This window comes from Rahnella sp. BIGb0603 (assembly GCF_024808755.1).
Classification (GTDB): domain Bacteria; phylum Pseudomonadota; class Gammaproteobacteria; order Enterobacterales; family Enterobacteriaceae; genus Rahnella; species Rahnella contaminans.
Genome location: NZ_JANUEX010000006.1, coordinates 115,343 through 172,848, shown reverse-complemented (window position 1 = coordinate 172,848; position 57,506 = coordinate 115,343). Strand labels below are relative to the sequence as shown.

Below are 57,506 nucleotides of genomic sequence, written 5' to 3'. Positions count from 1 at the left end.
CCCGCAGCGGGCTGAAAGACGGCATGACTATCTCCTTCCACCACGCTTTTCGCGAAGGCGATCAGGTGATTAATAATGTCGTCGGCACGCTGGCGCGTCTGGGTTTCAAAAATCTGACGCTGGCGTCCAGTTCCCTGATGACCTGCAACGACGCGCTGATCGAACACATTCGCAACGGCGTGATCACCCGCATTTATACCTCGGGGATGCGCGGCAAACTGGCCGATGCCATTTCGCACGGCCTGATGGAGGAACCGGTCCAGATCCACTCTCACGGTGGCCGGGTCAAACTTTTGCAGGACGGCGAGCTGAATATTGACGTCGCCTTTTTAGGCGTTCCTTGCAGTGATGAATTCGGTAATGCCAACGGTACGCACGGCAAATCCTGCTGCGGTTCGCTGGGCTATGCGATGGTGGATGCGCAGTTCGCCAAAACCGTCGTGCTGCTGACCGAAGAACTGGTGCCCTTCCCTAACATGCCCGCCAGCCTGGTGCAGGATCAGGTGGATTACATCGTGAAAGTCGATCAGGTCGGCGACCCGGCGAAAATCAGCGTGGGCGCAGCTCGCGTCACCAGTAACCCGCGCGAGCTGATGATTGCCCGCACGGCAGCTGAAGTCATTGAATATTCTGGCTATTTCAAATCCGGCTTTTCAATGCAAACCGGTTCCGGCGCGGCGGCAACGGCCTGTACCCGTTTCATGGAAGAAAAGATGGAACGTAACCAGATCACCGCGCGTTTTGCCCTCGGCGGCATCACCGGCAGTCTGGTGGATTTGCACGAAAAAGGATTGATCGAAACGCTGCTGGATACGCAATGCTTCGACGGTCAGGCCGCGTCATCGCTGGGCCGCAATCCGCAGCACATTGAAATTTCCACCAATGTTTACGCCAATCCGGGTGCCAAAGCCGCAAGCTGCGATCAGCTGGATATCGTCATTCTGAGCGCACTGGAGATCGACACCGATTTTAATGTGAACGTGATTACCGGTTCCGACGGCGTGATGCGCGGCGCATCGGGCGGCCATTGCGACGTCGCCAGCGCCGCCAACCTGACGATTGTGGTCGCGCCACTTCTGCGCAGCCGCATTCCGACCGTCGTGCGCCGTGTCACAACCCGCGTCACACCGGGCGAAAGCATCGATGTGCTGGTCACTGACCATGGGATCGCCGTCAATCCGGCACGCCCTGAAATCCGCCAGCGGCTCGAAGAAGCCGGCATGAAAATCATGGATATCGAAACGTTGTATCAGCGTGCCATTTCCCTGACCGGCGAACCGAAGCCGATTGAGTTTACGCAGCGCGTCGTGGGCGTGATCCGTTACCGCGACGGCAGCGTGATTGACGTCGTTCATCAGGTCAAAGAGGACGCATGATGACGATTTTGACGCCTGCGAATGCAGGCGTCAGTCTGGAGGATTTGCTGGCGGCAAAGGAACAGCGTGCGCAGCGGCAAACCGACTGGCTGACACAATTCCCACACACCCTGATTTCTCTCACGCTGGTTACGCCCGGCGCGGTGAAAGATAGCGTGAGTTATCGCCAGGTTATGCGCGAAGCGCTGGGCGCGGCGGAAAAACTGCTGTCACAACGTGGCTGGGCGGTGCTGAAACACGCAGTATTCTGGTTGCCGACCGGCGCGGAAGCGTTCTGGAGCATTGAGCACCCGGCGCCGGAAGTGAAAGCGGCTACCGTCGCGCTTGAGCAATCACATGCGCTTGGGCGTTTATGGGATTTCGATGTGATCTGCCCCGAGGCTGGCGTTGTAGGCCGCCGGTCGCTGGATAATGCCAGCCGCCGGTGTCTTATCTGTGACGGCCCCGCCCACGCCTGCGCGCGTTCGCGTCGGCATCCGTTGCCCGACGTGATCGCCAAAGTGGAGGCGCTGATTGATGGCTGGCATCGCACTCATTGAGCCGCAGGTTTGTACCGACATCGCCACCCTGGCGGCCGACGCGCTCCGCCAGGAAGTCTGGCTGACGCCTAAACCCGGTCTGGTGGACAGCGCCAATAACGGTTCACACAGTGACATGGATTTGCCGATGTTTTTGCGCAGCATCGGTGCGATTACGCCGTGGTTGCATCAGTTTTACCGGCTCGGCCAGCAGGATACCGCGCAACCGGCCACGGCAATGCTGATGCGGATCCGCCCTGCCGGCCTGGCCTGTGAGCAGGCGATGTTCGGCGCAACAAACGGCATTAATACGCACAAAGGCGGCATTTTTTCTTTGGGAATTTTGTGTACGGCGGCAGGCCGGATCAGCGCCCGTCAGCAACTGCTGACCCGCACGGCGTTATGCGCCGAAGTGGCCGCGCTCACGCAAGGGCTGGTGGAACGGGAATTACAACATTGCCGCCAGCCGGTGACCGCAGGAGAACGGTTGTTTCAGGCGCACGGCATGACCGGCGCGCGCGGCGAAGTGCAGAGCGGATTCGTGACGTTGCGTCGCCATGTTTTGCCTTACTGGCAGACAGAAACCCAGCCTGAACGCCGTGGTCTGAACGCCCTGCTGCGTCTGATGGCGTTTAACCCGGATACGAATCTGGTATCCCGCGGCGGGCTGAGCGGGCTGCATTTTGTTCAGGATTATGCCCGCAAGTTGCTGAAAAGCGGCTGGCAAAAAGAGGATTTACAGGAGATGGATCAGGCGCTGATTTCCCGGCATCTCAGCCCCGGCGGCAGTGCCGATTTGCTGGCAATCGCGACCGTACTGATGGCTTTCCCGCAATGAATGAGAATTCAAACATCACGCGGATGCTGGTTCCCGGTTTACGCGACAGCGAAGCCGGACACTGGCAAAGCCGCTGGCATGATCAAAATCCGCAGTGGCTGCGGGTGAAACAGCGCAACTGGGCGCAGGTGGATCTCGAAGGTTGGATCACCGCTATCGACCGCGAGCAGAAGCTGGCGAAAAACCCGTTGCTGCTGATTGGCCACAGCTTTGGCGCGCTCGCCAGTCTGGTGTGGGCGAACCGCAATCCGCCGCTTTGCGCAGGTGTGATGCTGGTCGCCCCCGCAGAACCGATGCGTTTTGGTCTGGACGATGACATTTTACCTGAGCCGCTGGCGGTTCCCGGTCTGCTGGTCGCCAGCCATACGGATCCGTTATTGCCTTTTACCCGCGCACAGTTCTGGGCGCAGGCATGGGGCTGCGAGCTGGTGGATATCGGCGAGGCCGGGCATATCAATGTGGAATCGGGTTTCGGAGAATGGCCGTGGGGGCAGGCAAAACTGGAAGAGTTTGCCGCGCGACTGGCGGCAAACTCCCGTTGAAAACAGGCTTAACGGACGATGCGGTTATCTGCTTCCGGTGACGGTTTGGATTTCACGCAGCACAGGTAAATCATCACGAGCAGCGGGATCCAGCCGAGCACGATACCCAGCGTAATTTTCATCCAGACATAGGTTTCCGGTGACGCGTATTCCATCAGGATCATGTTGAGCAAACGCGACACAATACCTGCCAGATAAACACCGCCGAACCACCAGCCGGAGCGGTTGATGTCGTGCATACGGCGGATGCCGACCGCCAGGATCGGTAATGCCAGCGCCAGGGCGTAAATAGTGTAGGCCATACCGGCATAGAACACGCCGTAAGGGTTTCCCGCCAGCGCCATCACGGTCGCCACAGTCCCCGTCAGCAAAATCATCAGCAAGATATTGACCAGCGTGAACACCCAAAACTCTTTGCGGGTCGCACGCCCTTCAAACTTCACGTACCCTTTCCAGCCCCGAACAAAACACTGCCATACGGTCATTCCGTCATATCCTTTTGTTTATCGTTTGAAATTTTTCATATCTTAAACGCTATCAAAAGCATTCTGAAATCTTTATTTACATCTGCCGGACGTCACTGGCCGCGCAGCTGTCGGGCGAGTTTATCGAGCTGATCGGCGATCTGGTTAAGGTCTTTGTCCGGCTGTCCCGGCGCGCGCGTGGAATTTCGCACGACCAGTTGCGCAGGCAAAATACGCGACGTCGTATCAGGCTCCGCTGCCAGCAAAAGCCCGACGGCTTCTTTGCTTTGCAAATCGAGATCCAGAGAAACCGTGGTCAGCGCCGGATGGAAGAATGCGCTGTCGTAGGTGTCGTCGTAGCCGATAATAGAAACCTGTTGCGGGATCGCCACGTTGTGCTGATGCAGCGCGCTGATCACGCCCAGCGCCATCTGGTCATTCCCTACCAGCAGGGCCGTAAACTGCGGCGTCTCCCGCAAAATCTGCAACGCGCCGTAGTAACCGCTTTTGGCACTCCAGTCGCCGTGAACCACCGTCACCGGCTGTAATCCTTTTTCGGTCAGCGTTTTCTGCCAGCTTTCCAGACGCAGACGCGAAGACACCGACTCTTCCGGCCCGGCCAGCAAGGCAAATTCACGATGCCCCAAATCAAGCAGATATTCCACGCTGGCGCGCGAACCGTCGGCCGGATTAAAGCAAACGTTAAACACCGGGCTGGTCGGATCCACATCCAGAAACAGGCAAAGAATGTCGCGGTTGTTCTCGTAAATGCGTTCGGCTTCGGCACTTTCCAGCGGAATGTTGATGATCACGCGCTCAACCCGCTGTGATTTCAGCTCGTTAATGGAGTCCTGAATGCTCTGATTCACGTCCTCGTCAATCATTGAAATCAGTACCTGATACCCGGCCTGGTGGGCATATTTCTTCACCGAAGCGGCAATTTGCGACGGAGCGTGCAACGCCAGCGAGGTCGTCACCAGCCCTATCGTAAAACTCTGTTTTCCCACTAACTGCTGCGCCAGCCGGTTGGGTACATAACGCAGCACTTCAATCGCCTGCTCAACTTTCTGGCGCGTAGCGTCGGATACGTTGGCCGATTTGTTTAAAACACGCGAAACCGTCTGATAGGAAACACCGGCATAGCGGGCAACGTCTTCTAATGTCGAACTTTTCGATTTCATGCTTTTCCCGTTTTGCAGCCCGTGATTTTACGCAATCTCATGATAATCGAGCCAAAGTACGGGATCTCATTTAAAAGTTCAATCTGAGAACCGTTTGACTTAAAAGTTATACGTTAACATTCGTTAAATTCGTGATTTAAATCACCAGACGCTTATTTTAAACACACAACTTGTGGATCTAACTCACAATTCACACTGTGTTAAATTGATCATTATTGTTTCTGGGTATCTTATAGATTCCGTAAATGTGAACGTCATACATCAATAAGGAAAAATAATGAAACACAACTTACGTACTCTGGCTGTGGCGGTCTCTCTTGGGCTGGTGACAGGCCCCGCAGTGGCTAACGACATTGATTTTCATGGATATCTGCGTTCCGGATTGGGCGTTTCCGGCAGCGGCAGTCTGGAGCAGTTTCAGAAAAACAAAGTCGGTCGTCTGGGCAACGAAAATGACACTTACGGCGAAATCGAACTGGGCAGTGAAGTTTACAAAAAGGACGATGTGAGTTTTTACGTCGATTCCATGGTCAGCATGGTGTCAGACGGGTCCAACGATGACGAAAACACGCTCAATGATGATGCGCAATTTGGCCTGCGTCAGCTGAATCTGCAAATCAAAGGGCTGGTGCCGTGGGACAAAGATGCGGTGATCTGGGGCGGTAAACGTTATTACCAGCGCCATGATTTACATATCATCGATACCAAATACTGGAACATTTCCGGTGCAGGCGCCGGTGTGGAAAACCTGAAAATGGGCGAAGGCGCGCTGTCAGTGGCCTGGATCCGCGGCGATGCCAATGATGTGGATTACCGCGTAGACGGCGATAACGATGTCAATATTAACTACATCGACGTGCGTTATGCCGGTATCAAACCCTGGAGCGGCGCGTGGATGGAAGTCGGTGCCGACTACGCCATGCCGAACCTGACGCATGATCAGAAAGACTACGGCGGCCTGTATGACGCGGAAAATGGCGTGATGCTGACCGGAGAAATCAGCCAGGACATGTGGGGCGGCTACAACAAGCTGGTTTTACAGTACGCGAACAAAGGTCTGGCGCAGAACATGATTTCCCAGGGCGGCGGCTGGTATGACATGTGGAACTACACCAACGACGCCAGCGGTTATCGCGGCATCATCACCGGTCTTATCCCGATCACCAGCAAGTTCAGCCTCAACCATGTGCTGACTTACGGCCATGCGGAAAATATCACGGATTACACCGACACTACCGAGCTGGTTTCTCTGGTTGGCCGTGCGCAATATCAGTGGACGGATTACGTGCGCACCATCGGTGAAGTCGGTACGTTCTACCAGAAAGACGATTACAAGAATGGCACCAACTATAAGCAAGGCGGGCAGAAATATACGCTGGCGATGGGTCTGGCGGCCGGTCCTGAGTTTATGTCACGCCCGGAACTGCGCGTGTTCGCCTCTTACCTGAATGATTCAGAGCACGGCAATACGTTTGAAGATCACACCAAATCCGATACGTGGAACTTTGGTGTGCAGGTAGAAGCCTGGTGGTAAATTTCCTTCGTTCCTGAAGCTGCAACTGCGTTAGCTGCGTTTGCTCACCCGAATCACTGACATCAGTCAGCTCATCGGGATTCGCTCACTTGCCGCCTTGCTGCAACTCCAATAACTTTGGAAATAGTTATAGTCGTTAATTAAAACAGTAATCCTCATTGTAATAAACGCTCAGGGTTTAACGCATTTTCTCTTGTAGGGGATCGTGACGTTTTTGTACCCGCACAGCAGCATCATTATTTAAAATAAAGCAGTAAACAATTAAGGCAGCCTTGTGTCGGGCTGCCTTTATTTATTTCAATGTTCTTCTTTTATTTAATACGCCAAATTAAAACCAGACCCGATTACTGACTTTTTAAGCCAAATTTCTCGGTCATGAGTTTCTTCAGGCTGTCGGACTGCTTACCGAATATCGCATGGACTTCCTGCCCGATGATCACCACGCCAATCGCGCCGGTCTGCTGGATAGCACCGGAATTAACCCGCCGGAGTTCTTTCACCGTAACGCGCAGTCGTGTGATACACGCATCGACGTTAATAATATTCTCGCGTCCGCCTAACGCATCAATTAATAACGCCACGTCCGTTGACGGCGGAACGTCATCTTTAGGGTTTTTATTCTTTGCGGAAAAAACATGCATGAAATCTTTTATATTAACCATAATGAATACCCTCTTTCAGAAATGAAAAAACGTGCAGAAGGGAATATTCCCCGCTGCACGTTGGTGATTGAAAATTATCGGGAGACTTTACGCGTCAGTATCTGGCAACCGAATGCCGGTAACGTTAATTTGTGCGGCAATATTCCGCCGTGAACCATATCCTGATAATCGCCCGGCAAACTGACGGTCTGGCTGTCGCTGCAATAGTTTTGCAGGAAGATGAATTCACTTTTGCCGTCGGTACGGCGTGCGGCGGTGACACCTTCCGGCAGCGTCGTGCTGATGGCGCGCGGCAGGTTCATCTCTTTCGCCAGCGCGGTGAAAAAATCCGCCTGGAACTGTTGATCGTTGCGCGATGCCACATAATACGCCTGACCTTTGCCGTACAGATTCACGGTCACCGCAGGCGTTCCGGCGTAGAAATCATCGCCGTAAGTAGCCAGCGCTGCCGCCCCTTCGAGGTGGATCACTTCGCACAATTCGGAAACCTGATACGGCCCGTTCAGCCCCAGCGCGTTGCCTTCAATACCGCAAACGCTGTTGTGCTGTTCGTCTGTCAGGCTGTCGATTTCTTCCGCCCAGATGCCCAGCACCGGACGCAATGGACCCGGGAATCCGTTGAGGAAACACAAATCCGTTTCGTTGACGATGCCGCTCCAGTAAGTGGCGACGAAGCGCCCGCCCGCCTGCACAAAGGCGCTGATCCGCTCACCGACGCCTTCGCGCACCATGTACAACATCGGGGCGATGACTAAGTCGTAACCGTCCAGTGCGCAGTCGGCGTTGATCACGTCAACCGCAATGCCCTGCGCCCACAGTGCCTGATAATGCGCGGCCACGGTGTTTTCATAATGCAATCCGGCGTTGCGCGGCCCCATCGCATCGTCCATCGCCCAGCGGCTTTCCCAGTCAAATATGATCGCAACTTTAGCTTCCACGCGGCTGCCCGCGACCGGCGCTAAGGCCGAGAGAATAGTGCCGAGTTCCGCCACTTCGCGACCGACGCGGGTATTAATGTGCCCGACGTGATCCACCACAGCGCCGTGGAATTTCTCGGAAGAACCGCGGCTTTTGCGCCACTGGAAATACTGCACCGAATCCGCACCGTGCCCGACCGCCTGTAGCGAGGACAAAATGTGCATCCCCGGTTTTTTCAGTTTGCTGGTCGGCTGCCAGTTGGTGAAGCTCGGCGTCGATTCCATCAGCACGAACGGCTGGCCTTTTTTGAGCGTGCGCATCAGGTCGTGATACATCGCGGTGTACGCCGCCAGCCCGATATCGTCTTTGCGCGTGTGCCACATCGGGTAGCTGTCCCACGAAATGAAATCCAGCACGCTGGCGAGTTTCCAGTAATCGTAGTCGTAGAAATATTCCATGAAATTAGTGGTCGCCGGTAATGCCGGGTTTTCGGCTTTCAGCGGGTGGATCTCTTCGCTGTAAAAACGCGTGACCTGATCGGTATTAAAGCGACGCCAGTCGAGATTCAGACCATGCACCCCGCTTTCGCCCTGCGGTGACGGTGATTCGATCTGCGACCAGTCGGTGTACGTGTGGCTCCAGAAGGTGCTCCACCAGGCGGTATTCAGCGCGTCGAGGGTTTCATATCGGGCTTTTACCCAGCCACGGAACCGTTCCTGACACAAGTCACAATGGCATTCGCCGCCGTATTCGTTGGAAATATGCCAGCCGATCACCGCCGGATGATGCGCGTAACGTTTTGCCAGCGCCGTGTTCATCTGCTGCACTTTGTCGCGGTACACCGGCGAGGTCATGCAGTGGTTATGACGCCCGCCGTGCAGCGCTTTTACGCGGTCACGCCCGACGCGTAACACTTCCGGGTATTTTTGCGACATCCACGCCGGACGCGCGCCGCTTGGCGTGGCCAGAAACACCGAAATGCCGTTTTCATGCAATCTGTCCAGCACCTGATCCATCCAGTCAAAGGTATAACGTCCTTCTTCAGGTTCCAGCGCAGACCAGCTGAAAATCCCGACAGACATGACATTACAGCGCGCCTCTTTCATCATTTGGACATCGCGAATCAGTACTTCCGGGCTTTGCAGCCACTGTTCCGGGTTGTAATCCGCGCCGTGTAACAGGCCGGAAATCTTACTGCTCAGAAGAGGGTATTTCGTCATGTTAGGTCCTTACGAACTTTAAGAAATAAAACTCCCCGGCCAAATTAGCCGGGGAAAAGGAGATCAGTTGAAGACTTTAATGGAAGGAAGAACCTGACCGCCGCAGCCAAACAGCGCCTGATTTTCACGGGCATTGCCCTCTTTCCAGTGGTCGTTGATGTAGGTCATGCCCGCCGGTGTTGCCCAGCCTGCGCCGTTAACCGGGATCCACGTAGGTTCCCAGTAGAACAGGCCTTTGCCGCGATGCCCGGGCACGCTCACCAGGCTTTTGATCATGTCGCTGAGGAAATCGGCCTGCCCCTGTACGGTGCCCGGATAGCCGCCGTCTTTAGCTTCTTTGGCGGTGAAACTGTTCTCCGCGGCATCGCAGTTTTCAAGGGTGTAGCCGTAAGCCACTTCGACCACGATCACGTCTTTGTTGTAGCGTTTGCTGATGTCGTCCATGTTGGCCTGTAACGCAGAAATCGGGCCATTCCAGTAGGTATAAAACGACAGGCCGATAACGTCGTAAGGCACCTTGCGCTGGTTGATTTCATCGAACCACCAGCGGAAGGTGTCGTTCTTGGTGCCTTCGGCCAGATGCAGCATGATTTTGATGTCTGAAGGGTTTTTCTCGTCGGCCCTGACACCGGAGATCGCCGCATTCAGCAGCCCGGCCAGACGGTCAAATTCGCCGCCGCCCGCGCCCCAGCTTTTTCCTTCCGGCCACAAAATTCCGCCGTTCATTTCATTGCCGACCTGCACCATATCCGGCACAACGCCCTGCTGACGAAACTGCGCAATCACGTCACGGCTGTAATCATGAATGGCAGTTTTCAGCTGCGGATAATCCATTTTTTCCCAGGCTTTCGGCTTGAACTGTTTACCGGGATCGGTCCAGAAGTCGCTGTAGTGGAAATCGAGCAGGATTTTAAAACCCTGCGCTTTGGCGCGTTTCGCCAGTTCCAGCGTGGTCGCCAGGTCGTTGTTGCCGCCGCCGTACGGATGCCCCTGTGCATCCTTCGGATCCACCCACAGCCGCAGACGCACGTAGTTGAAACCGTTCTGTCTGAGGATCACCATCGCGTCGGTCTGTTTGTGGTTCTGGTCGTAGAACTTGCCGCCGTGTTTTTCCACGTCAATCAGCGTGGAAATATCCGCGCCCTTAATGAAATCCGCCGGGACATTGGCGACTTTTTTGATGACCACGTCCTGTGCCACACAGGAAAAAGACATCGCCAGCAGCACACAGGCCACGGCGCTTTTCGTGAAAATCTTCTGAGTAAAGAGAGTCATGTGATTATCCTTTGGTGCTGCCAGCGGTCAGGCCGGAGACGAAGTATTTTTGTAAGGCGAGATAGAAAATCGCCACCGGCACGGCAATCAGCACCGCGCCCGCTGCATACGTGGTGTAGCTCGCGCCCATTTTCTGTGCGACCAGGTTGTAGAGACCAATCGGCAGCGTGTATTTATCCGGCGTGCGCAAAATGGTGCTGGAGAGAATGAAATCGCCCAACGGCCCGGTGAAGGAAAACAGCGCAATCACCGCCAGAATCGGCTTCGACAGCGGCATAATGATCTCGATAAAAATGCGGAAATTCCCCGCGCCGTCCATGCGTGCCGATTCATCCAAATCTTTCGGGATTGCGTCCAGATACCCTTTCATCAGATAGGTGTTCATCGGGATCATGCCGCCGACGTAAATCAGCACAAGCGCCAGATGGCTGTTGATCAGGCCGAGCAGTTGTGCCAGTACGAAAATGGCGATCAGCGCCGAGAACTGCGGGATCATCTGCAATAACAGAAACAGCATCAGCCCGTCTTTGCGCCCTTTAAAGCGAAAGCGTGAGAAGGAATAGGCGGTGAAGCTGACGCAAATCAGCGTCAGCACCATGGTCAGAAAACTGATTTTCATCGAGTTCCAGTACCACGCCATGTAATTCACCTGACCGTTGAACAGGTCTTTGTAATGCTGGAAGGAGAGGTTCTCCGGAATAATCGACGTGCTGAGCAGACTGTTCCCGGCATTCAGCGACGCGCCGACGGTCCAGATCAGGGGATAAATAATAATGACCGCCACAATCAGTAACAGGAAATAACTCAGCGACAGGCGGATAAACCGGTTTCTTTTAATACTGCTGTTCTTATTCATCAGTTTGCTCCCGCTTACGCCATATCATCTTGTTTAAATGAATTGGTTGAACGGAATTGCCACAGCGCAATACCGACAACAAATATCGACAGCAAAATCGTAATGGTCGCGGCAATCGCATATTGCGAGGAAGACATGGTGAGTTTATAAATCCATGACACCAGAATATCCGTTCCGCCTGCATTCGATCCCGCTACGGCCGGGCCGCCGTTATTAAACAGATAGATAATATTGAAGTTATTAAAGTTGAAGGTGTATTGCGTGATAATAATTGGCGCAATGGAATACAATACCAGCGGCAGCGTAATGGTTTTTAATTTCTTCCAGGTACTGGCTCCGTCCATCGTGGCGGCTTCGTACAGGTCGTTAGGGATCGCCTGTAATACGCCGGTGGTCATGGCAAAGACAAACGGGAAACCGAGCCAGGTCTGCATCATGATCAGTGCCGTTTTGGTCCAGAACGGATCGGTCATCCACGCTTTAGGTTCAATGCCTAACGCCGCCAGTATCCCGTTGTTAATCACGCCAAACGAGTCGTTGAACATCCCGGCGAAGACCAGAATGGTAACGAAGCCCGGCACCGCCCACGGCAGGATAAGCACCGTGCGGATAAGCGCCTTGAAGCGCAGATCTTTCTGGTTCACCAGAATCGCCAGCATCACGCCGACGGTGCATTGCAGCGTGGTCGCCAGCACGGTCCAGACGACGGTCCACTGTAAAACGTCGAGTAACGTTGAACGCCAGATATTGAGCGTGAAGATATTAATAAAGTTTTTGAATCCCACCCAGTCAACTAATTTAGCCGGCGGCGTGTGATATAAATTGTAATTGGTAAAGGCAATGGAGAAGCCGAAGATAATCGGGAACACCACCACGAAGACCAGCAGAATAAAACCGGGCGTAATCATTAAATACGGGAAACCTTCGCGCAGGAGCAAATGATATTGCTTTCTGACGCTGGGTAATTCCCTGCCCGCATCGCGGCGTTTTCCGTTAATCCACGCATCACGCAGGCTCCAGTAATAAAAGCCTGCGCCAAACGCACCAATTAATACGCTGATAATTCCTTTCGCCAGCAGGAATATCGAGTTATCGCGAGGAACTTCTTCCCCCAGCGTATAAAGCCCCCACATTCCCTGTTGCAGGAAATCATAAAAAACACCAACGAAACAAAACAGAATGATAAAAAACAGAATTCCCTTGGCCCATTGCCGGTTATAGAACTGACCAAAACCGGGAATGAATGCCAAAGCCAGTGCCACCGGCGCGTGATGGCGGGCAGACAGTGGCTCCTGGTTTTCCTCATGAAGACGCATAGACACAAAGATATTCCTTTCACTGTGAGGGAGTGAAATCACTCCCTCTTTTCAGACGTACAGCCGTTTCAGATGCGGTTGCCGATGCTGTTACCCGCAGATCACTCGTTGCTGGCTTTCGCGGCTTCAATCTGCATCTGGATATTTTTCACGGCGTCATTGAGCGCTGCGTCCACCGGCTGTTTGCCGGTTACGCCCAGCTGGATCCCGTTGTTCGCCGGACCCCAGACTTCCTGCATTTCAGGTACGCCGGGCATCGCTGTGGCGCGGGTTGACTGCTCGGCTACCGCATTGGCTTTCTCGTCATTTTTGATCATCGGGTCATTCACCAGCGCCGTCAGTGCCGGAATTTCCTTGGTCACTTCGTAGCGCACCTTGGCGTATTTCGGCTGGTTGATGAAGGTGATGAATTTTTCGGCCAGCGGTTTTTGTTTGCTGTAGGTCGATACCGCATAACCTTTAACGCCCAGGAATGAGCTCATCGGTTTGCCGTTCGGCAACAGCGGCAGCGCTTTCACGCCGTAGTTGATGCCAGCGGCTTCATAAGGCTGGAACGCCCACGGGCCGGTGATCACGGCGGCGGCTTTCTTCTCAGTAAACAGCGAGTCGATGGCGTTCAGGCCGTTGTCGCCGGTGATCCCCGCCGGGAATAAACCGTCGGCATAGAATTTCTTCAGGTACGTGACGGCTTCAATGCTGCCCGGTTTGTTCAGGCCGATATCGTCGACGTTGATCTCCCCTTTGGCATCTTTACCGAAGATGTAGCCGCCCATGGAGGCCATCGCGCCGTAGGCGTAATAGACTTCGTCAAATTTGGCGAGCAGGCCGTATTTGCCCTTCGCCCTTTCCGCTTTCGAGAAGGTGTAATACTCGTCAAGCGTCGCCGGGGCTTCGGGCAGCAAATCTTTGTTGTATATCAGCACCAGCGTTTCAACGGCTTTCGGCACGCCATAGGTGTGGCCCTTGAGCTGGAACGCGTGAATAGCCGACGGCGTAAAGCTGTCGGTGAACCCTTTCTCGAGCGTCAGCGGTGCCAGCAACCCCTGTACCACGGCGGTGCCGAGCTGGTCGTTCGGGATCACAACCACGTCGGGGCCGATGCCCGCCGGGCCGTCGAGACGCAGTTTTTCAGTCTGTTGTGCATACGGCGTTTCCTGCACCACAACTTTGACGTTGTTCTCTTTTTCAAAGTCTTTTACAGCATCGGAAATACCGGAGGATTTCTTAATATCTTCCCAGACAAGTAGCTGTCCTTCGGCTGCCCGCACGGCCTGGCTGCTCAGACTTAATGACATCAGTACCAAGGCAGTAAGGTGTGTAATTTTCATTGTTGCTCCTGGATGTGAAGGTATAACATTTTTTGTGTGTATAACAACGACACCCAATCAACACCCAGCGATACAAACCTTATAAATGCTGAATACAAAGTGATTAATGTCGTCATAAATATCGTGTTATACGTTAGACTTATAACCCAAAAATCACTACCAAAAGATGTGTATTGTGTGATCGCAACTGCAAAATTCGAACCCGCTCGTGCAAACGTTTACACAAGGTGGTTATAGTCCGAAATATCAGCGGTATGAATTTATTACGAGGTCAAACATGTCCAGCATCAGGCTTAAAAATGTGGTTAAGCGTTTCGATAAAACGGTGACGTTACATGGCATCAATATTGATATAGAAGACGGCGAATTTACGGTGTTCGTCGGACCATCCGGCTGCGGAAAATCCACATTGCTGCGCATGATTGCCGGGCTGGAAGATATAACGGAAGGTGATGTGTATATCGGCGAGCAACGGGTGAATGACGTTGACCCGTCGCGCCGCGGCGTGGCGATGGTGTTTCAGTCTTACGCGCTCTATCCGCATATGACGATTGCCGAGAACATGGGTTACGGCCTGAAAGTGAACGGGGTGCCTAAAGACGAAATCCGCCATCAGGTGGAGATGGTCGCCAAAACGTTACAGCTTTCCCATCTGCTGGACAGAAAGCCGAAGCAGCTTTCCGGTGGCCAGCGCCAGCGCACCGCCATCGGCCGCGCGATTGTGCGTAATCCGCAGGTTTTTATGTTCGATGAGCCGCTTTCCAATCTGGATGCCGAACTGCGCGTGGATATGCGTCTGCACATTTCCAAACTGCATCAGGAACTGAAAACCACCATGGTTTATGTGACGCACGATCAGACCGAAGCCATGACGCTGGCCGATAAAATCGTGGTGATGAACTACGGCAAAGTCGAGCAAACGGGCGCACCGATGGATTTGTATTACAACCCGGTGAATCAGTTTGTGGCCGGTTTTATCGGGTCGCCGAAAATGAATTTCCTGCCTGCCGAAGTGCTGAGCTGGCAGCCCGACCGGCTCGAAGTGCGCCTGACGCCGGAGAAAACCCTGACGCTGGCGCTGAGTACCCGCGAGCTGGCGGCGGGTGACAAAGTGACGCTGGGCATTCGCCCGGAACATCTGCTTTCCCATGAAACCGAAAATCAGCTGGAATTTAACTGCGAGGTGGTTGAGCGTCTGGGCAACAGCACCTATCTGTTCGGCCAGTGTTATGGCATCGACGGGTTTAAAATGCTGCTGCCGGGCGATATGGCCTTTAATCCGTATCAGAGCCTGACAACCTGGTTCGACGCCCAACGCTGCATGGTATTTGGTGAAGACGGCCTGCGCATCAGTGCCGCCAGCCTTTCACATCTGCATTAATGCCATTATCAATAACCGCCCTTCGCCGGGCGGGTATTCCTGCTAAGACTCTGTTGCAAAAGAACCGGCCGCCCTGCTTCACCTCCGCGTAAATTCAGTGCTATACCTCTTTATCTCTTTTTTACAGATGAGGAAGTTCCATGCCCATGCAATGCCTGATCCTGGATGATTATCAAAACGTCGCACTGTCTCTGGCCGGCTGGCAGGCACTCGCGCCGCAGGTGGAATGCCGCGCGCTGACGGAGCATATCAGTGATGAAGACCACCTGGTCGCGCAGTTACAGGACGCAGAGATTGTGGTGATCATGCGCGAACGCACGCCATTCAGCGCAGCGCTATTTGCCCGTCTGCCAAAGCTACGACTGCTGGTCACCTCGGGAATGCGCAACGCGTCGGTCGATCTGGCCGCCGCCCGTGAAAATGGCGTGACGGTTTGCGGCACGGGCAGCGGTTCGACGGCGCCGGTTGAGCTGACCTGGGCGCTGATCCTCGGGCTGGCGCGGCATCTGGTGACGGAAAATAGCGCACTGCGCCACAACGGACCGTGGCAAAGCACGGTCGGCACCGGGCTAAGCGGCAAACGTCTCGGCCTGCTGGGATTGGGTAAAATCGGGCAGAAAGTAGCGCTGATTGCGCAGGCATTCGGGATGGAAGTCAGCGCCTGGAGCCAGAACCTGACCGCCGAACGCGCCGCTGAGCATGGCGTGGAACTGGCGGCATCGAAAGAAGCCTTGCTGAAAACCAGCGATGTGGTGTCAGTGCATCTGGTCCTGAGTGAGCGCACGCGCGGGCTGCTCGGCGCACCGGAACTGGCGCTGATGAAACCCGACGCATTGCTGATCAATACCTCGCGCGCCGCGATTGTCGATCAGCCTGCCCTGCTGCACGCCCTGCAAACCGGGCAGATTGCCGGTGCCGGGCTGGACGTTTTCGAAACAGAACCGCTGCCGCCTGGCGATCCTTTCAGAGTGCTGCCCAACGTGCTGGCAACGCCACATCTGGGCTATGTTTCCGACGGCAACTATCAGGCATATTTTCGTGAAGCCGTCGAAGACATTCAGGCATTTCTCGCCGGAAACCCGGTGCGGACGCTGAGCTAATCCGGATTTCAGGCAAAAAAAAACCGGGCATAAACCCGGTTTTTCTCTTTAAGCGGCAACGAAATTATTTGGTTTCGTTGGCTTTGATTTCGCCCAGTGCTTTCAGCTTTTTGGACATTTCACGACGTTCTTTCGACAGGTCAGCATTTCGGATGATGTAGTCATCAACGCGATCTTCATAGTCGCCGCGCATGTTAGCAATGATCGCCTGAATTTCTTCGATGCTCATGCCTGGTTTGATGTAATCACTCAGGTTGTCGAGCAGCAGAACGCGTTTCTGGTTGTCACGGATTTTCTTTTCGTTATCAGCGATTTCGCGTTGTAATTTGTTTTTACGACGGAAAACACGCACAAACTCCAGAACGTCCTGGAAACTCGGCTTATTGATATTGTCCATTTTAACACCTTCGATTAAGTTACACAGATTCAGTGACTGATTTGCCGCAACCCGATTTGACGCTACAGGAATAGCTAGCGTAGCAAAAATCGGGCAGTACGCTCAGATAATCGTCCAATGGCCCCATCTTACCCGTTTTAGGCCACAGACAAAAATCCCTTCATGCTTTCGTTGTTTTACCGCTGATATTTTGAGCTTCTTCTTTTTGCATCACCATGGTGATCAGGTCGCCCATTGAGCGCAACTGCTCCGCCACCTGCGTGCTCAGCCAGACGTAACCGTAGACCTGTGCTTCCAGGTGATTCGCGGCATTCATCTCGGTAAGCAGCGCTTTCAGCTCTTCAGCAGATTCATTCAGTTCATGGCTGATTGCCACTTCATCACCCCGCGTGCCGTTGAGCAACATCAGGCTGAGTTTCTCCAGCGTGCTGAGCATCAGCAATTGCGCGCTGCGCAGCGTGCGGGCATTGAGCATCAGATAATGGCTTTCGCGCGAACTCCAATAAGCATCGGCCAGCAGTTCCAGCGTACACAACAGGTTACGGCTGAGCGTCTGGATGGCGTCAAACGCCTCGCGCGGCACATGAGATTCTTTGCTGGCGGGCGCAAACAGCGAACGCATTTTCACCATCTGGCTCATGGTACTTTTCATTTTGCCGTGCAGATGCGGACGTTCCAGCATGTTCGGCGACAGCCACGCGCTGTAGAGTTTATTGAGCGACATCAGATAATCGGCCATCTGCATGCGCCAGTGAATAAACGCGCGCTGCGGATAAATGCTGGCAAACAGCAGAGCCAGCAGGGAACCGAAAATCACGTCTCCGGAACGCCACAGCGCCATCTCCATGTCGCCCGGTCCTGCGCCGCACACCACCGCCAGCGTGATGCCGATCAGCAGCGCCATGTAGGGCCGTTTGCCGAGCGTCAGATATCCGCTGACAAACATGACAACGCCGCACCAGACCAGCATCACCGGCAGCGAATACAGCTCAAGCCACAGCGCGATAAGGCCGGAAACGGAGCCAAGTACTGTACCGGTAATGCGTTCCAGCACGCGCTGAACTACATTTCCCCAGAACGAAATCGGCCCCATGACCACCACCAGCGTGATCAGCGGCCAGGTGCCTTCGGGGATTTCAGTCAAACGGACGATCAGGAATGTCAGAATAAACGCCACCGCGATGCGCAGCGCATGAGTAATACGGTAGTTACGGTAAATGACGTTATCCAGCGGAGAAATTTTCTTGTCGAGACGCACGTTTAGCCTGCCGTAAGGCGAAAATTCAAAGAAGGCGTTAAGTCTAGCTGAGTTACCTGAGGTGATCACCCTGCTTTAGTCAGGGTTTTGGCGGATTGATGCTGAATTTTACGACGTTTTGGACGTTATCCCGCAGCACCACGGATTTTGACATGACTTCACTGCGCCGGATGGTATCCTAGTCAACGTTTCGCCCCTATTTCCGCACTGATAAGGTTATCTTCGTAATGTCAGACAAGCCGCAAAAAACCTTCTACTTTCACGATTACGAGACATTCGGTAAAAATCCGGCGCTGGACCGCCCGGCGCAGTTTGCCGGGGTGAGAACTGACGAAGATTTCAATATCATTGAAGAACCGTTAGTGATTTATTGCCGCCCTTCTGATGATTATCTGCCAGAACCGGAAGCGGTGATGATCACCGGAATTACTCCGCAAATTGCGCTGGAACGTGGCGTGATCGAAGCCGAGTTTACCGCGCAAATCCACAAAGCGTTTAGCGTGCCGGGCACCTGCATTGTGGGTTACAACAACATCCGTTTCGACGACGAAGTCAGCCGTAATATCCTTTATCGCAACTTTTATGACCCGTACGCCTACAGCTGGCAGAACGGTAATTCCCGCTGGGATTTGCTGGATGTGATGCGCGCCTGTTACGCGCTGCGCCCGGAAGGCATCAACTGGCCGGAAAACGACGACGGTTTCCCGAGTTTTCGTCTTGAACATCTGACCAAAGCCAACGGCATTGAACATGAAAATGCCCACGACGCAATGGCCGATGTTTACGCCACGATTGCGATGGCAAAACTGGTTAAACAGGCGCAACCGCGTCTGTTCAGCTTCCTGCTTGAGCACCGCAGCAAGCACAAACTCAATACGCTGATTGATATTCCGGCGATGGCGCCGCTGGTGCATGTCTCCGGCATGTTTGGTGCTGCGCGCGGTAATACCGCGTGGGTCGCGCCGCTGGCCTGGCATCCAGAAAACAAAAACGCCGTGATCATGTGCGATCTGGCAGGCGATATGTCCACGCTGTTGGATCTCGACCCCGACCAGATGCGCGAGCGCTTGTACAGCCGCCGCGACAGTTTGCAGGCCGGGCAATCTCCGCTGCCGATCAAACTGGTTCACATCAATAAATGTCCGGTGCTGGCTCCGGCCAAAACGCTGTTACCGGAAAACGCCGAACGTCTGGGCATTGATCGTCAGCGTTGTCTTGAGAATTTACAGTTACTTCGCCAGAACCCGCAGGTGCGTGAAAAAGTGGTGACGATGTTTGCCGAAGCCGAGCCCTTTACGCCCTCAGAAGATGTGGATGCCCGTTTGTACGATGGCTTCTTCAGCGATGCGGATCGCGCCGCAATGCGAATTATCCTGGAGACACGCCCGGAAAACCTTCCGGCGCTGGATCTGACGTTTAATGATTCGCGCATCGAACCGCTGTTGTTCCGTTTCCGCGCACGCAATTACCCCGCAACGCTGACAGACGCCGAGCAAAAGCGCTGGCTCTTGCATCGTCAGACGAAGCTCACTGACGAGCGTTTCCAGAATTATGCGTTAGAGCTTGAGGCGCTCTATAACTTGCATGAGGGGGATTCGGAGAAGATAGCGCTTCTCAAGGCGCTGTTTGAATATGGGAAACGGTTAGCTTCGTAGAGTACAGAAGCCGCTGCAATGGCGGCTTTTTAAATTTGAACGAAAATATTTCGGTTTCTCAAAATCTGCGATTGCCTGACTTTTCGCGCCGAAACCGAGCAAAGGGGGAAGTGCTTTCCCCCTTTGCATTCCCCCCGCTTTTTCAAACACACACTATCGCTGGGCCGATGGACGTGTTCTGCGAGTTCCGCGTGTGGCGCAAAACCCTGCCGCTGCGCGGTGCCCTCACTCGGTCTTCGAGCCTTTGGTCTCGAAGCCGCTCCGTTCGGCAGGATTTTTTGATCGCGCCATCTCAGCATTTTTGAAAACAAATGTAGATTGAGCACAGTATTAGGTTTTTGAAATGATCCGAGCGGGTGAAGTTGTGACCCAGGAGCCTGTGGCCGCGTTCAAAAATCACGCCGGAGGGAGAGGTGGAAAACCGCGCGGCTTTTTGCGCGGGTTGTAACCCGACCGGAGGGCACCGCGCAGCGGCGGGATTTTGCGGCAATAGCAGAAGCCGCTGAAACATAGCCGGGATGCATGGCACGTGTTTGAAAAAGCGAGGAGAGTGCAGAGAGGAAAAGCATTTTCCTCTCTGCCCGGTTTCGGCGCACCGCGTTAAGTGATCACTGCAATTAAGAAACCGAAACAATCTCGATCAAATTTAAAAAGCCGCCATTACAGCGGCCTCCTGCAAAAGAAAGTTTCCTGCCCTTTTCAAAGGGCTATAAATCACGCCTCCGGCGCTATCTCCCCGCTCATCTGCGGTGGCTGTTTCCTGAACGCATTGGTGATGAACGCCAGATATCCCAGGCCAATCGCGCCCCAGACTAAGCCCAGCGTCATTGAACTTGCTTCCAGATTCAGCCACAACGCACCCACAGTCAGCGCCCCAATTACCGGCAGGATCAGGTAGTTGACGTGGTCTTTCAGCGTGCGGTTACGTTTCTCACGGATATAGAACTGGGAAATCACCGACAGGTTCACGAAGGTGAAGGCCACCAGCGCACCGAAGTTAATCAGCGCCGTGGCGGTCACCAGATCAAAGGTCACGGCAGACATCGCCACAACACCGACCAGCAGAACGTTGAACGTCGGGGTACGCCATTTCGGATGCACGTAACCGAACACTTTCTCCGGGAATACGCCGTCACGGCCCATCACGTACAGCAGACGGGAAACGCCCGCGTGCGCGGCCATGCCAGATGCCAGAACGGTGACGCAGCTAAAGCACAGGATGACGGACTGGAAGAATTTACCCGCCACGTACAACATGATTTCAGGTTGTGACGCGTCGGGATCTTTAAAGCGCGAGATGTCTGGGAAGTAAAGCTGCAGGAAGTAAGACACCACAACGAAGATGATGCCGCCAATCAGCGCAGTCAGGAAAATCGCTTTCGGGATGACTTTACCCGCGTTCGGTGTTTCTTCAGACAACGAACTGATGCCGTCGAAGCCCAGGAACGAGAAGCACAGAATTGTCGCACCGGTGATCATCGGCACCACGTGCGCATTCTCACTGAAGAATGGCTTGGTAGTCGCCAGCGTACCCATGCCCTCGCCCATGTAAACGCCACGGACCAGCAGCCCCAGGAACACCACCATGATTGCCACCTGTACCACAACGATGATGCTGTTGAGGTTAGCCACCACTTTGATTCCACGCAGGTTGAACGCGGTCATCATCGCGACCAGTGCAGTCACGAAAATCCACGACGGCACGCCCGGGAAGATGGCTTCCAGGTAAATTTTCGCCAGCAGGATGTTGATCATCGGCATGAACAGGTAGTCCAGCAATGATGACCAGCCGACCATAAAGCCGACGTGCGGGCTGATGGCTTTTTGCGCGTAAGTGTAAGCAGAACCGGCAGACGGGAAACGCTGCACCAGTTTGCCGTAGCTCACGGCGGTAAACAGCACGGCGATCAGCGCAAAGATGTACGCCGTCGCGACGTGACCATCGGTCAGGCCGGACACAATGCCGAACGTATCGAAAATGGTCATCGGTTGCAGATAGGCCAGACCCATCATCACAACCTGAACCAGCGTCAGGGTTTTACGCAGTTGTACGCGCTGAGTCGCCGGAGCGGCAGAAGTATTAGCAGACATGGCTCAGTCCTCCCTGAATTGCAGACACCGGGCGTTTAAACGCCTCTGAAAGCAACGTACAGGGAAAACTTCGTGAGTTATTACCAGTAAACGGGGGGTAGATCTTCACATCGCTGATGACGGAGGTGAAGGCTGTGCGAATGTGGCCGCAGCTGAAAGAAGCACCGGCGGGCACCGGTACAGGTTTGAAGTATTGCCCCATGTTACATTTCCTCATAGTGGCGACCGTTGTTAATTTGGGGTCGCACACGAACCTTGTTATCTATCCGGATCTGGGTCCGGCCTCTGTTGAATTAGTTTGGGTACTGCACATACAAAAAAAATAACCGGCGCCTTTAAGCGTCGGTTATCTGCAGTGCTGCGTATTTTGCACAAATCACGCATAAATGACAACATTCAGAGGCGGTGAGTTACAAAATCTTTTCCGATTTTAAACATCTTGCCCGGCCAGCGCTGGTGCAACGCCAGAGATGATGAGGATCAGGCGTTTTTAAGCATCCAGTCGATCTCTGTTTCTGTCACGCGCCGTTCGAACTGCAACAGTTCGTCAGATTTACAGGCGTGATAGACCTGCGAGAAACGTTCGCCGAGGATTTTCTTCAGCGCTGGCTGATCATCAAAATCATACAACGCGTCGCTCTGGCGGATTGGCAGCGGTATCCCTTCCTGCTCCAGACCGTTTCCCGTTACCGGTTCAGGCAGCGGCAAATCGTTATCCAGCCCGTAAAGCATCCCGGCCAGCACGGTGGCGACCACCAAATACGGGTTAGCATCGGCACCGGCCACGCGGTATTCCACACGGTGATCGGCGGTTCCGCTGCACGGCACGCGCAGTGCGACGGTGCGGTTATTGTGCCCCCACGACGCCTGCGTCGGAACATACATGCCCGGCTGGAAGCGGCGGAAGGCATTCACGTTGGGCGCTAAAACGGCCATCGACGCGGGCATCAGGGCAATCATCCCGGCGAGCGAACGTTGCATCAGCGCGGAATCTTTACCGTTCGCGTCGGCGAACAGATTTTTGCCGTTGTCATCGAGCATGCTGAGATGGATGTGCATCCCGCTTCCCGCATATTCGTCATACGGCTTCGCCATAAAAGTGGCGTCCATTTCATGATTTTCCGCCACCAGCCGCACCAGACGTTTAAGCATCAGGGCATGGTCACAGGCGCGCAGAATATTTTCGCTGTGGTGCAGATTGATTTCGAATTGTCCCGGAGAGGACTCCGCCACCGCGCCATCCGCCGGTAAACCCTGGATGTGCGCCAGACGGTCAATATCACTGAGCACACCGGCAAAGTGATCAAGATTATCGACGGAATAAACCTGCGTATGCAGGCTACGTTCCTGCGTGCCGGGCGTACACGGCGGCTGAATATAGCCTTCCGCGTCCCGCTGCCTGTCGAGCAGATAGAACTCCAGCTCTACCGCTACCACCGGGAATAAGCCCCGCTGGCGCAATGTTTGCCAGATATGGTTCAGCACATTGCGTGGTTCAACGTTAAAGGGAGTGCCATCTTCGTCAAGCATGGTGAGAAGCAGCTGGCCGATGTGTTCGGGGTCAGAAGCCGAAGGCGTTAACGTGCCGGGAACGGGAATACAGGTGCGGTCGGGTTCGCCCAGTTCCTGGCCTAAACCGGCGTCTTCCACAACATTACCGAGAATGTCCATGGCGAAGACCGATGCCGGGAAATAACAGCCTTTTTCGAGTTTGCGCAGGGCGGAGACAGGAATGCGTTTGCCGCGGAAGGAACCATTGAGATCGGTGAGCAGGACGTCGACGTGCAGGGTAAGCGGGTGACGCTCCAGGTATTGAGATACTTCATCCTGGAACGCGCTACTTCGCTCTTCCACCGGCTTAGCAAGGGGCTCATTCTCGCTAATCTCTTTCTTAATATCGTTCATCAGTTCAGTCGTTTGCATAGGTTTTCCGCCATTTGCTGGTTTCCGGCGTCAATGGCACCACCATGATGCCTGCCGGTTATGCGTTACCGTTTCATTGTGCTGTTCAACGCAGTCTTCTCATTAGTCAGGATCCTCACGGGGTGCTCAAAATATAGGCCATATGATTAACCCTAGCTGTAACATTAATTATTTGCAACACCTACAATCACGCAACATATCAGTTTGAAAAGCCATCAGTGCGCTGCTAAATTGTTCAACAGGAGTTCATTATTATTGACAGACTATGACCCTTTGCGTGCGGGGAGGCACGCGCTGGCGACACATTCATCAACTCAAAGAGGCGGTATTATGGGCAATATATTTTCCACGGCATCCGCAGGAAAACAGACAAGCTACAGACCGGTCATTGGGGTTGTGATGTGCGAAAACACGGTGGATGAAAACCCGGCGCTCACCGTCCACGAGAAGTATCTGGACGCTATTTTTAACGCCGACGCCCTGCCCGTTTGCCTGCCACACGAACTGGCGGCACACGACGGGGCGATAGACCAGATACTGCGCGGTCTGGACGGCATTTTCCTCACCGGCAGCCCGAGCAATATTGAGCCGCATCAGTACGGTGAAGAAGGTGTTGAAGCGCTGGCCGATCCGGGCCGCGACCGTCTGAGTTTGCAGCTAATTCGCGCCACGCTGGATAAAAAAATTCCGCTGTTTGCCGCGTGCCGTGGTTTGCAGGAGCTGGTGGTCGCGACCGGCGGCAGTTTGTACCGCAAGGTGCAGGAAGAACCCGGCTTTATGGATCACCGCGAAGACACGTCATTGCCGCATGACGCGCAGTACGATCCCGCGCATCCGGTATTTATCGAACCGGGCGGCTTACTTTCAGAATTATTACCCGACTATCAGCAATTTCAGGTGAATTCCCTGCACGGTCAGGGAGCGAAACGTCTGGGCGCAGAACTGGCTGTCGAAGCCCGTGCGCCGGACAATCTGGTGGAAGCCGTGAGTGTCCGCGGTCACCCGTTTGCGTTGGGTGTGCAGTGGCATCCGGAATGGCACAGCCTGACGGATCCCGTTTCCCGTCAGCTGTTTAACGCTTTTATCGCGGCGTGTCGCAAAGGCCATCAGGCCCGGAGCGCACAAGAGGAATAAAGGGATGAGCGAAGTCAGTCTGGCGCCTGGTCGCCGGCTTTCTGAAATTCGTCAGCAACTGGGCATGTCACAACGTAAAGCCGCCGAGTTGTCTGGCCTGACGCACAGCGCCATCAGTACCATCGAACAGGACAAAGTCAGCCCCGCCGTCAGTACGTTGCAAAAGTTATTGCGGGTTTACGGGCTGTCGTTATCGGAGTTTTTCGCCGAAGAACGCAAAAGTGACGAACCGAGAATCGTCATTAATGCGGCAGATTTGATTGAGATCGGCAGCCGGGGTGTTTCCATGCGAATGGTGCATAACGGCACGCCAAACCACGCGGTCGCCATGCTGCTTGAAACCTATCAACCCGGCAGCACAACGGGCGACAAAATTAAACATCAGGGAGAGGAAGTCGGCACCCTGCTCGAAGGAGAAATCATCTTAACCATCAACGGTCAGAGCTACCCGCTGCGCGCGGGCCAAAGCTATGCCATTAACACCGCGAACCCACACAGTTTCAGTAATAATTCGACGCGGATTTGCAGGATAGTCAGCGCACATACCCCTAATACCTTCTAGTTGTCAGCGTTCTGGGCCTGACGACGGGAACCCAAAGAAGGATGTCATCATGAGTGCTCAAACAGGAAGTCCCCGCGCTGCCGGTGCGCCTCACACCGACAGCTATTACGCCAGTTCTGTCAACGCTCACGCGCCGTGGCCTGAGTTTAATGACAATATTGAGTGCGACGTTTGTATTGTCGGTGCCGGTTATACCGGCATCTCTTCAGCGTTATATCTGTGCGAAGCCGGTTACGACGTGGTGGTGCTGGAAGCCGCGCGCGTCGGCTGGGGCGCCAGCGGGCGCAACGGCGGTCAGGTGGTCAATTCTTACAGCCGCGATATCGATGTGATTGAAGACCGCTATGGCCGCCAGACCGCCGACATGCTCGGCAGCATGATGTTTGAAGGCGCAAATATCATCCGCCAGCGCATTGATCAGTACGCGATTGACTGCGATTACCGCCCCGGCTGTATTTTTGCGGCGCTGAGCACAAGACAGCTCAATAAATTGCGTGACCAGCAAAAACTCTGGAACCGCTACGGCCATACCGAGCTGACGCTGCTCGATGAGAGCGCGGTTCGCCGCGAAATCGCCACCGACCGTTATGTCGGCGGCCTGCTGGACAAAAATGGCGGGCATATTCATCCGCTCAATCTGGTGCTGGGCGAGGCCGAAGCGATACGCCGTCACGGCGGACGCATTTTTGAAGGCTCGGCGGTCACGCGCATCGAGCACGGCGAACCGGCCATCGCGCATACGGCGAAAGGCACGGTCAAAGCGAAATATGTGATTCTGGCGGGCAATGCGTATCTGAGCCAGCAACTTGCACCGCGCCTGACGCGCCTGAGCATGCCGTGCGGTTCGCAGATTGTTGCCACTGAGCCGTTGTCCGATGATATGGCGCTGTCGCTGCTGCCGAATAATTATTGCGTGGAAGACTGTAACTATCTGCTCGACTATTTCCGTCTTACTGCCGATAACCGCATGCTGTACGGCGGTGGCGTGACCTACGGCGGGAAGAATCCGCCGAACATTGATTCGGTGATCCTGCCAAAGCTCAACCGCACGTTCCCGCAGCTTAAAGGTGTGAAGATTGATTACCGCTGGGGCGGCAATTTCCTGCTCACACTCTCCCGCCTGCCCCAGTTCGGGCGGCTGGAAAAGAATATCTACTATATGCAGGGCGACAGCGGCCACGGCGTGACGCTCACGCATCTGGCCGGAAAGCTGATTACCGAAGTGCTGCGCGGCGATGCGGAACGTTTCGACGCATTTGCCCGCCTGCCGCACATGCCGTTCTTCGGTGGCCGCAACCTCCAGGTGCCGTTTACCATGCTCGGCGCTGCTTATTATTCACTGCGCGACCGGCTTGGGGTTTAACCGGCTACAGCCCCTTCCCCGCAGGTGCCCTGCGGGGGCTTACCCTTTTCCGGCGACCGGAAATTCGTTGTCCGTACTGACTTCGGGCAACTCATTCAGATCGGGCAGGATCCCTTGCGAAATGTAATCTTTTGCTGCGATCGCCTGTTCAGTACCGCCAGCATCGCGGATAACCACATGTTTTATCGCACCGTCTTTCAGCACCTCACGGCGTACACCGGTATATTCACTCATGTTTAGTTCCTTTTGTGTTCACTACTCATGGACATTGCTCATCTTTAAGCATAGTTTTTTATTCTTAAGTGCAACTAATAAAAATCCTAAATGACCTCAGCAAGACGCTCATTTTCCTGATAAATTAGACCTGTTGTCATTAATGACTCAACCGCACTTCCCCCGCGCCCTTAAAGCTTTACAAGGAGATCTCTCTTGGACGCCAGCACGATTAATACCCTTTTCTTTATTGGCGCCCTGTTAGTTGCAGCGAGCATTTTGCTCAGTTCGTTCTCTTCGAAGCTCGGTATCCCTATTTTGGTCATTTTCCTGGCGATCGGCATGCTGGCCGGCGTCGACGGGATCGGTGGCATTGCCTTTGATAATTATCCGGCCGCGTATCTGGTCAGTAACCTGGCGCTGGCGGTGATTTTGCTCGATGGCGGAATGCGCACCCGCGCCTCCTCCTTTCGAGTCGCCCTCTGGCCCGCGCTATCGCTGGCAACAGTCGGTGTGCTGATTACCGCCGGGCTGACCGGGCTGGCGGCCGCCTGGCTGTTCCACATCAATCTGATGCAGGGTTTACTGATTGGCGCGATTATCGGCTCCACCGATGCGGCGGCGGTGTTTTCGCTGATCGGCGGAAAAGGCCTGAACGAACGCGTCAGCGCCACCTTAGAAATTGAATCCGGCAGCAATGACCCGATGGCTGTCTTCCTGACCATCACACTTATCGACATGATTTCCAAAGGTGAACACGGGCTGAGCCTGATGTTTGTCGTGGACGTCGTGCGCCAGTTTGGCCTCGGCATTGTGTTTGGCGTTGGCGGCGGCTGGCTGCTGCATAAACTCATCAACAAGATTACGCTGGCGGCCGGGCTCTATCCGTTGCTGGCGTTCAGCGGCGGCTTGCTGGTTTATGCGGCCACCATGGCGCTGGAAGGCAGCGGCATTCTGGCGGTCTATCTGTGCGGCCTGATGCTGGGCAATATGCCGGTCCGCAACCGTCACGGCATTTTGCAGACCTTCGACGGGCTGGCGTGGCTGAGCCAGATCGGGATGTTCCTGGTACTTGGCCTGTTGCTGACGCCGAGCGACTTGCTGCCTATTGCCCTCGCAGCGCTGGCGCTTTCCCTGTGGATGATCCTGCTGGCCCGCCCGCTGTCGGTGTTTGTCAGCCTGATCCCGTTCAAAAACTTCACCCTGCGCGAGCGTTTCTTTATCTCCTGGGTCGGCCTGCGCGGCGCGGTGCCGATCATTCTGGCGGTTTTCCCGATGATGGCTGGCCTGCCGAACGCCACGCTGTATTTCAATGTCGCGTTCTTTATCGTGCTGGTATCGCTGTTGCTTCAGGGCACATCTCTGGGCTTTGCGGCCAAAAAAGCCAAAGTGCTGGTGCCACCGCAGCCGACGCCGATTTCCCGCGTCGGGCTGGATATCGACGTTTATAACGACTGGGAACAGTTTGTGTATCAGCTCGGCTCCGACAAATGGTGCGTCGGCGCGGCTCTGCGTGACCTGCAAATGCCGCAGGCGACGCGGATTGCGGCGCTGTTCCGCGGAAAGGAAATGTTGCATCCGACCGGCAGCACGCGGCTCAAGGAAGGCGATATTCTGTGCGTCATCGGTCAGGAAAAGGATTTGCCGGAACTGGGTAAATTGTTCAGCGACAGCAATAAAGTCGTGCTCGACGATCGTTTCTTCGGGGATTTCATTTTGCAGGCCGATGCGCCGCTGGATGCGATTTCCCAACTGTATGGCCTGAACCTGGAAGATTCCGTTGACCAGTCACAAACGCTGGGACACTTTGTTATCCGCCTGCTGGGTGGCGAACCGGTCATCGGTGACCATATCGAATGGGACGGGCTGACGTGGACGATTGCAGAAATGGACGGGAATCAGGTGAGTAAAGTCGGTGTGAGGATTGTGACAGAGAAAGCCTGAGAATGAGGCTTCTCCCCCTTAGCCGGAGGAGAAGCCAGACCGTATTACTGACCCGCCTGCGGATCTTTGTCGTAGTCTGAACAAGACTGATAGCCTTTATTCATGACATGACCGGTATCGTTGAAGCTGACGAAGTAAGTCTGCGCTTTACCATCACGCGGGGCGACAGCGTAAGTCTGACAAGTCCCTTTCGCGTGCACCAACGTCGCTTCCGTTGACGGTGGCCCTGCAATAGCACGAACCTGAGATTTGGTCATGCCGACTTTAACGTCGCTGACGACAGGTTCTTTCACGTAACTCGCTGCACGATCGTAAGTCTGACACCCTGCCAGTACAGAAACTGCTGTAGCAACCATAATTAACATTTTCTTATTCATAACATCTCCTCCTGAGGTCTTTTTTGTATTGTTAAGACTAGAAGAGATGGCCGATATAGCCAGCCAATATGACTTATATTTGTTGATTGCTACAGTTTTTAAGTTTTTTCTGATAACTGTAGGGGCGAATTTAACCGTTTTCCGGCGGGCAAAAAAATGGCGCGGAAAAAGAGGCCAGCCCGCCATTTATGATCTATACATGAATGATGTAAGTCTTTGATTGCGCGACAAGGAGCTATTCCTGATGCATTTGGACCGACGCCGGTTTGTGACTTTGCTGGGTTTGATGGCCCTGTTGCCGATCCCCCGTTTAGGCTTTGCGGATCCCAGAGAGGTTGCGATGGACACATTGCTGATTGATAAACCCGATGGCGGCGTACCCAATAATTCCTTACCGGTGCTGATTTATCATCGCGTGATCCCACCCGATGCCGTCGATAACGCCGATTATCTTGAACACCTTTTCCGCTCCAACGGCTGGCCGCCGCAGTGGCGTTATCCGGTTTATACATTCACGCATTTCCACTCAAATACGCATGAAGCGCTGGGCGTTTTTTCCGGCACGGCCAAGCTGCAACTCGGCGGCGAACACGGCAAGATTATTGACGTGAAAGTCGGCGACGTCCTGTTACTTCCCGCCGGTATCGGCCATAAACAGATTTCCGCCGACGAGGATTTTATGCTGGTCGGCGCTTATCCACCGGACATTAAAGCCGATTTATGTCATGACGAACTGCCGCTGCTGGCCGCACGCACTAAGGCGGTCAAAGCCGTGCCGCTGCCGGCGACCGATCCGGTCACCGGGCACAGCGAAGGCAGCATGCTAGTCTGGCATAAAAGCTAATCTTTACTTACGCCGCTGCCAGCCCGAAACGCGCCACCGCCCTTTCCAGCCGCTGTGACTGGTCGAGTAATTGCTGGGAAGATGCCGCCGCGTGATCGGCCAGTTTGCCGTTTTGCAGCGTCACATGGTTGAGCGCGGTGATCCGTTCGGAGACATCGTGAACACTTTGCCCCTGATACAACGTCGCTTCTGAAATTTCATTCACCAGCGCGCTCAGACCGTTGAAGATGTTGATAATCTCCTCCAGGCTCTGGCTCAGAACGCTGACAGACGCCGATCCGCGTCCGATTTGCTCTACGGAATCGTCAATCAGCTGATGAATGCCGCGTGTGGAATGGCTGCTTTTTTGCGCCAGCAGGCCGATTTCTTTTGCCACCACCGCAAAGCCGCGCCCGTGCTGCCCGGCATGCGCTGCTTCGATGGCCGCATTCAGCGCAAGAATGTTGGTCTGGAACGCCACGCTGTCGATCATCGACACGATGCTACTCATTTCCGTCGACTGGCTGACAATCTCTTTCATCGCCGTGTCCACCTGCCCCATGACTTCGCCGCCGCGCGTCGCCACGCCTTTTGCCTGTTCGGCGCGTTTACTGGCCTGCTGCGCGTGCAGGGCATTTTCTTTGACCCGCTCATTCAGATGGGTGATGTGTTCGGTCGCCGCTTTCAGTTCTTCGCTCTGAATGGCCGCCTGCGCGGAAAGTTCTTCATTACCTTTCGCCATCTGGTTGATGTTAAGCATGATGTGCGAGGACGCATCGCGCACTTCACTGACCAGCTTTTGCAGGCCGCGCTGCATGTTGCGCAGGCTTACGCCCAGTTCGCGCATTTCAATCACACGCGAATGATCGTCTTCGACGTCGCGGGATAAATCCCCGGCGGCCAGCACGCTGATATGCCCGATCATCCGTTGCAGCGGGCGTATTATCCAGGCCGTGACGCCGCGCCAGACCAGAACGGCGATCACCGCCAGAATGACCAGCGCGCCCATAAATAAGGTTTTTGCCTGTGTCAGCGAGCTGAGCAAACGGTCGCTGAGCGACACCGCCGTGTGTTCATTGACCTCCAGATAGGCGTAATACTTCTGGCTGAAATCATCCTGAAATGCCTGAATCGGCACTTCAAAGAAGGAATCAATGGTGTTGTTTTTTTGCAGACCGTCCGACTGTTCGCGCAGCCCGTCAAAGAACATCTGGTAGCTGGCTTTAAGCTCGGCGGTGGCTTTGTCGGCGTTCTTCGTCATGCCGTCGAAACGGGCAAACGCTTTTTGCGAGGCGGTCAGGGAATCCAGCGACTCCTGCATCAGGCTGTGCCAGCTGCCGTCAGAACCGGTTTCTTTATCCTGCATGTAATAAATGCCTGCGCGGTTGAGTTTGTCACTGGCCATCAGCAATTCCATGCGGGCTTTATCCATCACCGCCTGTTGCTGACGCAGGTTTTCCGTCGCAATAACGTTATTGCGCGCGTCCTGAAGAATGTTGGTGAGCACAACGGTGGAGAAAATCTGTAAAGCAGAAAACAGGGCGATAACGCAAATTACCCCGAAAAGTATTCCCCGCGGACGCTTTGTGAAAACAGATCGAAATAATCTGTTGAAAGGCATTTTACCAATACGTGAATGTGACGTTAATATCATGATTATTCTGCATTATTTGGATAAGAAGCAGAATTTTACGCGCAGGAAATGACAGAATTATTTCAGGAAACCGCAGGACGCGGTTCCCCTGAATGGAAGAGCATGAATAGCTTCAGCGGAGCGAACGCTGCATCACGGTGACCTGTTCATTATCGACTTCGCGGTTTTCCACTTCCTGCCAGCCAAGACGCCCGTACAGCCCCTGCTGATCCGGCGTGTACAGCCAGAGCGTTTCCAGCCCGGCATCGCGCGAGCGGCTGATACAGGCTTTAACCAGCGCCGTACCAATGCCTTTTCCGCGCAGATGACGCGGCGTAAACACTTCGCCCAGCCAGTATTTGCGTTCCGCGACATCGCTGAGTTCGTAACGCATCACGCCCGCCGTGCCCACAACCTGGTCATTTTCATCAAGCGCAATCAGCACACACTGGCGTCCGCGACTGTTCATCCGCTGTATAAGCCGCTGGCGGATATACTCTTTCTGGGCCCAGTGAGGAAAGTCAGACCATTCACCGTGAAGGTATTCGGTCACGACGTCCAGATACTGAGGAACGTCGGCCAGGCTGACAATTTTTAAGGTGCTGTTAGCGGTGGAAGATGAAATCTGAGTCATGGAAAAACCGTTTTAAACAAACAAGGGGAACCAATCTGTCGATTCCCCTTGTTTGTGTCAAGCGCCCTGAGTGCTTCCCTGTTGTTTAGGGAAGATCCACACATGTTGCTCCGGCAAAGACAGATGACAATGCTGCGGATCGCGTACATCAGCGCCGTACGCACGGATCACAAAATCATCGCCGGACGTGCGGAACAGATACTCCCAGCGGTCGCCGAGATACATGCTGGTGAGCAGCGGTAATTCCAGCTGATTATCGCCCGGCCCCTCCGCCAGCATCACGCGCTCAACGCGGATCACCGCCGTGCCTTCCTGACCGGCTTGCACGCCGTCGCCCGCCTGCCCCCACAGCGTCCAGCCGCTGCCTTCGATCCGCGCTTTGCCGTCGCGGACTTCAGTGATTTTCCCGTGCAGGCGGTTATTGCTGCCCATAAATTCCGCGGTAAACAAGGTTTTTGGCGAACCGTACATTTCCTGCGGCGTGCCCTGTTGCTCAATTTTGCCGTTATTGAGCAGCAGAATGCGGTCGGAAATCGCCATCGCTTCGTTCTGATCGTGCGTGACCATCAGCGCCGACAGCCCAAGCTTGATGATCAGCTCACGCAGGAACACGCGGGCTTCTTCGCGAAGTTTGGCATCCAGGTTGGAGAGCGGCTCATCGAGCAAAATCACCGGCGGGTTGTAGACCAGCGCCCGGCCAATCGCCACGCGTTGCTGCTGTCCGCCGGAAAGCTGATGCGGATGGCGTTTGCCCAGATGCCCCAGCCCGAGCTGATTCAGCACATCCTGCACGCGCTGAGTGATTTCACCCGCTGCGATTTTGCGCAGTTTCAGCGGATACGCCACGTTCTCGAACACGGTTTTATGCGGCCACAGCGCATAAGACTGGAAGACCAGCCCGAGGTTGCGCTCTTCCGCAGGAATTTCGCTGCGCGGCGTGCCGTCGTAGACTTTGTTTTTGCCGATGATAATGGTGCCCTGCGTCGGCTTTTCCAGCCCGGCGACGGCGCGCAATAACGTGGTTTTGCCACTGCCGGAAGGCCCGAGCAACGACACCACTTCCCCGCGCTTGAGATCCATCGACACGCCTTTGAGCACCGGGTTGTCGCCGTAGGTTAAGTGCAGATTCTCGACCGATAATTCAATCATGTAATTTGACTCCAAAACGAAGGGCAATACCCAGACCTAACACCACCAGCAGGATGTTAATAAAGGACAGCGCGGCAACGATGTCTATCGCGCCCGCCGCCCACAGGGAAACCAGCATTGAGCCGATGGTTTCTGTACCCGGCGATAAGAGGTACACACCGGTGGAATATTCGCGCTCGAAAATCAGGAACATCAGCAACCACGAGCCAATCAGGCCGTAGCGCGACAACGGGATGGTGACGTGGCGGGTAATCTGCCCGCGCGTTGCGCCGGTGCTGCGCGCCGCTTCTTCCAGTTCAGGGCCGACCTGCAACAGCGTGGAGGAGATCAGCCGCAGACCGTACGCCATCCACACCACGGTGTAGGCCAGCCAGACGCTGAAAATGGTACTGCGCAGGGAACGCAGCCAGACCACCAGGTTGTCGCGCAGCCATTGCGACCACGGCATCCCGGAAAGCCAGCCGGATTTGAGCGCGTTATCCAGCCACATCGGCAGGAACAGAAATACCCACAAAAAAGCCAGACCGGCCAGCAAGCCCGGCACCGCACGCGGTACCAGTACGCTGTAATCGAGGAAACGCGTGACGCCGTCCGGTTTGCGGTGCATCGCAATGCCGATAAACAGATAACAGGCCACCGCCAGCGCACCACCGATGACACCAATTGCCATCGAGTTGACGATTGCACGCAGCAGGTTCGGCTGTTCCCAGATCGTGCGGAAGGTGTTGAACGACAGCTCATCCCACAGGGAAACACCCACGCCCCAGTTAGAAATAAACGCGCGAAGCATCACGCCGAGCAGCGGCACACCAATCGTGACGGTCAGCCAGAACGCCACCACCGCACCGGCCACCCAGCGCCATTTCCCGAGCGGCAACGCCCGCGCCTGAGAGGCTTTGCCTTTGACGGTCACGAAGCGGTTCGCCGTTCGCATCAGGCGGCGCTGCAACATCACCAGCGGAATGGTGATACAAATCAGCACCACCGCGACGGCGGCCATCAGATGATAAGACGGCGTCCCGAGTTTGTTGGTCAGCTGATACAGGTAAGTTGCCAGCACCATGTTGCCTTCCGGGTCGCCGAGAACCAGCATCAGCCCGAAGACTTCCAGCCCGAGGAAAAACAGCAATACGGTGGCGTATAAAATGGAAGGACGCACCATCGGCAGACTGACGGCGGTCATGACCTGAAGCGGCGAGGCACCGGCGGTTCGCGCGGCTTCTTCCACATCCGAACCCACGCTGCGCAGCGCCGAGGAGATGTACAGATAAGCGTGCGGAACGTGCGTCAGCCCGGCAATCACCACGATGCTCGACATGTCGTAGATGTTCCACGGCACAAACCCGATCAGCGACTGCGCCCACAGCGAGAAGAACCCGACCGGCCCGGCGGCGACGACGTAACCGAAACCTAATACCATCGGCGAGACGAAAATCGGCACCAGGATCAGCGGTTCAATCACGCGGCGGCCCGGCAAATCGGTGCGCACCATCAGGAACGCCAGAATACCGCCCAGCGGAATGGCGATCACCACCAGCCCGAAGGCCAGAATAAAGCCGCTTCTCAGCGCCTTATAAAAATCCGGATCGGTGAAAATGAATCCGAAAGACTCGAGGCTCCACTCTTTTGACGGGGAAAAGAACGGAGCGGAGAGAAAACTTTGTATCACGATGAACGACAACGGAATGTAGATAACCAGCGCGGTTATCAGCACCACAATGCCACGCGGCAAGCTTTGCCACTTTCTGCGCAATGCATTCATGTTACTTCCCTTCGGTTAGGAACCCTGAACAGCGAAATCAGGTAAGAGAACAGGAGGCGCGGACGCCTCCGTGAGTCTTATTTTTGTGCTGCGGCGCGCCACTCTTTGATGTAGTCCAGACGCTTTTTCTGTTGCAGGTATTCGAGCAGGGTTTCATCGACCGGGATTGGCTTGAGCGCATTGCCTAGCAGTTTGGTCAGGCCGTCGATGTCGTTTTTACCTTCGATATCGTTGCGGATTGACGGAATGTCGGCCTGATTTGCCAGAATGGTTTGCCCTTTTTCAGATAACACGTAGTCCAGCCACAGTTTGGCGGCGTTGTCATTTTTGGCCTGCTGGCTGATGAAGGAAACGCGCGAAAGCACCAGGGTGTAATCCTTCGGATAGGAAATGCCGAGCGACGGATCGGTTTTGGCGCGGGCTTCGGCGTAGGAACCGAGAATGTTAAAACCAATCAGGTTTTCACCCGAAGACACCCTTTCCATCATGGTGCCGGTGGAAGACTGCACTGCTAAACCGCCTTTGGCGACGTCAGCCAGCGTTTTGAAATAGTTCGGATCGGCTTTGAAATCCTGCACGGAAAGCATGAAGCCAAGACCGGATTTCTCGATATCGTAAGTGGTGACCTTTTTGTTGAATTTCTCGGTCTGGCTGGCGATGAGTTTTGCCAGTGCGGCATGGGAATCCGGCACATCACCGGCCGGGATCAGGCGTTTGTTATAAATAAACACCACCGGTTCATAGGTCGTGCCGTAGGCTTTGTCTTTCCACACCGCCCATTTCGGCAACTGGCCTTGTTCAGGCGATTTGTATTCCTGCGCGTAATCAGTCGCCAGCTTCAGCGCGGTGTCCATGGAAGAGCTCCAGACCACGTCGCCGCTGGTGCCGCCCGCCGCCTGTTCGCTGATATAACGGTTGTACAGCTCGGTGCTGTTCATGTCGTTATATTCCACTTTAATGCCCGGATAAGTGGCCTCAAAACCCTGGATCAGCGGGCCGGCAGCTTTGGTGTCGGTGGTGGAATACACCACCACTTTGCCTTCTTTGGTCGCGGCATCGACGACTTTTTGGTAATCCGCAGGATAGCCCTGCGGCAGGGCAGACATTGCGGAGGAAGACATCAGTACAGAAGCAGCAATCAGAGACAGACGTAATTTTTTAGACATTATTGTTAACCTCTAGTTACATTTGAGAAACTAAAAATCAACATAACGCATAACGTCAGACAGGCAATGAGGGATTGTTTTTATCTTCCCGATTTGTGAGTCGGGGCGTTTTTTAGGCAATTAACACCATTAAAACCACGGCGAGACGTTAGAATCAGGCTGCAAACGCAGCCTGATTTGCGTGAGGAATTAATCAAAGTATCCGGCGGTATCGATATCCTTCAGTAAGCCCTGATGCTCGGGTTTCCAGCCTAAAACCCTGCGGGTCAGTTCGCTGGACGTCGGATTACTCAGCCCCGCGAAGTGGGTAAACCAGCCAAAATGCGCCGCGGCGGCTTCTGCCGTTTTGCTTTCCACCGGAATATTCAGGTGTCTGCCGATCATTTCTGCAATCTCGCGGAACGGCACGCCTTCCTCGGCATTCGCATGATAAACCGCATTATGCGCGCCCTTTTCCAGCGCCAGCCGGAACACTTTCGCCGCGTCCAGCCGGTGAACCGCAGGCCAGACATTTTTGCCTTCGTCAATGTACACCGACACGCCTTTTTCCCGCGCCATCGCAATGATCATCGGCACGAAACCGTGGTCACCCGCGCCATGCACGGACGGCGGCAGGCGCACCAGCGAAACCCGCACGCCCTGTTCTGCCAGCGCGGCGACGGCCAGATCGGACGCCACGCGCGGATTTCCGCCCTGCGGATCCGGCAAATCCTTTTCCGTCACCCGCTGGCCGTTATTCACCAGCGCCGTGCCGGACGTCACGATCAGCGGTTTTTCCGTTCCCGCCAGCGCCTCTCCCAGCGCGCCTATTGCCAGCCGGTCTTTTTCGCAGTTCTCAATAAATTTAGAAAAATCATGAATGAACGCAGTGTGGATCACGCCGTCGGACTGCGCCGCGCCTGCTTTCAGGCTTTGCAGATCTTCAATACTGCCGCGAATCACACCGGCTCCGGCCCCTTTCAGCGCCTGCGCTGACGCGTCCGAACGGGCCAGCCCGATCACCTGATGGCCCGCGCGCAGCAATTCCTCCACGACCACAGAACCGACAAAACCTGTTGCTCCTGTTACAAATACACGCATGGCAATTTCCTCTGTGTTCTCTGAAAAAATGAAAGACTACGCCATGAAATATAGGGGCTGGAGAAAAGACGATCTATGCGCTAATGTCCGTAATATCTTTGTAATCGTCCGGAGTCGTTGATGGATCCACTTTCTGATGTGTTGTCGCTGCTCAAACCACGCAGCTATATGTCCAAAGGTTTTGAAGCCGGTGGAGACTGGTCCGTGCAATTTCCTTCTCATTATCAGTCAATTAAATGCAATGCGATTATTACCGGCGAATGCTGGCTGGCCGTCGAATCGGTGCCTGAACCGGTCCATCTTAAAGCCGGAGACTGTTTCGTGTTGCCCAGCGGCCGCCCTTTCCGGCTTGCCAGCGATCTGAGTATTTCACCGGTCGATGCAGGGCCGATTTTTGAACAGGCGCGCGGCGGCGGCACGGTGTCGTGTAATGGCGGCAAAGATTTCTTCCTGACCGGCAGCCGTTTTGCCGTCAGCGGAGCCAACGCCCCGACCCTGCTGGCGATGCTGCCGCCGGTTGTGCATATCTCAAAAGAATCCGACAAAGACAGTTTGCGCTGGGCGGTGGAACAGATGATGCAGGAACTGCGCGACGAACGCCCCGGCGGTTTGCTTATCGCGCAGCATATGGCGCACATGATGCTGGTGCAGGCGCTGCGGATGCACGTCGATAACGCGCCAGAACGCAGGGCCAGCGGATGGTTTGCCGCACTGGCGGATAAGCAATTAGCAAAAGCACTGAACGCGATGCATGAAAATCCCGCGCACCGGTGGACGGTTCAGACGCTGGCAGAACGCGCAGGCATGTCGCGCTCGGTCTTCTCACTGAAATTTAAACAGGCCGTCGGCAGCGCGCCGCTGGAATATCTGACGCGCTGGCGCATGTTGCTGGCCGGAGACCGGCTGGCAAACGGCAACGAGCCGGTTTCCAGTGTGGCATTGTCATTGGGTTATGAATCAGAAAGTGCATTCAGCACGGCGTTTAAACGGACGCTCGGCTGTTCGCCACGGCAATACGGGCAGATAGAAGCGGGCGAAGAAAATACAGCCATTGCGGAGTGAGACGAATTTCAGACACAAAAAAAGCCGCTAATTGCTTAGCAGCTTCAATGTGTTGTTTATGGCGGAGGAGGAGAGATTCGAACTCTCGAATGGTTTCCCATCGCCGGTTTTCAAGACCGGTGCCTTCAGCCGCTCGGCCACCCCTCCGTAAACAACAAGCACTTCGCGACGTCAGTCGTTCAGTACGGGGCGTAGTATACAAGACAGGAAAAAAGATGCAAACATTATTTTCAGTCTACTTTGTTGATTTAATGAGCATTTAAATCAGCTTCACAAATTTCAGAGACAAAAAAAGCCGCTAATTTCTTAGCAGCTTTCTTGTGTTGTATATGGCGGAGGAGAAGAGATTCGAACTCTTGAATGGTTTCCCATCGCCGGTTTTCAAGACCGGTGCCTTCAGCCGCTCGGCCACCCCTCCGCAACGAAGCGAACTATAAACATAGCCGATCGGGTTGTAAAGCCTGATTACATTCAATTGCCTGAAAAACAGGCATTCGGTTCTTAAGCGGCGATTTAAGCATCATTACGGCGATTTTGGCATCAGGAAACCCCGCCTGGCGGCGCTTAGAGAGGTAAAGAAGGGTAAAACGTCTTTAATGACGTCACGCAACTACTTACACTCCAGTCTGACTGTATTTTCACCGACTCCAACGTTTTGTTAAAAGTGAGAATTTTATTATGGATCGTTACGCTGCCTCTACGTCATCACGCGCAGGCTCGTTGTTAAGCACACACCGGGTGTTGCGTAATACTTATTTCCTGTTAGCACTGACGCTCGGCGTTTCGGCGATCACTGCGACGGCGAGTACAGTTCTCCGCTTACCTGCACCAGGCTTCCTGCTGACTATCGTCGGTTTCTATGGCCTGATGTTCCTGACTTACCGCACGGCGAACAGCCCGGCGGGTATTTTATCAGCCTTCGCGCTGACCGGTTTCATGGGCTACACGCTCGGACCGTTGCTGAGTTCCCTGCTTTCCGTGGGTGCCGGTGACATTATTATGCTGGCGCTTGGCGGTACGGCTCTGGTCTTCTTCTGTTGTTCGGCTTACGTGCTGACAACGCGAAAAGACATGTCGTTCCTGTCGGGCATGATGATGGCGGGCTTTGTTGTGCTGCTGGTGGCGGTGATCGCGAACCTGTTCCTGCAAATTCCGGCGCTGTCATTAGCGATCAGTTGCCTGTTTATTCTGTTCTCAGCGGGCGCAATCCTGTGGGAGACCAGTAATATTATTCACGGTGGCGAAACCAACTATATTCGCGCCACGGTCAGCCTGTATGTCTCGCTCTACAACGTGTTTGTCAGCCTGCTGAGCATTCTCGGGATGTCATCACGTAACTGATTACACACGTAATTCGCTCCAGCCCCGCCACCGTGCGGGGCTTTTTATTTTGTCAGACGGGGCTTTTTGCTAAACTGTCGGCTGCATTTTTACAGGTCAGAGGTTGTATGCTGGAATTCGACGGTCAGGTAATAGAAACCGACGCTCAGGGTTACCTGAAAAACAGTAATGACTGGCAGGAAGGCATGGCACCGCTGCTGGCAGAAGAAGAAGGCATTCAGCTTACCGATGCGCACTGGGAAGTAGTGCGTTTTGTGCGCGGGTTTTATCTCGAATTCAATACATCACCGGCCGTGCGCATGCTGGTGAAAGCGATGGCACAGAAATACGGTGAAGAGAAAGGCAACAGCCGCTATCTGTTCAGGCTGTTCCCGAAAGGCCCGGCCAAACAGGCGACCAAAATCGCAGGCCTGCCAAAACCGGTAAAATGCCTGTAATGCTTCAGTATTTGATTTTGAAATCGGTGTAATGACCGGGAGCGGCGGGCTCACTCAGCACGCGATCAACCTGCGCATGTTTCGGGCCGCCCTGTTTCAGCCAGGCTAGCAGCTGATCCACTTTCTCCTGTTCGCCGCACGCCACCACCTCGACGCTGCCGTCCTCAAGATTTTTTGCATAACCGGTCAGCCCTAACCCGGTAGCCTGATGTTGTGTCGCAAAACGAAAACCGACCCCCTGCACCCTGCCGTAGACATAGGCGGCTATACTGACTTTTGCCATAATATTTCTCTCCGTTAGCGGTATGGTTCGTTGCAATTTCACCTGCATGACCGGACAATGTCGCTCTTTTTTGTCTCCGAACCGACAGAACCTAATTTTATGACTGCACGTTTAATTCTGGCCAAAGGCCGCGAAAAATCACTTTTACGCCGCCACCCGTGGGTGTTTTCCGGCGCTGTTCAGCGCGTCGAGGGTAAAGCCAATTCCGGCGACACTATTGATATTGTAGACAGCCAGGGGAAATGGCTGGCGCGCGGTGCTTATTCGCCGTCATCCCAGATCCGTGCCCGTGTCTGGACTTTTAAACAAGATGAAGACATCGATATTGATTTCTTCATCCGCCGTTTACAGCAGGCGCAAAGCTGGCGTGATTATATCGCCAAACGTGACGGGCTGGACGGCTACCGTCTGATTGCCGGTGAATCCGACTGTCTGCCGGGCATCACCATTGACCGTTTCCAGAATTTCCTGGTGCTGCAATTGCTATCTGCTGGTGCAGAATACCAGCGCGCACCTCTGATTGCCGCGCTGCAACACTGCTATCCGGAATGCGCCATCTGGGATCGTTCCGACGTTGCGGTGCGTAAAAAAGAAGGCCTGGAGCTGGTTCAGGGTCACGTCGTCGGTGAAGAACCCCCTGCCCTGCTGCCGATTCAGGAACACGGTATGAGCCTGCTGGTTGATATCAAAGAAGGCCATAAAACCGGCTTCTATCTTGATCAGCGCGACAGCCGCTTTGCTGCACGCAGCTACGCAGCTGGCCGCAATGTGCTGAACTGTTTCTCCTACACCGGCGCGTTCGCCGTGTCTGCGCTGATGGGCGGCTGCACCAAAGTCACTAACGTAGATACCTCTCAGGCCGCGCTTGACGTTGCGCGTCAGAACGTTGAGCTGAACAAACTGGATCTATCGAAAGCCGAATTCGTCCGCGAAGACGTTTTCCAGCTGCTGCGTAAATACCGCACGGAAGGCCAGCAGTTCGACATGATTGTGATGGATCCGCCGAAATTTGTTGAGAACAAAAACCAGCTGGCAAGCGCCTGTCGTGGTTATAAAGATATTAATATGCTGGCGATTCAGTTGCTGCGTCCGGGCGGAATTCTGCTGAGCTTCTCCTGTTCCGGTCTGCTGCCAACCGATTTGTTCCAGAAAATCCTCGCTGACGCCGCACTGGATGCCGGCCGGGAAATTCAGTTCGTGGAGCAGTTCCGTCAGGCTGCCGATCACCCGGTGACCGGCGCGTATCCTGAAGGTTTGTACCTGAAGGGCTTCGCCTGTCTGGTGATGAATTAATCCGATGATCACGACGTGCTGTTCCGGCAGCGCGTCGCAGAATTTTTAGCAGATTAAGCGGTCAAAACTTGAAATAGCACATTTTATCTCCATATAGAGATTAATGATGATTTTGGGAGATGACTATGATTGCCAGCAAATACGGTATCGGCCAGCAGGTTCGCCACAGACTGTTAGGCTATTTAGGCGTGGTAATTGATGTCGACGCTGAATATTCACTCGAAAAACCCGGCGTCGATGACGTCGCCGCTGACGATTCAATGCGTGCCGCGCCCTGGTATCACGTGGTAATGGAAGATGAAGAAGGCCAGCCGGTACACACGTATCTGGCAGAAATTCAGATTGACCATGAAGCTGCCCGCTCGCACCCGGAACAAACGTCTCTGGATGACCTGGCCGCTTCTATCCGCAGTCAGTTACAGGCACCGCGTCTGCGCAACTGATTATCCCGCGCCCGCATAATGAAAAACCGGCTATTTTTGGCCGGTTTTTTCGTCTAATTACTGCCTGCGGCAGTTACTTTTCCATACCCAGCCGCGGGATTTCAATTTTCGGACAGCGATCCATCACCACTTTCAGCCCGCCATCTTTTGCCAGCACAGCGGCCTGTTCGTTGATCACGCCCAGTTGCAGCCACAGCACTTTTGCTTTAATTGCGATGGCTTCCTGCGCTACACCGTAAGCGGCTTCCGCGTTACGGAAAACATCGACCATATCCACCGGTTCTGCGATTTCAGCCAGCGATCCCACCGCTTTTTGCCCCAGCAGTTCCTGCCCTGCCAGTTTCGGACTGACCGGAATAACCTTATATCCCTGAGAAAGCAGATAAGCCATGACGCCATAACTCGGGCGGCCAGGATTGTCGCTGGCACCCACCAGAGCGATCGTTTTTACGTCCTCAAGAATTTTGCGAATATCATTGTCTTGCACGGGGTTATCTCCTTTTGACCTGTATCCGCTAAGTGTAACGCAGCCTGACAGTTTCGACAGGGCCCGGCGCAAAAAGGATCGGTGTGCAGAATTGCCTCATGTGAAATTAAAACATTTTGTAAAACTTTGACACACAATCACCATTACTGAATAATGGAGGATGAGCAATGGTGTGTCTGAGGAGAGAAGAATGAAAGTCTGTCGTGCGCTGGTCGCATTAGCGAGCTTCAGCCTGATGGCGTCAGCTTCTGCGACCTCACTCAAACTGTCTGCGGATGTGGATGTGCTGGTGATCGACGGCAAACAGATGTCTGGCGCTATTCTGAAAGGCGCGGACAGCCTTGAGCTGGATGGCGGGCAGCATCAGATTTTGTTTCAGGTCAGCAAGAATCTGCACCCTGCTGCTGCGCAAAACGCGCAGATTTATCACTCTCCGGCATTGATCGTCACATTCAATGCCAAAGGAAGTCGCTCGGTTTCTTTCATCCTGCCTTCGCTGAGCAATGAAAAAGACACCGCCCAGTTCAGTCAGCAAATGAATTATCAGCTGGTGGATGATCAGGGAAAAACTCTGGTAACCCAACGCGATGTCCTGAGCCTGTTTACCCCGGGTAATACGGCTGCCGCTGAAAAGCTCATGATGACGTATAACTTATCCGGTGCACGCGCTGCCGTACCTTCTTTTGCCCGAGGTAATACCGACAGAAAATCAGCGCTGGCAAGTGATGTTCCTTCGCAAATTTCCATCGCTTATCTTCATCCGCTCTGGACGCGTCTGGCCGCCAATGCCGGTATCGAACAATTTTTACTCTGGTTTAAACTGCCGGAAAAACAAGAACGCGCGTCGTAACTTAATCTGCATCACGCATTCTCTTTCTTAACGTCGATTTGTTGCCCCCACGCTATGCAGTAAAACGGAGTTTCAGTATTCTGTGAGCCACTCTTACTTACGCGTTGAAGGGAATTAGATGGAATACACGACCCGTACGATCGCCAAACAAAAACACATTGCCCTGGTCGCGCATGACCACTGCAAAAATACCCTGATGAAATGGGTGGATAAAAACGTCGCTGAACTGTCGCAACACGTTCTCTATGCCACCGGCACCACCGGAAATATGGTTCAGCGTAGCACCGGGATTACGGTAAAAAGCATGCTGAGTGGCCCGATGGGGGGTGACCAGCAGGTTGGCGCACTGATTGCGGAAGGGAAAATTGATCTGCTGATTTTCCTCTGGGATCCGCTCAATGCCGTTCCTCACGACCCGGATGTTAAGGCCCTGCTGCGCCTGGCAACTGTATGGAATATTCCGGTCGCCACCAATGTGGCGACGGCGGATTTCCTGATTGCGTCGCCGCTTTTCCAGTCAGAAGTGGATATTACTATCCCTGATTATCAGCGTTACTTGTGGGCACGTTTGAAAGAATGATGCGCACAACTGCGTATTCGTCACACCTTCATCAACACAACGCCCGGCATTTGCCGGGCGTTGTGTTGTCAGGGTTTTCGTTGCACCGGAACGCCGATATCTTCCAGCTGCTCCACAAAAACGGAAGGACGTGCTTTATCCTGCATTAACCAGACCTGATGCTTCGCACGGGTCATCGCCACATACAGTAACCGCCGTTCCTCGGCATCCATGAAGTTTTCCGGTTCCGGCAATAAGACCTGTTCCAGCACCGATTCACGCGCCGGTGCCGGGAAGCCGTCGTTGCCTTCGTGCAGGCCGACAATAATGACGTATTCCGCCTGCTGACCTTTACTGGCGTGGATCGTCATAAATTCAAGATTCAGCTTAGGCCAGCGGGTAGCGGCCTTTTCCAGAATCTGCGGCCGTAAATGGTGATAACGCGCCAGCACCAGAATTTTTTCATCGGCAGTGACATAGCCACTGAGCTTATCCAGCAGTTTTTCCAGCTGTTCGTCCGGCAAGATCACCACGTTTTTCTTGTTGCCCTTCGTCAGGCTGTTCAGCGGTTTTTTCAGCTGATAAGGGTTCTGCTGAACAAATTTATTGGCGATTTCACCGATGCGGTCGTTGAAACGGTAAGTGGTATCCAGCGCGCACTGAGCCCCTTCGCCAAAGTGTGTTGAGAAAGCGGTGGTCAGGGAAAGCTCTGCACCGCTGAAACGGTAAATCGCCTGCCAGTCATCGCCCACCGCAAACAGGCTGGTGCGCTTATTCAGCTTGCGCAATGCCGACAACAACAGCGCGCGCTGCGGGGAAATGTCCTGAAATTCATCGACGAGAATGTGTTTCCACGGGCTGACAAAGCGACCTTTCTCCAGAATGTTCACAGCCTGATGAATCAGCCCGGAGAAATCCACCGCGCCCTCTTCTTTCAGCGCCGTTTTCCAGGCTTTCAGTAACGGAGCCATCAGGCGGATGCGCTTAGAAAACAGGTCTTTCACGTCTTCGTGTGCGCTCTCAATCATTTCGGCCTGGCTCCCGCCGTGCGTACGCATCAGACTCAGCCAGCGCTCAAGACGGCTGCCCAGACGTTCGGCCAGCGGTTTATTCTTCCAGTAATCCCCTTCCGGCACATCCCATTCAAGCTCATCGGTCATCCACTGCCGCCAGCCGCTGGCCTGCACTTTCTTGCCAGCGCATTGTTCCTGCCAGGTTTTGATAAGCAGGCTGCGGCGCGCTTTCGCATCAGTTTCCAGTTTGCTGATTTTTGGCGCTTTCTTGCTGCCTTCCTGAATAATCTGCAAAGCCAGCGCGTGGAACGTTTTGGCTTTGATCCCGTCGGTATGCAGACGTTCTTTTATACGCGTGTTCATTTCATCCGCGGCCTGACGTCCAAACGCCAGCAACAGAATTTGCTCCGGTACCGCTTCCTGACGGTGCAGCAACCAGCCTGCGCGCGCCACCAGCACCGAGGTTTTGCCGCTGCCAGCACCTGCCAGCACCAGAACCGCGTCTTCGCCATTCACTACCGCGCGACACTGACTTTCATTTAGCGGAGAAACTTCGACGGTATCAAAGAAGTCCTGATTTTCCGCAATCACCCGGTCAGTCCAGGCCAGATTGCGTTTATCGACGCTGCGTTTTCCCTGCTCAAGCCAGCGTAAGCAGGTGTGATAATCTTCGCGGCAATTATCGAAATCATTGAGACGCCCGACGGGGACAGGAATGGCGGAAAATGCCCCGGTGATGTCTTTCTGGACGTCAGCCAGATCGGCGCTTTTAAACCACTTATCCTGTTCTTCAATGTGCGTGATTTTTTCAATTTGCCCGTGCAGAACGCCCGCGCTGACGCCACTCATCTCCTCACTCCAGGCCTGCCAGATTTTGAGAAGGTGCTGATAAAAACGCTGCGTTTCCTGCCACTCAGTGCCGTGCAGGCGGACAACTTTTGCCTCGGGCAATTCAAATTCAAGCTCGCCCCAGACAATGCCACGCTTACAGCGGATCTGGATAAGCTGATTAAAAGGGATCAGGTAGTGATGTTTGTCGCCGCTGACTTCTACGCCCGCGTTAAGCAGACGCACCCGGTTATAGGGATGCTGCGCCAGATGTTTCCCGAAAGAGGTCGATTTCAATTCCATATCATCACACCGTTTTTTCTCTTTAATTCCTGACGGAAAAGTAATATTTCTTATTTTACATGCAAGTCGTTTTAAGAGTTTACCTTTGATTTGCAGAGGCGATCCACATTCCAAAACAGGGTAGAATAAGACGGTGTTTCTTTTTAGTTAACCTGAAATTTTTCAACTTATTAATATCTTCGGGAAGAGTCGATATGCGCACTGTACTCAATATTCTTAACTTCGTTTTAGGCGGTTTTTTTACCACCCTCGCCTGGCTATTCGCCACGCTGGTGAGCATTGTGCTGATATTTACCCTGCCGCTGACCCGCTCTTGCTGGGAGATCACCCGTCTTTCACTGATGCCTTTTGGCAATGAAGCGGTGCATGTTGACGAATTATACCCGGAAAAACGCAGCGCGCTGATGTCCGGTGGCGGAACCCTGTTGAATATCTTCTGGTTTATTTTTTTCGGCTGGTGGTTATGCTTGTCACACATTTTGGCCGGCATCACTCAATGTATCAGCATTATCGGTATTCCGGTGGGCATCGCGAACTTTAAAATCGCAGCCATCGCGCTCTGGCCGGTAGGGCGAAGAGTGGTCTCCGTCGAACTTGCAAAACAAGTTCGTGAAGCCAATGCCAGCCGTCAGCTAAAAAACGGACGCATTCGCTGATTTTTCATTTTTGATGTTAACCGTGGGGTTTTTCCGTGCTTTCTATTGCACCGGGTTTGAGGCGCTATGCCTATAACAGCAATGTGCTTTACCACATCAGGATTTTCATTGCGCTGGCGGGTGCCGCCGCAATGCCCTGGTGGCTGGGTCAGATAACGCTGACCATCCCTCTGACGCTCGGCGTGGTAGCGGCTGCGCTGGCCGATCTGGACGATCGTCTGGCAGGTCGCTTACGCAATTTGCTGATCACTCTGGTCTGCTTTTTTATCGCTTCAGCGTCTATCGAACTGCTGTTTCCCTATCCCTGGTTATTCGCACCCGGGCTGATGATTTCAACCTGCGGTTTTATCCTGCTGGGCGCACTTGGACAACGGTATGCCACGATTGCGTTCGGTGCGTTGCTCATCGCGATTTATACAATGCTCGGCACCAGTATGTATCACATCTGGTATCAGCAGCCTCTGATCCTGCTCGCCGGCGCCATCTGGTATAACCTGCTGACGCTGGCCGGGCATATTATTTTCCCTATCCGGCCGCTTCAGGATCAGATTTCCCGCTGTTTCACGCAGCTGGCGGCTTATCTGGAAGCTAAAGCGACGCTTTTTGACCCCGATCAGGAAGATAATAATCAGCAACTGGTGGAACTGGCCATGGCTAACGGCCAGCTGGTTTCTACGCTGAATCAGACCAAAAATACGCTGCAAACCCGCCTGAAAGGCGACCGCGGACAGAAAGGTACGCGCCGGACCCTGCACTATTATTTTGTGGTACAGGATATTCATGAGCGCGCAAGCTCATCGCATGTGAAATACCTCAAACTCAGCGAGCAGTTTCATCACAGCGATATTCTTTTCCGTTTTCAGCGTCTGATGAGTATGCAGGCCCGCGCCTGTTTGCAGCTTTCCCAGTGCATCCTGTATCGCCAGAAATATACGCACAACAGCCAGTTCGAGCGGGCGTTTTCCCGTCTTGAAGAAGCGCTGAAACGACTGGAATATCAGGGCGAACACCGGGAAATGCTCCAGGCTCTTCGCCATCTTCTGAGGAATTTGCACGCGATTGACGCGCAGCTGGCGAATATCGAATCAGAGCAATCATTACCGGAAAACCAGACAGGCAAAAGTCCGTTCGTCGACGATAAGCTCACCGGGCTGGATGATATCTGGCTGCGCATTTCCCGGCATTTCACACCGCAGTCTGTTCTGTTTCGTCATGCAGTGCGCATGTCGGTGGTGCTGTTTATCGGCTACGTATTCATACAGGTCAGCGGCCTGAGCCACGGTTACTGGATTTTGCTGACCAGCCTGTTTGTCTGTCAGCCGAACTACAGCGCGACCCGCCGCAGGCTGGCGTTGAGAATCATCGGGACACTGGCCGGGATTGCTCTGGGCATTCCGATTTTATACTTCGTGCCTTCGGTTGAAGGGCAAATGATCCTGATTGTGATCAGCGGATTATTGTTCTTTGCCTTCCGCACCGTGCAATACGCGCAGGCGACGATGTTCATCACCCTGCTGGTGTTGCTGTGCTTCAACTTGCTGGGAGAGGGTTTTGAGATTGCGATACCCCGAATCATCGATACGCTGATTGGCTGTGCGATTGCATGGGCCGCCGTGACGTTCATCTGGCCGGACTGGAAATTCAGGCAGATAGATAAAGTCGTCAGCAAAACGTTCGACGCAAACTGCCGGTATCTGGATGCGATATTAGTGCAATACCATCAGGGCAAAGATAACAGTCTGGATTACCGTCTGGCTCGGCGTGACGCGCATAACTGCGATGCTGAGCTGGCATCGGTGGTTTCGAATATGAGTTCGGAGAAAAACAACGACCCTGCCACGCTTGAAGCGGCGTTTCGCTTGCTGTGTCTTAATCACACCATGCTGAGTTTCATTTCAGCGCTGGGGGCGCATCGTGAAAAACTCGGTGATACCGAAACCCTGAGACTGCTTGATGACGCGGTCTGCTGTGTTGATGGCGCACTGCACCATTTGCCTTCTGAATCCGGGCGGATAGAAAAAGCCCTGGAGCAACTGACGGCAAGGATCCAGATGCGGACGACCGATTCAGACAGCAAAGAACAGCTTGTCTTGCAACAAATCGGATTGCTGGTGGCCCATCTTCCAGAGCTCACCAGTCTTAACAGTAAAATTCTGCCCGTTCAGAGCCATGACTGACAGCTCGTCAGGATCCGGTGAAACTTAGTGCATCGTGTCGAATGGCTGCTCTTGCTGGTGGTTAAACCATTGAGTCAGTATTTCTCTGGAAGCCATCGGCAAAGCGGCCTCGTGATATCCCAAAATGGCGCCCTCCAGCGCCATTAACAAGTTAATACCCAGATTCTTCTTTTTCATTGCGCAGAGTTTCAGGTAGGTCTTGCACGCGCCTTGTGTGCGCAGATCGCCCGAATTTGCTATCCCCACCTGCCAGAGCAACCGCTCCAGAGCCAGAGAAAGATTCGGTAAATCTTTTAGCCGCCCGGCTTCGTTATTTTTGCGCAATTCGATTTCACGCAGCATTCCTTTAAGTGAGTATTTACCCAGTTTCCGCACAGCCTCGGTATCGTCCCACTGCGCCGGATTAACTTTGAAATAACGTAACTTCACATCCATTCCCCGCTTGCGATAAATCAATCTCTCCATCTTCTTCCGGCAAAAATGTGCCTCAGTTTCAGCACTGGCGCGCAGATATAATTCTCCGTCTGAGACCAATGCAAACATGGCTCCATCAGCAGATAAACTGAAGCCGCCAAACTGGGTACGGGCACGTACTTCCCCCAGAGAAGCAAAAATTTCCAGACACTCCAGCACTCTTTTTTTTGATTGATTTATCATCGCGTTATCCTTTTCATGTTCATTCCATATATCCCATGTAAGTTACCTGTACTGCTAAAAGCAAAATACGCAATGTAGAGATGGGCAACAAACATAAAATGCAGCCAGAGGATATTCCCTTCAAAATTTGCGAGATGTCTTGGAAAAATTGGGTTGATCTTTGCTCATCGCCAGAGTACTGTACATTCATACAGTAACCTACTGGGGTATATCACTATGCGCACTCAACATCTTACAAATCATCATTTTAGTCAGTCTGCTTTGCCCGTCGCCCACACACAGGTAAATTCGTCTGCGTCCTTGAATAATGGTCTGATCACGGAGTTCGTTTATAGTGCGAGCCAGCCAGCATTTGCGCAGTTACTTCTGCCACTGCTTCAGCATTTGGGTATGCAATCCCGCTGGTTGTTATGGCTCACGCCTCAGCAGAAACTGAGCCGTCACTGGTTATCTCAATCTGGTTTGCCGGTCGATAAAATGGTGCAGGTAAATCAAATCACAGCGATGTCTACAGTTGATGCAATGGAAAAAGCGTTGCTCACAGGGAATTACAGTGTTGTGCTTGGGTGGTTACCCGATTTGAATGATTCAGAAAGAGAAAGACTGCAAATTGCAGCACGTCATGGAGGGTCATATGGGTTCATTATGAAGCCAACAAATGAACAGAATTCAGCTAGTGGACATCACTCCACAGTAAAAATTCACTCTTCTGTATACCATTAGTTCAAAATAGGAATGTTCCTACGAAAATAGTATGGAACTTAGTGATTTGTGCTGAAACCGGCTTCAAACCCAGTAAAAATGGGTATTCCGACCTCAGATTATCTCCAGTTTTTGTCAACAATTAGTCAAAGCCGTTAAGAAATGTGTACGTTTTTCCCTTTTTTTCCACGGTGTTAACACTTCAAGCTTGTAAGTTTCGCGCCACGTTGTAGACTTTACAACGCCAAGGTTGCTCTATAATGCCAACGTAAAGTGGCAAGTTCTTAATTGAAGCAAGAATCTTGGCGTAAGGATTTTAACCAAGGGCTTAAAGCTTAAAGCTCAATTGCCTATTTGGATGATAACGAGGCGCAAAATGAAAAAGACAGCTATCGCATTAGCAGTGGCACTGGCAGGTTTCGCTACCGTAGCGCAAGCCGCCCCTAAAGATAACACCTGGTATACCGGTGGTAAATTGGGCTGGTCCCAATACCATGACACTGGTTTCGCAAATGCTTACGAAGGTATCGGCAACGGCCCTACCCACGATAGCCAACTGGGTGCAGGTGCGTTCTTGGGTTACCAAGCGAACCAATACCTGGGCTTTGAAATGGGATATGACTGGCTTGGCCGCATGCCTTACAAAGGCAGCGTAAACAACGGCGCGTTCAAAGCACAAGGCGTTCAGCTGGCTGCTAAACTGAGCTACCCGCTGACTGACGATCTGGACCTGTATACCCGTCTGGGTGGTATGGTTTGGCGTGCAGACTCCAAAGGTAACTTCGGTGGTACTGGTGAGCGCGTAAGCGATCACGACACCGGTGTTTCTCCACTGGCAGCTGTTGGTGTTGAATACGCAGTGACCAAAAACTGGGCTACCCGTCTGGATTACCAGTGGGTTAACAACATCGGCGACGCGCAGACTGTTGGCGCACGTCCAGACAACGGCATGCTGTCTGTAGGTGTTTCTTACCGTTTCGGTCAGGATGATGTTGCAGCACCAGTTGTTGCACCAGCTCCAGCACCAGCTCCAGTTGTGGAAACTAAGAAATTCACTCTGAAGTCTGACGTTCTGTTCAACTTCAACAAAGCGACTCTGAAACCAGAAGGCCAACAGGCTCTGGATCAGCTGTACAGCCAGTTGAGTTCAATCGATCCTAAAGACGGTTCAGTTATCGTTCTGGGTTACACCGACCGTATCGGTTCAGAACAATACAACCAGAAACTGTCTGAGCAACGTGCACAGAGCGTAGTGGATTACCTGGTATCTAAAGGTATCCCTGCGAACAAAATCTCTGCACAAGGCCAAGGTAAATCTAACCCAGTTACTGGTTCTACCTGTGACTCCGTTAAAGGCCGTGCTGCTCTGATCGACTGCCTGGCACCAGACCGTCGTGTAGAAATCGAAGTTAAAGGCTACAAAGATACTGTTACTCAGCCACAGGCTTAATAACACTCTTTAGCTTTAACGATAGATACTAAAAACCCCGCCTCGGCGGGGTTTTTTTATGCTTTAAATTCAGCGATTCGAATACAACAGGAGAAACCTTTCAACCAGAGATACAAAAAGGCTCAGAGGTCTTGTTTACCGAGGATTTGCTGTAAGTCTTCTTTGAGTGAAGACATCTGGTTGGCGTATTTCTCTTTTCGTTCTGCGTCTTCAAGCAATTGAATGATGGTGTCCGATAACGTTGCACCACGACGCTGTGCAAGGCCTGCCAGCCGCTGCCAGACGAGGAATTCTAAATCGATGGATTTCTTACGGGTATGCTGATGTTCAGCATTAAAATGACGTTTTCTGCGTGCACGAATAGTTTGTTTAAGCCGGTTTTCCAGCGCCGGATTCATGTTATTCACAATCCAGTCCGTGACCTTCACTGGCTCATTTTCCAGACTGAGAAGTTGGTTCACGGATTCCTGTGCGGCACTGTTTTCCAGATGACGGGTGATCCGCTCACCTTCCCGGTGTTTCTTCACCAGGTACTTCCATTTCCAACCGCTTTCAAGATTTTCCAGTTGCTGATATTTCATCGTGAACTCTTCGGTGACCCCGTAACTTTACTAAGCATAACAGCTTTATTTCAATTTTCACCCCAAATAAACCTGCATATATTGTCCGTTTTTTGCGCACCTGGTCAGCAATGTGCACTAAGCCATGTTCAGTCGCGACTCTCATTGTATGCAGCCGGATTTATTCTTGTATAATCGCTCTTTCCCTTTTTATAGAAAACAGCTAACACATTGACCAATAACCGACTTGACTGGCAGCTTTTACTGCCTGACTCCGCGCCTTATGAGGCAATATTTGCAACGGCAGCCCAGTTAGCCCCTGTCGATTTCGCTGGAACACAGCCCCGGCTGGAAAATGGTTTAACGCTGTTTTGTCATCCCCGCTCGCGCCCTCGCTTTATGACGCTTAAGGCGCAGGAAAACCGTGAGTATCTGTCACGCATTGCTCAGGCGGTAAACGATCTGTTGCCTGAACCCACTGAAGTGACTGGCAACCGCTATCATATTGAAGGCAGTAAGGTCACCCTGCTCGCGGCAAAATCAGCGGAAGATGCTTTTGCTGCGAAGTTCACCTGCCAGTATCGCGAGTGGCTTGAGCCGGAGCAGCTGTTTGGCTGTGTTCGTGTGCATAAAGATCTCATCCAGCTCGAACCTGGTCTGGTTCATCAGGTTAATGGCGGTGTTCTGGTGCTGTCTATCCGCACACTCATCGCTCAACCGCTGATGTGGCTTCGCCTGAAACAGATGATCACCGAAGGCATGTATCACTGGGTTTCCCCTGATGAAACCAAACCTTTACCGGTTACCATTCCCCCTATGCCACTGGATCTCCGTCTGATTCTGGTTGGCGACCGTCTCTCTTTGGGCGATCTGAGTGACATGGAACCGGAGCTGATGGATTCTGCCATTTATGGCGAATATGAAGCTGACCTGCCGCTGACAGAAGAAAGCGACATGGAAACCTGGTGTGGATATGTCAACACGCTGGCCGATGAGCTGGAAATTCCCCGCCTTGCTGCCGATGCATGGCCTGAATTCTTTAAGCTGGCAATCCGCCAGAGCACCGATCAGGGCAGTCTGACGCTCGATCCGGTCTGGCTGAACGCGCAACTCAGTGAAGCTGCCCTTTATAATGAAGATGAGCTGCTGAGCGCCAAGGCGCTGGAAGCCGCGTCCAGCGCACGTGCATGGCGCGAAAGTTACCTGCAGGAACGTATGCAGGATGAAATTGAGCTTGGGCAAATCCGCATAGAAACTGAAGGAGAAGTGGTCGGGCAGATCAACGGCCTCTCTGTTCTGGAATATCCGGGTCATCCGCGTGCTTTAGGTGAACCTTCGCGCATTAGTTGTGTCGTACACACCGGCGACGGCGAATTTACCGACGTTGAGCGCAAGGCAGAATTAGGTGGCAATCTTCATGCGAAAGGCATGATGATTATGCAGGCATTCCTGATCTCCGAGTTAGAACTCGACCAGCCTCTGCCCTTCTCCGCTTCGATTGTGTTTGAGCAGTCTTACGGTGAAGTGGACGGCGACAGCGCTTCCCTTGCTGAACTCTGCGCGCTGATTAGTGCGCTGTCGATGCAGCCGATTAACCAGCAAATTGCGGTGACCGGTTCTGTCGATCAGTTTGGGAATGTGCAACCTATTGGTGGCGTGAACGAAAAAATCGAAGGTTTCTTCGAGGTTTGTCAGCGTCGCGGTTTGACCGGTAAACAAGGGGTCATTCTGCCAACCAGCAACGTGCGTAATTTGTGCCTGCATCCGCAGGTGATTGACGCCGTTCGCGACGGCCAGTTTCACTTATGGGCAGTCGATAGCGCAGACGAAGCGCTGCCTATCCTGACCGGACTGATTTACTCCAACGAAGGAGAAGCTGAAGAAGAGCGTGCAAGTTTGCTGGGATTAATTCAGCAGCGTATTGCACTTGTCACGTCTCAGGGCAGCCCCCGCTATCCGTGGCCTCTTCGCTGGTTGAACTGGTTCAACCACAGCTGATCGGAGTTGTTCAGCTTACAGCTGTAAGCTAAGCTCCGCCCTTCATTAAAATAAGGCTTACATAGAACATGGTAGATAAACGCGATTCCTATACGAAAGAAGACCTCGTAGCTTCTGGCCGCAGTGAACTGTTCGGTGCAGGCGGCCCTCCATTACCATCAGGCAACATGCTGATGATGGACCGCATCGTGAAGATGCAGGAAGATGGCGGCACCCATGGCAAAGGCTATGTTGAAGCTGAATTAGATATCAATCCTGACCTGTGGTTCTTTGGTTGCCACTTCATCGGCGATCCGGTCATGCCGGGTTGTCTGGGTCTGGATGCAATGTGGCAGCTGGTAGGTTTCTATCTGGGCTGGCTCGGTGGCGAAGGCAAAGGCCGCGCACTGGGTGTGGGTGAAGTGAAATTCACCGGTCAGGTATTACCGACGGCTAAACTTGTCACTTACCGCCTGAACTTCAAACGCGTGATCAACCGTAAACTGATCATGGGCGTTGCAGATGGCGAAGTTCTGGTTGATGGCGTAGTTATCTATACTGCAACGGATCTGAAAGTCGGCCTGTTCAAAGACGCGGCGGCGTTCTAAGAGCCCTTTCAGTTCATGCCAGACAAACGGTGAGCCCTGTGCTCGCCGTTTTTTTATGATCTTTTAAAGTTCAGCTGAGAGAGCCAAAAACAAAAACCTCCGCGCGCAGCGGAGGTCGTTCCTTATTCTGACAGGGGAGCCGCTTAAGCGGTAACGGCCCTGTCCTCCATGGCTTGTCGCCAACCCCCGAGCCAGTGTGATCGGGCATCTAATGATTGGTACGGACAAATCTCCTTAGAGCGTCCGCCAATACCTGCTTGATATCCACGTGATTGTGCCCGTTCCAGGCGATCGCGTTTTTGTCTCTTCATGCCTTGTATCCCTCATTATTCAGGTCAGGTGGAAAGAAAACAGTGGAGCGCTTCTGCGTCCACACCTAACAAATAGCCGCAATCGCAGGAGAGGTCAATGCGCAAAATTCACGCCAATGTCACATTCGTGAGCTATATTATTCGATTGCGCGCAAACTAATCGCGCCAGCGTAATGCTCATCTGGCTGATCGTCATAAAAAAATCCCGGTGTCTGAAAAGTCAGAAACCGGGATTTTTTGTCTTTAACTTAAAAAATATTAAGCTTAAAAAATTGTCATCTTATCTGTGATGCAATCTGGCCTGCTTCTTGCTGCCAGCCTGTCGCCAGCGTTCTGACCAGTGCATCATAACCGTCTTCGTTTTGTTTCAGGTTCAGCGCGAAATCACGCTGAACTGTCTGCCCAGCGTGCGTCAGCGTCCAGCTGCCGCTGACCACCACGATACCATCGTAGCGGCCATGGAAGCCGGTGACATTCACGTTCAGCACATCCTGATCGTCAGAACCGCCCGCCTGCGAAGAAACCAGGAAGCCCGGCAAATCTCGGCGCAGATAGGTCACCAGGGATTGCTGAAGCTGCTGATCCAGCGGGCTGGCCCAGAGATTATTCTGAGTCAGTGTATATTGCACATCATTGGTCTGATAAACCAACCCGGTTCCTGCCAGATAATCAGCCACACTCACCCGTTCTACCCACAAATGACGCTGCGCGGTTGAACCGGATGCCATCGTGCTGCCCGCCACTGGCGTGCTGCTAAGTACCGGCAACTGGTAATACGTTTTCTCGTTACTGCTGCTGCATGCAGACAGGAATAATACTAAGACGACAGGTATCCATTTCATCATTATTTGGCCTTCTTCGGCTGAGGATCATCTTGCCCTGGGGCGGCGAAAATCAGTGCATTACTTTTCTGATTCAGCGTTTTCAATACCGGCTGAAGCTCACGCAGCGTTTTATCCAGACTCTGCATATCGCCTACCAGATTGCCGTAGGCCGGTGAGCCAGGCTGGAAGCCTTTCAGGCTACGGTTAAGCTGAATGAGCGTCTGCTGCATATCCGCAGGCAGATTTTTCATCTCTTTGCTCGAGACAATCGCGTTCAGAGACTCAATGGTTTTCTGCGTAGATTTCATCGTTCTCTGGCTTTCAGCCAGCGTGCTGGTCGCTTCACGCATCATCGGCTCAATCGGCAGATTGTTGATTTTATCCAGCGTCGTCATCAGTTTCTGCTGGATTTGCGCAAACCCGCCGCTCACGGTCGGCAGCAGTTTATGTCCGGCAATTTCCAGCGGCCCTTTCCACGGTTTCTCGTTCGGATAGAAATCCAGATCGATATACATCGCCCCGGTCAGCAGGTTGGCTGATTTCATGGAGGCGCGCAGACCATGTGCGATGCCGTCACGGATATGATCGTCAATATTGAAATTGCTGCCCAACAACTGAGCGAAGCGGTCTGGTTCGATACGGATCAGGATCGGAATGCGGTAATCATCTGACATTTGCTGATTAAGCACATTCATCGGGAACGGCACTTCGGCCACAGTACCGAGACGAATACCGCGGAATTCTACTGGCGCGCCTTTTTGCAGCCCACGGATGGAATCCGAGAAGAACATCACGTAGTCCATATGACGCGTATACAGTGATTCCTGAATACTTTTCTGATCGTCAAACAGCTGATAGTTATCGCCATTTTTCGCTTCAGCGCCCTGCGTCCAGCCGTTCGGAATATCGAAGCTTACGCCTCCGCTAAACAGCGTCGTCAGTGACCCCATCTCCACACGCATACCAGCGGCGGACATGTCGAAATTCACTCCGCTGTCTTTCCAGAAACGCA

54 protein-coding genes and 2 tRNA genes (2 of these 56 running past the window's edge) are annotated in these 57,506 nt (G+C 53.5%); 26 read left to right on the top strand and 30 right to left on the bottom strand.

Features of this window, described 5'->3' with window-relative positions:
• The 4 genes in view from citF to M2403_RS17445 are tightly spaced (each overlapping or abutting the next) and all read left to right on the top strand, a layout consistent with a single transcriptional unit that may run on beyond the window.
• Positions 1-1,376, top strand: the 3' portion of a protein-coding gene (gene citF / locus M2403_RS17460) for a citrate lyase subunit alpha (RefSeq protein WP_259230289.1). 151 nt of this gene lie to the left of the window's left edge; 1,376 of the gene's 1,527 nt are visible here — the last part of the coding sequence; the start codon falls outside the window, past its left edge; the stop codon is at positions 1,374-1,376.
• Positions 1,376-1,915, top strand: a complete 540-nt coding sequence (gene citX / locus M2403_RS17455; protein WP_259230394.1) for a citrate lyase holo-[acyl-carrier protein] synthase — start codon at positions 1,376-1,378, stop codon at positions 1,913-1,915. Before citF ends, citX begins: the two co-directional genes overlap by 1 nt.
• Entirely contained in the window at positions 1,893-2,732 is an 840-nt protein-coding gene (citG, locus tag M2403_RS17450) for a triphosphoribosyl-dephospho-CoA synthase CitG (protein WP_259230287.1), read from the top strand. The genes citX and citG overlap by 23 nt, the downstream gene beginning before the upstream one ends.
• The gene (locus M2403_RS17445; RefSeq protein ID WP_259230285.1) at positions 2,729-3,274 is read left to right on the top strand and encodes an alpha/beta hydrolase; all 546 of its coding nucleotides are present in this window, start codon (positions 2,729-2,731) and stop codon (positions 3,272-3,274) included. Before citG ends, M2403_RS17445 begins: the two co-directional genes overlap by 4 nt.
• Positions 3,275-3,282: 8 nt before the next feature.
• Here M2403_RS17445 and M2403_RS17440 read toward each other — a convergent pair whose 3' ends face one another.
• Entirely contained in the window at positions 3,283-3,759 is a 477-nt protein-coding gene (locus M2403_RS17440) for a DUF805 domain-containing protein (protein ID WP_152326840.1), read from the bottom strand.
• 92 nt (positions 3,760-3,851) lie between these two features.
• A complete protein-coding gene (locus tag M2403_RS17435) occupies positions 3,852-4,919 on the bottom strand; it encodes a LacI family DNA-binding transcriptional regulator (RefSeq protein WP_217152279.1) in 1,068 nt (355 codons plus the stop codon).
• 277 nt (positions 4,920-5,196) lie between these two features.
• Between M2403_RS17435 and M2403_RS17430 the strand changes: the two genes are divergently transcribed.
• Complete coding sequence (locus tag M2403_RS17430) at positions 5,197-6,453, top strand: maltoporin (RefSeq protein WP_152326838.1); 1,257 nt, start codon at positions 5,197-5,199, stop codon at positions 6,451-6,453.
• Positions 6,454-6,797: 344 nt separating this feature from the next.
• Here M2403_RS17430 and M2403_RS17425 read toward each other — a convergent pair whose 3' ends face one another.
• The 6 genes from M2403_RS17425 to M2403_RS17400 form a co-directional block, all read right to left on the bottom strand.
• The gene (locus M2403_RS17425) at positions 6,798-7,115 is read right to left on the bottom strand and encodes a glucose PTS transporter subunit EIIB (RefSeq protein ID WP_101075845.1); all 318 of its coding nucleotides are present in this window, start codon (positions 7,113-7,115) and stop codon (positions 6,798-6,800) included.
• Between the two features lie 74 nt (positions 7,116-7,189).
• The gene (locus tag M2403_RS17420) at positions 7,190-9,253 is read right to left on the bottom strand and encodes a beta-galactosidase (protein ID WP_259230281.1); all 2,064 of its coding nucleotides are present in this window, start codon (positions 9,251-9,253) and stop codon (positions 7,190-7,192) included.
• A 63-nt stretch (positions 9,254-9,316) separates the two neighbouring features.
• On the bottom strand, positions 9,317-10,468 hold the full coding sequence (locus tag M2403_RS17415; protein WP_374101273.1) for an arabinogalactan endo-beta-1,4-galactanase: 1,152 nt from the start codon (positions 10,466-10,468) through the stop codon (positions 9,317-9,319).
• A gap of 64 nt (positions 10,469-10,532) precedes the next feature.
• Complete coding sequence (locus tag M2403_RS17410) at positions 10,533-11,384, bottom strand: sugar ABC transporter permease (RefSeq protein ID WP_195812667.1); 852 nt, start codon at positions 11,382-11,384, stop codon at positions 10,533-10,535.
• A gap of 14 nt (positions 11,385-11,398) precedes the next feature.
• Positions 11,399-12,700, bottom strand: coding sequence for a carbohydrate ABC transporter permease (locus tag M2403_RS17405; RefSeq protein WP_259230393.1), 1,302 nt, complete (start codon positions 12,698-12,700; stop codon positions 11,399-11,401).
• A 101-nt stretch (positions 12,701-12,801) separates the two neighbouring features.
• Positions 12,802-14,028: an extracellular solute-binding protein gene (locus M2403_RS17400; RefSeq protein WP_152326833.1), complete on the bottom strand. Its 1,227-nt coding sequence runs from the start codon at positions 14,026-14,028 to the stop codon at positions 12,802-12,804.
• 277 nt (positions 14,029-14,305) lie between these two features.
• Here M2403_RS17400 and M2403_RS17395 point away from each other — a divergent pair, with 277 nt between their 5' ends.
• Complete coding sequence (locus tag M2403_RS17395; protein WP_208950607.1) at positions 14,306-15,409, top strand: ABC transporter ATP-binding protein; 1,104 nt, start codon at positions 14,306-14,308, stop codon at positions 15,407-15,409.
• 140 nt (positions 15,410-15,549) lie between these two features.
• The gene (locus tag M2403_RS17390; RefSeq protein ID WP_259230275.1) at positions 15,550-16,509 is read left to right on the top strand and encodes a D-2-hydroxyacid dehydrogenase family protein; all 960 of its coding nucleotides are present in this window, start codon (positions 15,550-15,552) and stop codon (positions 16,507-16,509) included.
• Positions 16,510-16,573: 64 nt separating this feature from the next.
• On the opposite strand, the gene tmaR is transcribed toward M2403_RS17390, so the two are convergent.
• Both tmaR and M2403_RS17380 read right to left on the bottom strand, forming a co-directional pair.
• Entirely contained in the window at positions 16,574-16,906 is a 333-nt protein-coding gene (tmaR, locus tag M2403_RS17385) for a PTS system regulator TmaR (protein WP_152326830.1), read from the bottom strand.
• Positions 16,907-17,066: 160 nt separating this feature from the next.
• Entirely contained in the window at positions 17,067-18,164 is a 1,098-nt protein-coding gene (locus M2403_RS17380) for an FUSC family protein (RefSeq protein ID WP_152326829.1), read from the bottom strand.
• A 227-nt stretch (positions 18,165-18,391) separates the two neighbouring features.
• On the opposite strand from M2403_RS17380, the gene sbcB reads away from it, so the two are divergent.
• Positions 18,392-19,819, top strand: a complete 1,428-nt coding sequence (gene sbcB, locus M2403_RS17375; protein ID WP_259230273.1) for an exodeoxyribonuclease I — start codon at positions 18,392-18,394, stop codon at positions 19,817-19,819.
• A gap of 714 nt (positions 19,820-20,533) precedes the next feature.
• Here the strand turns inward: sbcB and M2403_RS17370 are convergent.
• Together M2403_RS17370 and M2403_RS17365 are read right to left on the bottom strand one after the other, a co-directional pair.
• Positions 20,534-21,910: an APC family permease gene (locus tag M2403_RS17370; protein ID WP_152324105.1), complete on the bottom strand. Its 1,377-nt coding sequence runs from the start codon at positions 21,908-21,910 to the stop codon at positions 20,534-20,536.
• A 480-nt stretch (positions 21,911-22,390) separates the two neighbouring features.
• Positions 22,391-23,815, bottom strand: a complete 1,425-nt coding sequence (locus tag M2403_RS17365; RefSeq protein ID WP_259230391.1) for a glutamine synthetase family protein — start codon at positions 23,813-23,815, stop codon at positions 22,391-22,393.
• 348 nt (positions 23,816-24,163) lie between these two features.
• On the opposite strand from M2403_RS17365, the gene puuD reads away from it, so the two are divergent.
• From puuD to M2403_RS17350, 3 genes are read left to right on the top strand one after another with little or no spacing between them, the layout of a single operon-like run.
• Positions 24,164-24,967 (top strand): gamma-glutamyl-gamma-aminobutyrate hydrolase, encoded by an 804-nt coding sequence (gene puuD / locus M2403_RS17360; RefSeq protein WP_259230272.1) that lies wholly within the window; start codon positions 24,164-24,166, stop codon positions 24,965-24,967.
• Between the two features lie 4 nt (positions 24,968-24,971).
• Complete coding sequence (gene puuR / locus M2403_RS17355) at positions 24,972-25,529, top strand: HTH-type transcriptional regulator PuuR (RefSeq protein WP_152324107.1); 558 nt, start codon at positions 24,972-24,974, stop codon at positions 25,527-25,529.
• A gap of 49 nt (positions 25,530-25,578) precedes the next feature.
• Entirely contained in the window at positions 25,579-26,892 is a 1,314-nt protein-coding gene (locus M2403_RS17350) for an FAD-binding oxidoreductase (protein ID WP_259230270.1), read from the top strand.
• A gap of 39 nt (positions 26,893-26,931) precedes the next feature.
• On the opposite strand, the gene M2403_RS17345 is transcribed toward M2403_RS17350, so the two are convergent.
• Positions 26,932-27,126: a hypothetical protein gene (locus M2403_RS17345; RefSeq protein ID WP_101075866.1), complete on the bottom strand. Its 195-nt coding sequence runs from the start codon at positions 27,124-27,126 to the stop codon at positions 26,932-26,934.
• 195 nt (positions 27,127-27,321) lie between these two features.
• Here M2403_RS17345 and M2403_RS17340 point away from each other — a divergent pair, with 195 nt between their 5' ends.
• Positions 27,322-29,049, top strand: a complete 1,728-nt coding sequence (locus M2403_RS17340; RefSeq protein ID WP_152324109.1) for a potassium/proton antiporter — start codon at positions 27,322-27,324, stop codon at positions 29,047-29,049.
• 44 nt (positions 29,050-29,093) lie between these two features.
• Here M2403_RS17340 and osmE read toward each other — a convergent pair whose 3' ends face one another.
• Complete coding sequence (gene osmE / locus M2403_RS17335) at positions 29,094-29,426, bottom strand: osmotically-inducible lipoprotein OsmE (protein WP_152324110.1); 333 nt, start codon at positions 29,424-29,426, stop codon at positions 29,094-29,096.
• A gap of 244 nt (positions 29,427-29,670) precedes the next feature.
• On the opposite strand from osmE, the gene M2403_RS17330 reads away from it, so the two are divergent.
• Complete coding sequence (locus tag M2403_RS17330; RefSeq protein WP_152324111.1) at positions 29,671-30,270, top strand: cupin; 600 nt, start codon at positions 29,671-29,673, stop codon at positions 30,268-30,270.
• Positions 30,271-30,277: 7 nt separating this feature from the next.
• Here the strand turns inward: M2403_RS17330 and M2403_RS17325 are convergent, their stop codons facing one another.
• The 6 genes from M2403_RS17325 to M2403_RS17300 all read right to left on the bottom strand — a co-directional run bounded on the left by M2403_RS17325 (position 30,278) and on the right by M2403_RS17300 (position 37,673).
• Positions 30,278-31,903 (bottom strand): methyl-accepting chemotaxis protein, encoded by a 1,626-nt coding sequence (locus M2403_RS17325; RefSeq protein WP_259230269.1) that lies wholly within the window; start codon positions 31,901-31,903, stop codon positions 30,278-30,280.
• A 112-nt stretch (positions 31,904-32,015) separates the two neighbouring features.
• Positions 32,016-32,516, bottom strand: a complete 501-nt coding sequence (locus tag M2403_RS17320) for a GNAT family N-acetyltransferase (RefSeq protein WP_208950610.1) — start codon at positions 32,514-32,516, stop codon at positions 32,016-32,018.
• A gap of 57 nt (positions 32,517-32,573) precedes the next feature.
• Positions 32,574-33,665, bottom strand: coding sequence for an ABC transporter ATP-binding protein (locus tag M2403_RS17315; protein WP_259230265.1), 1,092 nt, complete (start codon positions 33,663-33,665; stop codon positions 32,574-32,576).
• On the bottom strand, positions 33,658-35,427 hold the full coding sequence (locus M2403_RS17310; protein ID WP_101075872.1) for an iron ABC transporter permease: 1,770 nt from the start codon (positions 35,425-35,427) through the stop codon (positions 33,658-33,660). Before M2403_RS17310 ends, M2403_RS17315 begins: the two co-directional genes overlap by 8 nt.
• Positions 35,428-35,504: 77 nt before the next feature.
• The gene (locus M2403_RS17305; protein ID WP_152324115.1) at positions 35,505-36,593 is read right to left on the bottom strand and encodes an ABC transporter substrate-binding protein; all 1,089 of its coding nucleotides are present in this window, start codon (positions 36,591-36,593) and stop codon (positions 35,505-35,507) included.
• Between the two features lie 189 nt (positions 36,594-36,782).
• Entirely contained in the window at positions 36,783-37,673 is an 891-nt protein-coding gene (locus M2403_RS17300) for an SDR family oxidoreductase (protein WP_259230263.1), read from the bottom strand.
• Positions 37,674-37,793: 120 nt separating this feature from the next.
• Between M2403_RS17300 and M2403_RS17295 the strand changes: the two genes are divergently transcribed.
• Entirely contained in the window at positions 37,794-38,735 is a 942-nt protein-coding gene (locus tag M2403_RS17295; protein WP_217153056.1) for an AraC family transcriptional regulator, read from the top strand.
• 59 nt (positions 38,736-38,794) lie between these two features.
• On the opposite strand, the gene M2403_RS17290 is transcribed toward M2403_RS17295, so the two are convergent.
• Positions 38,795-38,882, bottom strand: a tRNA-Ser gene (locus tag M2403_RS17290).
• A gap of 183 nt (positions 38,883-39,065) precedes the next feature.
• Positions 39,066-39,153 (bottom strand) — tRNA-Ser (locus M2403_RS17285).
• Between the two features lie 260 nt (positions 39,154-39,413).
• Here M2403_RS17285 and yccA point away from each other — a divergent pair.
• Positions 39,414-40,076, top strand: a complete 663-nt coding sequence (gene yccA / locus M2403_RS17280; protein ID WP_152324118.1) for an FtsH protease modulator YccA — start codon at positions 39,414-39,416, stop codon at positions 40,074-40,076.
• Positions 40,077-40,183: 107 nt separating this feature from the next.
• Positions 40,184-40,513 (top strand): sulfurtransferase TusE, encoded by a 330-nt coding sequence (tusE, locus tag M2403_RS17275; protein ID WP_152324119.1) that lies wholly within the window; start codon positions 40,184-40,186, stop codon positions 40,511-40,513.
• 4 nt (positions 40,514-40,517) lie between these two features.
• Here tusE and yccX read toward each other — a convergent pair whose 3' ends face one another.
• Positions 40,518-40,796, bottom strand: a complete 279-nt coding sequence (yccX, locus tag M2403_RS17270) for an acylphosphatase (protein WP_152324120.1) — start codon at positions 40,794-40,796, stop codon at positions 40,518-40,520.
• Positions 40,797-40,895: 99 nt separating this feature from the next.
• Here yccX and rlmI point away from each other — a divergent pair, with 99 nt between their 5' ends.
• A complete protein-coding gene (rlmI, locus tag M2403_RS17265) occupies positions 40,896-42,089 on the top strand; it encodes a 23S rRNA (cytosine(1962)-C(5))-methyltransferase RlmI (protein WP_165058056.1) in 1,194 nt (397 codons plus the stop codon).
• Positions 42,090-42,214: 125 nt separating this feature from the next.
• Positions 42,215-42,532 carry a heat shock protein HspQ gene (gene hspQ / locus M2403_RS17260; protein WP_104921500.1) on the top strand — a complete coding sequence of 106 codons (318 nt, stop codon included), beginning with the start codon at positions 42,215-42,217 and terminating at the stop codon, positions 42,530-42,532.
• A gap of 73 nt (positions 42,533-42,605) precedes the next feature.
• On the opposite strand, the gene M2403_RS17255 is transcribed toward hspQ, so the two are convergent.
• Positions 42,606-43,019, bottom strand: a complete 414-nt coding sequence (locus M2403_RS17255) for a CoA-binding protein (RefSeq protein WP_152324122.1) — start codon at positions 43,017-43,019, stop codon at positions 42,606-42,608.
• A gap of 190 nt (positions 43,020-43,209) precedes the next feature.
• Here M2403_RS17255 and M2403_RS17250 point away from each other — a divergent pair, with 190 nt between their 5' ends.
• Together M2403_RS17250 and M2403_RS17245 are read left to right on the top strand one after the other, a co-directional pair.
• Entirely contained in the window at positions 43,210-43,869 is a 660-nt protein-coding gene (locus M2403_RS17250) for a DUF2057 family protein (protein WP_152324123.1), read from the top strand.
• 118 nt (positions 43,870-43,987) lie between these two features.
• On the top strand, positions 43,988-44,449 hold the full coding sequence (locus tag M2403_RS17245) for a methylglyoxal synthase (protein ID WP_152324124.1): 462 nt from the start codon (positions 43,988-43,990) through the stop codon (positions 44,447-44,449).
• Positions 44,450-44,517: 68 nt separating this feature from the next.
• Here the strand turns inward: M2403_RS17245 and helD are convergent, their stop codons facing one another.
• Positions 44,518-46,572, bottom strand: coding sequence for a DNA helicase IV (gene helD, locus M2403_RS17240; protein WP_259230259.1), 2,055 nt, complete (start codon positions 46,570-46,572; stop codon positions 44,518-44,520).
• A 194-nt stretch (positions 46,573-46,766) separates the two neighbouring features.
• Here helD and M2403_RS17235 point away from each other — a divergent pair, with 194 nt between their 5' ends.
• Both M2403_RS17235 and yccS read left to right on the top strand, forming a co-directional pair.
• Complete coding sequence (locus tag M2403_RS17235) at positions 46,767-47,228, top strand: YccF domain-containing protein (protein WP_152324126.1); 462 nt, start codon at positions 46,767-46,769, stop codon at positions 47,226-47,228.
• A 35-nt stretch (positions 47,229-47,263) separates the two neighbouring features.
• Positions 47,264-49,405, top strand: coding sequence for a YccS family putative transporter (gene yccS, locus M2403_RS17230; RefSeq protein WP_208950616.1), 2,142 nt, complete (start codon positions 47,264-47,266; stop codon positions 49,403-49,405).
• Positions 49,406-49,429: 24 nt separating this feature from the next.
• On the opposite strand, the gene M2403_RS17225 is transcribed toward yccS, so the two are convergent.
• Complete coding sequence (locus M2403_RS17225; protein WP_152324128.1) at positions 49,430-50,062, bottom strand: TfoX/Sxy family protein; 633 nt, start codon at positions 50,060-50,062, stop codon at positions 49,430-49,432.
• Positions 50,063-50,278: 216 nt separating this feature from the next.
• Here M2403_RS17225 and sulA point away from each other — a divergent pair, with 216 nt between their 5' ends.
• Both sulA and ompA read left to right on the top strand, forming a co-directional pair.
• Complete coding sequence (gene sulA / locus M2403_RS17220) at positions 50,279-50,785, top strand: SOS-induced cell division inhibitor SulA (RefSeq protein ID WP_217153059.1); 507 nt, start codon at positions 50,279-50,281, stop codon at positions 50,783-50,785.
• A 355-nt stretch (positions 50,786-51,140) separates the two neighbouring features.
• Positions 51,141-52,214, top strand: a complete 1,074-nt coding sequence (gene ompA / locus M2403_RS17215; RefSeq protein ID WP_152324706.1) for a porin OmpA — start codon at positions 51,141-51,143, stop codon at positions 52,212-52,214.
• 122 nt (positions 52,215-52,336) lie between these two features.
• Here the strand turns inward: ompA and matP are convergent, their stop codons facing one another.
• Positions 52,337-52,795 carry a macrodomain Ter protein MatP gene (gene matP / locus M2403_RS17210; RefSeq protein WP_195812770.1) on the bottom strand — a complete coding sequence of 153 codons (459 nt, stop codon included), beginning with the start codon at positions 52,793-52,795 and terminating at the stop codon, positions 52,337-52,339.
• A 210-nt stretch (positions 52,796-53,005) separates the two neighbouring features.
• Between matP and M2403_RS17205 the strand changes: the two genes are divergently transcribed.
• Both M2403_RS17205 and fabA read left to right on the top strand, forming a co-directional pair.
• A complete protein-coding gene (locus tag M2403_RS17205; RefSeq protein WP_259230252.1) occupies positions 53,006-54,772 on the top strand; it encodes a Lon protease family protein in 1,767 nt (588 codons plus the stop codon).
• Between the two features lie 68 nt (positions 54,773-54,840).
• Entirely contained in the window at positions 54,841-55,359 is a 519-nt protein-coding gene (gene fabA / locus M2403_RS17200) for a bifunctional 3-hydroxydecanoyl-ACP dehydratase/trans-2-decenoyl-ACP isomerase (RefSeq protein ID WP_013574872.1), read from the top strand.
• Between the two features lie 143 nt (positions 55,360-55,502).
• On the opposite strand, the gene rmf is transcribed toward fabA, so the two are convergent.
• The 3 genes from rmf to pqiB all read right to left on the bottom strand — a co-directional run.
• On the bottom strand, positions 55,503-55,670 hold the full coding sequence (rmf, locus tag M2403_RS17195) for a ribosome modulation factor (RefSeq protein WP_013574871.1): 168 nt from the start codon (positions 55,668-55,670) through the stop codon (positions 55,503-55,505).
• A gap of 275 nt (positions 55,671-55,945) precedes the next feature.
• Positions 55,946-56,515 carry a membrane integrity-associated transporter subunit PqiC gene (gene pqiC / locus M2403_RS17190; RefSeq protein WP_208950619.1) on the bottom strand — a complete coding sequence of 190 codons (570 nt, stop codon included), beginning with the start codon at positions 56,513-56,515 and terminating at the stop codon, positions 55,946-55,948.
• Positions 56,515-57,506 carry the 3' portion of an intermembrane transport protein PqiB gene (pqiB, locus tag M2403_RS17185; protein ID WP_371819761.1) on the bottom strand. It continues 661 nt past the right edge of the window, so the window shows 992 of its 1,653 coding nt (coding positions 662-1,653); the start codon falls outside the window, past its right edge; its stop codon occupies positions 56,515-56,517. Before pqiB ends, pqiC begins: the two co-directional genes overlap by 1 nt.

Coding starts and splice junctions, on each gene's coding strand:
- citX (WP_259230394.1), top strand. CDS start 1,376: ATGACGATTTTGACGCCTGCGAATGCAGGCGTCAGTCTGGAGGATTTG.
- citG (WP_259230287.1), top strand. CDS start 1,893: ATGGCTGGCATCGCACTCATTGAGCCGCAGGTTTGTACCGACATCGCC.
- M2403_RS17445 (WP_259230285.1), top strand. CDS start 2,729: ATGAATGAGAATTCAAACATCACGCGGATGCTGGTTCCCGGTTTACGC.
- M2403_RS17440 (WP_152326840.1), bottom strand. CDS start 3,759: ATGACCGTATGGCAGTGTTTTGTTCGGGGCTGGAAAGGGTACGTGAAG.
- M2403_RS17435 (WP_217152279.1), bottom strand. CDS start 4,919: ATGAAATCGAAAAGTTCGACATTAGAAGACGTTGCCCGCTATGCCGGT.
- M2403_RS17430 (WP_152326838.1), top strand. CDS start 5,197: ATGAAACACAACTTACGTACTCTGGCTGTGGCGGTCTCTCTTGGGCTG.
- M2403_RS17425 (WP_101075845.1), bottom strand. CDS start 7,115: ATGGTTAATATAAAAGATTTCATGCATGTTTTTTCCGCAAAGAATAAA.
- M2403_RS17420 (WP_259230281.1), bottom strand. CDS start 9,253: ATGACGAAATACCCTCTTCTGAGCAGTAAGATTTCCGGCCTGTTACAC.
- M2403_RS17415 (WP_374101273.1), bottom strand. CDS start 10,468: ATGTCTTTTTCCTGTGTGGCACAGGACGTGGTCATCAAAAAAGTCGCC.
- M2403_RS17410 (WP_195812667.1), bottom strand. CDS start 11,384: ATGAATAAGAACAGCAGTATTAAAAGAAACCGGTTTATCCGCCTGTCG.
- M2403_RS17405 (WP_259230393.1), bottom strand. CDS start 12,700: ATGCGTCTTCATGAGGAAAACCAGGAGCCACTGTCTGCCCGCCATCAC.
- M2403_RS17400 (WP_152326833.1), bottom strand. CDS start 14,028: ATGAAAATTACACACCTTACTGCCTTGGTACTGATGTCATTAAGTCTG.
- M2403_RS17395 (WP_208950607.1), top strand. CDS start 14,306: ATGTCCAGCATCAGGCTTAAAAATGTGGTTAAGCGTTTCGATAAAACG.
- M2403_RS17390 (WP_259230275.1), top strand. CDS start 15,550: ATGCCCATGCAATGCCTGATCCTGGATGATTATCAAAACGTCGCACTG.
- tmaR (WP_152326830.1), bottom strand. CDS start 16,906: ATGGACAATATCAATAAGCCGAGTTTCCAGGACGTTCTGGAGTTTGTG.
- sbcB (WP_259230273.1), top strand. CDS start 18,392: ATGTCAGACAAGCCGCAAAAAACCTTCTACTTTCACGATTACGAGACA.
- M2403_RS17370 (WP_152324105.1), bottom strand. CDS start 21,910: ATGTCTGCTAATACTTCTGCCGCTCCGGCGACTCAGCGCGTACAACTG.
- M2403_RS17365 (WP_259230391.1), bottom strand. CDS start 23,815: ATGAACGATATTAAGAAAGAGATTAGCGAGAATGAGCCCCTTGCTAAG.
- puuD (WP_259230272.1), top strand. CDS start 24,164: ATGGGCAATATATTTTCCACGGCATCCGCAGGAAAACAGACAAGCTAC.
- puuR (WP_152324107.1), top strand. CDS start 24,972: ATGAGCGAAGTCAGTCTGGCGCCTGGTCGCCGGCTTTCTGAAATTCGT.
- M2403_RS17350 (WP_259230270.1), top strand. CDS start 25,579: ATGAGTGCTCAAACAGGAAGTCCCCGCGCTGCCGGTGCGCCTCACACC.
- M2403_RS17345 (WP_101075866.1), bottom strand. CDS start 27,126: ATGAGTGAATATACCGGTGTACGCCGTGAGGTGCTGAAAGACGGTGCG.
- osmE (WP_152324110.1), bottom strand. CDS start 29,426: ATGAATAAGAAAATGTTAATTATGGTTGCTACAGCAGTTTCTGTACTG.
- M2403_RS17330 (WP_152324111.1), top strand. CDS start 29,671: ATGCATTTGGACCGACGCCGGTTTGTGACTTTGCTGGGTTTGATGGCC.
- M2403_RS17325 (WP_259230269.1), bottom strand. CDS start 31,903: ATGATATTAACGTCACATTCACGTATTGGTAAAATGCCTTTCAACAGA.
- M2403_RS17320 (WP_208950610.1), bottom strand. CDS start 32,516: ATGACTCAGATTTCATCTTCCACCGCTAACAGCACCTTAAAAATTGTC.
- M2403_RS17315 (WP_259230265.1), bottom strand. CDS start 33,665: ATGATTGAATTATCGGTCGAGAATCTGCACTTAACCTACGGCGACAAC.
- M2403_RS17310 (WP_101075872.1), bottom strand. CDS start 35,427: ATGAATGCATTGCGCAGAAAGTGGCAAAGCTTGCCGCGTGGCATTGTG.
- M2403_RS17305 (WP_152324115.1), bottom strand. CDS start 36,593: ATGTCTAAAAAATTACGTCTGTCTCTGATTGCTGCTTCTGTACTGATG.
- M2403_RS17300 (WP_259230263.1), bottom strand. CDS start 37,673: ATGCGTGTATTTGTAACAGGAGCAACAGGTTTTGTCGGTTCTGTGGTC.
- M2403_RS17295 (WP_217153056.1), top strand. CDS start 37,794: ATGGATCCACTTTCTGATGTGTTGTCGCTGCTCAAACCACGCAGCTAT.
- yccA (WP_152324118.1), top strand. CDS start 39,414: ATGGATCGTTACGCTGCCTCTACGTCATCACGCGCAGGCTCGTTGTTA.
- tusE (WP_152324119.1), top strand. CDS start 40,184: ATGCTGGAATTCGACGGTCAGGTAATAGAAACCGACGCTCAGGGTTAC.
- yccX (WP_152324120.1), bottom strand. CDS start 40,796: ATGGCAAAAGTCAGTATAGCCGCCTATGTCTACGGCAGGGTGCAGGGG.
- rlmI (WP_165058056.1), top strand. CDS start 40,896: ATGACTGCACGTTTAATTCTGGCCAAAGGCCGCGAAAAATCACTTTTA.
- hspQ (WP_104921500.1), top strand. CDS start 42,215: ATGATTGCCAGCAAATACGGTATCGGCCAGCAGGTTCGCCACAGACTG.
- M2403_RS17250 (WP_152324123.1), top strand. CDS start 43,210: ATGAAAGTCTGTCGTGCGCTGGTCGCATTAGCGAGCTTCAGCCTGATG.
- M2403_RS17245 (WP_152324124.1), top strand. CDS start 43,988: ATGGAATACACGACCCGTACGATCGCCAAACAAAAACACATTGCCCTG.
- helD (WP_259230259.1), bottom strand. CDS start 46,572: ATGGAATTGAAATCGACCTCTTTCGGGAAACATCTGGCGCAGCATCCC.
- M2403_RS17235 (WP_152324126.1), top strand. CDS start 46,767: ATGCGCACTGTACTCAATATTCTTAACTTCGTTTTAGGCGGTTTTTTT.
- M2403_RS17225 (WP_152324128.1), bottom strand. CDS start 50,062: ATGATAAATCAATCAAAAAAAAGAGTGCTGGAGTGTCTGGAAATTTTT.
- sulA (WP_217153059.1), top strand. CDS start 50,279: ATGCGCACTCAACATCTTACAAATCATCATTTTAGTCAGTCTGCTTTG.
- ompA (WP_152324706.1), top strand. CDS start 51,141: ATGAAAAAGACAGCTATCGCATTAGCAGTGGCACTGGCAGGTTTCGCT.
- matP (WP_195812770.1), bottom strand. CDS start 52,795: ATGAAATATCAGCAACTGGAAAATCTTGAAAGCGGTTGGAAATGGAAG.
- fabA (WP_013574872.1), top strand. CDS start 54,841: ATGGTAGATAAACGCGATTCCTATACGAAAGAAGACCTCGTAGCTTCT.
- rmf (WP_013574871.1), bottom strand. CDS start 55,670: ATGAAGAGACAAAAACGCGATCGCCTGGAACGGGCACAATCACGTGGA.
- pqiC (WP_208950619.1), bottom strand. CDS start 56,515: ATGATGAAATGGATACCTGTCGTCTTAGTATTATTCCTGTCTGCATGC.